We start from the raw sequence: 51,757 nt of genomic DNA, 5'->3' as shown, positions 1-51,757 counted from the left end.
TTCTCGACGTGATGAAAATCATCAATGCCAGCGCGGGCAAGCTGATCAAGATCGAAATCCTCCCCGACGAACAGCCGACACCGGAAATCCGAGTGACGGACCGCTAACAACACACTTTGTTGAAGGGTTCGAACGAACATGAAACGCATCATCATTGCCCCGCTGATGGCAAGCCTGCTGGCAACCGGCTGCTCCACCAATTATCGTCAGCAGGCCGGCGACTTGCATAAGAACGCCACCGAGGACTACGAGAAAGCCAAGGCAGCCTCAAAAAGTGAAGAGCCGTTGATCGTCCTCCGCGGTGAACAGCCTCTCTCTTTCGAGAAATTGTCTGATGAGGCTCAGGAGGCCAAGCAGCGGGCCTGGCTGCGCCGTATGCAGCTGACCTATGTCCCCAAATATCCGGTTTCCGCCTTCGAGATCCTCAAGGTTTTTCGTGATCATGGCATCAATGTTACGAGTAGCCTTCCTCTGGATAGTTATATGTACGGCGGCCATGGCGTGCGCAGTGTCAACGGCGAAATCGCCTTGCAGGTCCTCCTGGGTGCAATGGGGCTGGATTACGAAGTCGACGACAACAGTCATGTCGTTGAGATCATCCCGATGAAATCGCAAACCTGGAGCATCAACATTGGTAACCGCACCACGTCGTTCAATACGGCAACGCTTGATCCGAGCGGTAACAGCACGAGTTCGACTACGTCCTCCTCCAGCTCTTCTGCGACCGCTGCTCCATCGAGCATGACGCCGAGCGGCTACGGGATCGGCGCTCAACAAGGCAGCTCCGGCAGCTCCGGCAGCAATGCCGGTTCGAACGGCAACACCATCTCAAGTAACGACAACTTCTGGGGCAGCCTGAAAACGGAACTTGCCGGCCGGCTGTCCATTTTGGTTCCGGCCAATAAAGCCGCCTCCTCCGCACCGACACCGGCTGCAGGAGGAGCCACGCAAGTACCAGGGTTCAACTCCAGCATGCAGCGAGGCATGCCTGGTACCGCGATGGGCGGAGCTGGTATGGCCGATGCGGAAGGCGGTTCCGACCTTTTCGTGACCCAAAAGGTCGGCCGCTACCAAGTAAACCCCGAAACCGGCGCAGTCACCGTTCAAGCACCGCGCTGGCTGATGAAAGGCTTGGCCCGTTACCTTGATGACGTGCAGTCCATGTACAACACCCAGATCACGTTCGAGGGCCGCATCATTTCAGTCACCAGTCGAGAAGACCAATCAGAGGGTTTCGACATTGCTGGACTCGGCAAATTTGCGGCCGGCCGCTATGGAGCGGTGCTCAGCAACAACATTTTGGGCGGAGCCACCATTAGTCTCCCGACGGCAGGCTCGAATATTCCGAGTGTTACTATCGGGAATAGTGCGCTACCTGGCAGCAGCAGTCTGTTCGGTATTTCCTCTCCGCTCGACGGCTTGCAGATCTTCAACGCCTATCTGACTACGCAACAGAATGTCGAAACCACCGACAAGCCGCTCGTGTCCACCACTAGCGGCACGCCGGTCGAGTTCGGCCAAATGACGACTAGCGTTCGCATCAAGTACGACCAAGAGGTCTCCGGAGGCTCGGCCACAACCAGCTCGATCGTCGCCACGAAGAACGTGGAAGTGCCTTACCAAATCGGCTCCGTCTTGCGCATTAATCCGCGCTACGACGTGTCGAGCGGCATTATCCGCGCGCAAGTATCCCTGCAACAGAAAATCCTGCAGGGATCCGTGGATACCGTTCAAGTGGTCACCGCCGGCGACAAAATTCAGCAAATCCCAGGGCAGATTCCCCTGATCAAGGACCAGGTCAATACCGGTGAGGCGGTACTGAAAGACGGCGACCTGATCGTGTTGGGTGGGCTTTCGTCCTACTCCAACAGCGATACCAGCAGTGGGATTACCGGTTTGAAGGATATTGCCGCCCTAGGCGGTTTCTTCGGCAAGGTCAGTCGCAGTAAAACCAAAACAACCACTTACTTTGTCCTCAAAGTAAGCATCACCAAGCGCGGGGGCTGACGTGAACAAGCGGCACCAAACTGGGTTTACGCTCTACGAAATGCTGGTTACCACGGCAATCATGGGTATCCTCCTGTCTATCTTCAGCGACCAGATTGGCGCGGCCCTGGGAATGAATCAACGTGCCTATCAGAACCGACAGTCCCTGAACAACCAGCTCATCGCCTCGGTACTGCTCGATTCGGCTCGCACTCAGTCCCCACTTGGCACACTGCCGGCTCCGTTTACAGGGAATGGTTACACCAGTACTGTCTTTGACCCCAGCAATGCAACTCTAGGTAGCTCATTCCAGCAAGCCGGGTTGTCCACGAACGAGATCAACGACGATGGTTTCGGCAGTCAACGCGTTCGCGTGTATCAGCGGGTTACCGGCCTTACCCAGCAGGTCCCGCTCTACACCCGCAGCGGCGCGCTGGTCCAGCTGACCTACCAGGTCGGGGCGATATACAACACGACTTGTGCCTTGACCGGATCGGGTTGTAACCCTTCCGCGACCGGCGTACCTGGCGCAAGCGCACAGATGACCAACTCCAACGCCACCACGTGGACGCCGACGGCGCCAGACTTTGGTACTCAGATTTTCAGCACGCTGCCTTTGCAAAAAAGCATGCTGCAGACCAGCGTTGATCGGATGGATAAGCTACGCGATTCGTTGCTGAACTACTTCCGAGAGAAACGCCAGCTCGCAGCGGCCGACGATACGACCAACTATTACCCGGCTCCAACCGGGCCCGGTGCCCCCAACCTTTCTGGCGGCAACCCTGCCACCAACCAAAGTTGTTACGACGGCTGGTATGACCTATCTGCCGCTAACGTAAACGTCCTTGCCCAAGTTGGGCTGGGGCAGGACGAGTTCAGCAAAACTGCATGGGGAGGAGCTATCCAATATTGCCGTGACTATGACCCAACCGTTTCCGGAGCAAACAAAATTCCGCATTACGCCGCCATTCGAATCCACTCGCAAGTCTCGCTTGGCCAAGCACCAGACGGTGCCATCGCCGGCAATAACGTAGTTCTTACCTTTTAATCACATCGTCCAAGGAAAACAAATGAAACGCATTTTCTCGCCCTCTAACGCTGTCACCGATCAGGCCATGCGCAAAGCGCATAGTAATCGCCCCGTCCAACCCAAAAAAAACACCGGTTTTACTTTGATAGAGGTCCTGGTTGTCATTGCCATTATCGGCTTCCTCATCATGATCGTCGCGCCACGTGTCTTTGGGACCAGTGATAGCGCCAAAGCGATGAACTACTTCACAGCCGCGGATCGGCTCACGACAAACTGGCGAACTGCTAACGAAAGCTGCGGCACATCCAAGATCATCGGCACCAGCCCGATCACGACCACTGTCACGACTGCGGCGCATCTGCAGTTCCTGGTTGATGGAACGGGCCTGAATCCGCAATATCAGGCCTGCTACAACTCCAGCAATATTCAGCCGGCGCGCACACAGATTCAAGGGGACGCCTCCAACGGCTACACCGTAGGAGAATCGGTTATCAGCATTCAATCGGTGACGATCAACGGGCAGCCGCGCGTTCAAACCAGTTTCACTAACGTAGCTGACCAACTCGTCCTGCAGCTGTTCCAAAAGTACAGTTCGGTGGCGGGGGCTCGCACCGCAACCGCCCTACCGGCATCGGACGCCAGCGATCCTCAGATTCAATTCTCGGCGGCAACCAACGGTTCCCGAACTCTCACCATCATTCGATAACCGCATACCATGCCACTCGTCGTCATTCTTTTTGCTACGTGGTTCCTTGCCATTCTTGCCGGAGTGGCTGCCAACCAGGACGCGCTGATTGAGTGGTATGGTAACCAGCAGCGCGCACTTCAAGTGCGCGGGCTGGCCGCCGACATCTACCAGCAGATCCGCGAAACTGGCACAGTACCAACCGACCTGAACGCTTTCTCAGCAATGCCGGGGTATGAACATCAGCGGCTGGTGATCAATACACCATGGCAGGGCTACGCTGTCAGTAGCCTGCTGACTGACGGTAATTGGCAATACCAGCGTGTAGCGATGTTCTCGCAGCCGGCGGCCAGCGCGGTGGCCTCGTCGCAGTACCTGGACTCCTCTCACAACGCCTGTGGCACCACCGCCTTCGACAATGTCGCGACCTGGTGCGGTAGCAAGACTTCCTATTGGTGGCGTTTCGATCTCAAAGACGAGTACGCGCGCCAAATCAACGCCGAAAAAACGGCACAGCGTCGCTTGCTCCAGAAATTCGCCAGCTATTACGCGATGGTAGCCAACAACAAGCAGGTCTTTCCAAACCCGGGCGGATCGTCCGTCAGATTGACCGACCTGCTTGCCGGATATTCCAAAACCGCAACCTCCTGCACAGGCCAGTACCAGTGGCAAGGCATCCCGCTCGACTGCAGCGACCTGTATTCGGCATGGGGGACCCCTCGCGTGTACAACTATCTCAACGAGGACTACATCGCGATCCTGGCGACAGCCCCCTTCACAAACGCGGCCGGCGCGGCTGTTCAGATCTCTTCACAGCTCGACGCGACGACCCGCGTATTCAACTAAGGAATAGTTATATGAACGCTATTACGACACCCACCGCAGCGCCCCCGGTCAACATTCTGCATCGACTGGGCGAGTGGGGGTACAGCCTCGAATCGGCCGGCGACGACCTGAAAGCCATGGCGGAACAAAGCCTTCGCTTCGAAACGCTGCGCGCCGGCGATGTGGTGATCGAGCTCGGCTATGCCACCCGCGACAAGGTGGAGAGTGTGCTGGCCGATAAGCCGCGGAATGTACCGACACTTGAGCACCTGACCAGCCAGATCGACAACCTGCGCCCCCACATCCAAAAGATTCTCGCGCTCACGCAAGGCCTCCCCTACTACATGGTGCTCCCCGACGCGCCACACAGCGCCTTGCAGCAGCCACACATCTTGAAGGCCTGCAACGAATATGAAGCCGCGCTCATTACTACGCCACTCGGCTTTGCCTGCCTGGTCTTCACCGAATTCTCGCGCCTGAAGGATTACCGCCAGATGGGACGCGACGAGCGTGCCAATGATCCGATCTACCAGCTACTGGAAAAATCTCCGCTGCTGGCGGTCGGCAATCGGACGGAAATCTACCGGTTGATGAGCAACGACCGGGGTGCGGTGAACGCCCTGCAACAGGATGCGCAGACCAAATACTTCACCCCGGACCAGGCCACGACAGAGTCTCAAAAACTGGTGGTGCGGATCCTTGACTTTGCCGCCGGCAAAAAGTCCAGCAATATCCAACTCGCCCCCCAACCCGACGGCATCGTCCAGGTCCGTTACCGCCAGTCGGGCAAAATGCGCGATATTCCCGTCTGCCCACGGATCAGCCCCGAGCAGGCTCAAGAGATCAACCAGTTCCTGCATCGCATCAGCAATGCGACCTACACCGCCGGCAAAAAACTGGTCGAAGGCCGGCTTATCGCCCCGGCCGATGGCCAGTTTGTCTATAAATCGCAAGATCACGAGGTCAACCTGCGCCTGAGCTTCACGTCTCCGAACGCTGCGGGCCTATCTCACCCTTCGGAGTTGGTATCCATCCGGTTGCTCCCGCGGGACACCTCCAGGGTTGACTTGAAAAAGCAGAAGATCAAACCGGCCACCATCAATCTCATGACGACTGCCCTGAGCCAGTCGCAAGGCCTGATCTTGTTGGCAGGTCCAACGGGATCGGGCAAGTCGACTACAATCGCCGGCATGCTCAGCCTGCACTATGACATGTACGGCGATACGATGAACCGGCTGAGCGCCGAGGACCCGATTGAACGCCTAATTCCAGGGATCATTCAGCACCAGATCGATGCTCGAAACACCTTTGACGTGCTGATGGCCGCGCACTTGCGCCAGGATCCTGACCTGATCTTCGTGGGCGAGCTACGCGATCGCGCTTCTGCCGCCACTTGCGCGCGCGCCGCTGGCACTGGCCACGTTGTGGTCTCGACCGTGCACGCCAATAACACGATCCTCGCCTACCGGGCCGTGATGGCCTATATCGCCAACACGCATGTCGACAATGCCAATGCTGCGATCGTCACCGAAAATGACCTGATCGAATCGCTCAACCAGATCATCTCGCAACGGCTACTACCACACTTGTGCCCCAAATGCTCCGCACCGATCAACAGTCAGAAATTCGATAACGTCGCAGGCCTAGCCAAAGATTATTGCCGACAGCATGGACACACCTCGCTTACAGACGCCCAGATTGCGCAGCTGCGTAAGAGCAAGGCGGCCTCTCCCGACGGCTGCTCATATTGCGACCATACCGGTTTCGTCGGCGAGCTTCCGATCAATGAAACGCTGACGTTCACCCGTGAACTGAAAGACCTGCTGCACGACATGGCCGAACGCAAAAGTTTCAAGCCCAGCGCATTGGCAGGGTTTCGAGATCAGACACTGTTCGAAGCGGCACTGCAGCGCGTCCTAATCGGCGAAGTTGCGCTGCAAGATGCTCTGATTTGATTTTCACTGGTGAAAAATATGAGCAAACAAAGCTTTCGCCTGGTCGACCTCAAAATGGCGGCCTCTTTCATGCACAACCTGCTCGACAGCGGTATTCCAATCGACCAAGCTCTGGTTGAGATGTCCAAATTACAGAAGCCACACAAGGAATTTTGGCTGGCTGCCAGCATCCACTGCCGCAATGGCTATCCGCTTTCCTCGTATTTGAAACAGCACTGGCCATCCACCACCACAGCCCCCGTGGAAATCGGCGAACTCACAGGTAAGCTTCCAGAAATCTTCAAACAGGTTGAAGAGACTATCTCTTTGCAATTGCAAATCCGCAAGAAGTTAGGTCTGCTCATCATCCCTGCGGGATATATCCTGAGCGGCTTTGGGGTATGCCTTTTCTTCCTGATCGGTGTGATCCCGACCTTGATCAAAGGTTTGCCCAGAACCCAAGGGGAGAAATCCTTCATCGTCAGACTCACAGAGGGAATCCAATTCTTGATTCACGACCATTCTCTGCTAATGCTGGGCGGGCTGGTGGCAATCATAGGACTCGGCAACCACCTGCTCAAACAAAGTGAGGTTCGCCAAGCATTGCTGGCCAAGCTCGATTATGTTCCTGGCCTCGGGATGGCCATCAGAGCACTTTATTATGGTCTGTGGTCTAAGTACATTGGTGTCATGACCGGCTGCGGGATCGCCCCCATTGATGCGATTCGCTGCTCAAACAACTTACTGCTCTCTTATATGGTGCCCAGCGTGATGGCAATCGCCGAGAACGCACCGCGTGGGTTATCGGAAGCAGTCGACCTCGACCGCCTTCCAGAACACGATCCACGCCAACACCTCCCCGTCTTCGTTGTCAATGCGTTTCGGCTAACCGATTCCACGGGTGATTCGGATAAGCATTTCCAGAAGGCCAGCCAGCCATTGATCAACATCGGTATGGAGATCATCGAGAGATTCGTCGACATCAGCAGACTGGTGGCAATTATGGTGGCGGCTGTCGTTGGTGTAACACCAATGTTGATGTATTTTATACAAATGGCAGAATCTGCTAAAGTCGTCGGACAATGAACTTAACGATTATTCATAAGGTAGCCATCCACAATGAAGAATAATCCTTTGCTAAACGCACTAACCACGCTGCGAAAGATTGGCAGGTCCACCCCACGCGCGGAAGCCAATGCACAACCCTTGGCCGACAAGCCGGCCGCCAAGCTTCCTCCTCTCGCATCGACGGATCTTCCGAATCCCACAGGCATAGGTATTCCAGCTGCCCAAGGCAAGAGCCGGTTTGAGCAGCTGGTCATGCAAAACGACTACCTCGGCGATGCCGCCGGCGTCGCACAGCTACAGCCATCAAAGAAACCCATCATCCTGCTGGGCGAGCTGGTCTTCGCCTCGCTTGAGAAGTCCCCGATCCGGAAAGGCTTTCTGCCGCAGCCGCCTCGATCGCTCGGCAAGATCCTACGCATCGGCAAGCAGCGGCACATGTACGTTCAGATACATGAAACATTGCTAAATGTTGAAAAACGTGTCCGCTTCTCTCTTGCCGTCGACAGTATCCTTCGCTACGGCCGCAAGCAAAAAGGACGCTGCATCATCATCAACGGTTCCCACTCCGTGGATGAGACCTATATCAGCCTCTATACCTTCGACAAGGGAGAACTGGTCAAGATCAGCGAGAAGATCCTCGTCTCCGCCGACAACTTCCGTTACGACACAGAGGTTCGGCAATTGCTGGACCAGCATAGTCACCCGGACACCCGGCTGATCTGGACCAATCCCCTGTTGCCGGTCGACTACCCGGGGTTGATCCTGGCCAAAGACACGCCATTCGCAAAGGCCACCAGCACGCGCCTTACCCGTCACACGGCCCATCATGGACTCCGCCAGATGGCCTTACCTGCCGGCCTGGCGATCGTTGCGCTAGTCGGCTATGCCGCCACCGTGGCCTCCGACGTGGCTCGCTTCAATGCAGTCAAACACGACTATCAGCGACTCGCGGCCGCAGGTCCGACCAGTATCGAATCGCTGGACCTCCTGCGCGCCAGGGATCAGTGGATGAAATCGGGCAATCCGCTCCAGCAACAACTGCCCAACCTGGATAAGCTGCTGATCGCCGTCGGTAGCCACCCGGATTGGCGCATCACGGAGCTCACCCTGGGCGAGTCTGATCAGATGGAAGGACCAAATACCGAACAGGCCGCAAAACAGGCCGTAAAAGTGATCCAGTTCAAACTGCGCGTCCAGCGCCAACCCGATGTCGCTCCCCTTGACCAAGCGCAGCCGATCCTGGCCGAGTTGGCCAGTTCGACCGGCATCACGTTGCGGCTCGTCCCGCAAGGCTGGCAGGAAGCACACGAGGGCAATCAGACCTGGTTGTCGTTGACCATCAAATCGGGCAGTGGTGAGTCTCCGACCGCCAAACTATAAGGACCATGCAATGGAAAGTCGCCAAGATAATCGAATGCTTGCAATGGCGATGGCTGCGCTGCTTGCGGCAGCCCTGTATAACGGCGGCGACCTGACGCACCAGGCGCTCGCGCGCAAGGCTGACGGACAGCAAGCCGCAACCCAGCGACTCGCTCAGTGGCAGGCTCAGTACAAGGAGCTCGCGCCTTCCCAAGTTCGTTGGAAGAACACCTTCGCCCCCGCCGACGACGTGAAGGACCAGTACCGCCTGATTCAACTGCTGAATATCCAGCAGTACGGCCTGCAGATGCCGATGGACAGCTTCACAGTCAACGACATCAAGCCCATCGAGTTCAACGGCCAAAAACTGGGACTCTACAAGGTTTGCATCGGCAACACCGGCGGCAATCAACTGAATTTCGTTGCCCAGGACTACCAAACCCTCCTCGCCGCGGCGAAACAACTCGCTCAACGCCAGGATCTGAGACTCGACAAACTGACCGTGCAAGCCGGAACCGCACCAACGATGGTGGTCTATAACGCTTGCCTGCTCGTCCGCAGCTGAGAAATGCCATGAAAACCAAAATTGAGACCAGTTCCCGCAACATCCTGCTGATCTTAGGACTCGCAGCCGCGGCGGGAGTCTATTACGGGGATCAACAGCTACGGGTGACGTTGGATCAGTCGCTGCTGATCGTCGGCGGGATGCCCCCGATTAACGCCACGCATGAGGATAAGCTCAAGCAACTCTATCCGCTGATGGCTACCGCGCCGGCGAAAGATCCTCGCATTCTTCAGCCCGACGTGCCTGGGAGTACGCTGGCCGCGCCGCCTGGCGCGACCAACATGGACCAGATTTTCGAGATCCGCGCGGCCAAGAGCGAGGCCTCAGCAGCCGCAACCGAGCCGGCGGCACCGGACTACTTTGCCCTGCTGCAGACAAACCAGCTGATGAAACTTGATGCGACCGCCCCTGGCCTAGGCGCGTTCATCAACGGCAAGTACATAGCCCTCGGCCACCCGATCGAGCAGTTCGCCTATCCGTCCGGCCCGGGAAAGGCCGAAATCGCCCCTGTCCTAACCGTCGTCAGCGAAACCTCCGTCCTCATCGCCGAACCCAGGGGAAAACGACGAATCCAGTTGACGATGAACAAATAACAAAAGCCGGCTTATGCCGGCTTTGTTCTTCTTCTTGTTGAGACAGCAGCGTTTACTTGATCCGCGCGTATTCGATCGTCCCTCCCATGCCTCCAGGCACCGTCAGCGTATCCGTTTCTTTCACGTGGCCAATGTTCACTGCCCCCATCCCTGCCTGGATCTGCAGCACGCCGTCCTTCAACACCGCGGGAAACTTGCTGGTCTTGAGCTCCCCCTTGCTGAAGAAGTCCGGCTTGGTCTCGTTCACCAGGAAACTATCGCCATTCCTCACGATTTCAAGCGACGACTTGGCATTCTTGCTGTTCTGCCATTTCCCCAGATATTCACTCCCCTGCCCGCCGCCACAGGCGGCCAAGAGCAACGCTACCGACATTACCAGGATTTTTTTCATAGATTGAGCCTTTATGATTTCCGCCGAAAGCCTCTAACTCCCCTGTGAGACTTTCACCGGTGAAAATGGGAACCGCGCGGCGAGACGCCGGCGCGTTACATGGCCGGCTTACTTCCGAATTCGAAGATCATCCAGCACCTTGCCTTCTACCAACGCCCGCTCGACCCACGACGGTTTACGTCCCTGGCCAGACCAGGTCTTACCAGAGGCCGGATCCTGGTACTTTGCCTCCATAGTGCGCCTCGGCCGCTCCTCACCGAAATCAGCTAATGTCAGCCCGTGCACTTTCAACAGCTCGCGAATGCGCTTCTTAGCTTCAGCCTGCTCTTGTTCCTTGCGTACCGCGATTTGGGCATCCAGCTGCTTACGCAGCTTGAGGAGGTCAGGGAAAGACAATGACTGCACGTCGATCATCATGCTATTCCTAATGCTGGATCATAAGGCGGATACAATAGCACATATGAATGATGTTTTTCACCCAGCCAATCTGGTCTGGGTGGCCTAAATTGCTAGGTTTATGCGATACTGGAAGCGAAAAGGAGGACATCACGATGAAGACCTTTCTAGGAGTGCCTCTCTCGGAAGTCGTCGACGAGGCCCGCCGCGCCGGCGAAAATGCGATCAAACAGCGACTGGAGAAAGGGCTGCCCGTTTCCGGTCTCGACGCGCGCGGCAAGATCGTGCAGGTCAAGAAGGTCGCACCGCCGGCGGCTGCAAAGAAATCACTCAGCAAAACAGCTTTGCGGATACGTAGTGCACTGGGCAAATCCAAAGCCATTCGTACCGCCGCAATCCGACTCGGGCACAAAAAGAAGGCCGCCGCCTGACACCGTCATGACGCAAACCCACACTGAATCGAACACCCCGGGCGACCAAGAGTCGCCCGTTTCATTGGTAGTGATCGCCGGCCCCAACGGCAGCGGTAAAACCACCTTGACCGATTGGCTACGCCACCAAGGCCGGTTGCAGATCCCGGCCAACTACGTCAACCCCGACGAAATCGCCAAAACTCTACCCGGTAGCGAAGACGAACGTAACCGCACGGCGCAGCGCCTGGCCGACGATCAGCGGCGCGCGTGGATGCGCGCTCGAGAGCCGTTCGCGTTCGAAACGGTCGGCTCCCACAGCTCCAAGCTGGGGATCATGCAGGATGCTCGCCAGCTTGGCTACGACGTCACCCTGATCTTCGTATGCCTGGCCACGCCTGACCTGAACGTGCGCCGGGTACAAAATCGCGTTCAAGACGGCGGCCACGATGTGCCACAAGACAAGGTCAGAGAACGCTACCATCGCGTACTCTCGCTACTGCCGCTGGCAACCGAATTGGCACACCAAACGCTGGTCTTCGACAACTCTATCGCGCTGCAGGGCCATCGCTTCCAACTTGCCCTGCAGGGCCCAGAGGTGATCGAGCGGAATGATCAGCTCGAGGCCTGGGTCGAAAATGCCCTGTTGGTCCCGCTCCAGGAGCGCGGGGAGGACCGTGCGCGGTTCACCGGCCTGCATCCCGGCTACGATACGCCAGCCACGGCACGACTCAGCGCCGGCGACTACGCTGGAGGACTGTTATTGCTCGGCCACCACCTGGCGTTCCAGGATGCCGGCAGGCAAGTCGTAATTGAACATGACCTGGCCGTGGTCAAGCCTCACCAATTGGTAGCCGGTGATCCTACGATGCGGCTTACCTACACCAACGGGAACGTGACGGCCAAGATCGCTTCCGGGGGATCCCTCAAGAAAAGCCGCTAAGGATTACCACTCCGACCAAGTTCACTAAAGTCGGTAACACGTCTGGCTGAAGTTACGACTACGACAGAACAACCAGGAGAGACAAAATATTCAGCATGGCAAATGTAAAAAAACCTAGCGCTATCTTCAGGTCACGTTGAGTTCGCCTGGACGACTTCCGTTCCAAGTCGGCACGCGCCTCAATCAGCTGGCCCCATTCGGATATCGCCGCGTCCATACTTTTGTACAGCACAACAGTGCAAGGAGGGGGATAGCTTGCGCAGTTTTCTAATTCGTTCTCCAGCATGTCTCTCCTTAATTGGCATGTCCATAAGGTTCATCTTCAAGCACAGGCACGCCTTGTTTTTTGAGCTGAGGGATCAGGAATAGCTCAAAAACATCTTCGTCACGGAGTCCCTTTATATCCTTTGGAGTTAGACCAACATTCAGTAGTTCTCGTCGCTGTTGACGGACCTTAACTGCGCACACATACATAATCAAACAGCCAAGTCCAAACACAAAAGCTAGCATGGACCCTATGACGATGGGACGCGAGAAGAAATCAACTACAACTGTCACAAAAGAAACTAAATTTTGATCGGAGGATGACTGGGTTGATTTACTGGGTCCAATTATGAAATGAAACAATATGGGTGCAGAAACCAACATAACCAGGCCGCCCCCGTACTCTATAGCTCTGTGCCAAACGTAGGAAACTGTGCTTTGGTAGTTGTAGATAGCACTTTGCTGAACTTCTGTAAGTTTTGCGAACTCATCGCGTGTCATATATCTACCCTTTTACAAAGAATACTCTTGGGCCGTGGATCTCGACAAACCCCATGATCATACCAAATAATACTGCTATTCACCCAACCCAACCAACCCTGAGAGCTGGATCCTCTTCTAGAAACAGCCCGATGATGTACCTCTGTTGCACAACGAGGACATCAATATAATTAATAGGATGCTTACCATTTCGTGGTAGTTAGACATTCTATCTTGCTTCATGGCTATTTTTACGCGGTGCGTTTAATCCAAACGACGTCCACGCAGTGATGCAACAATCCCGGCCGAAAAGCCAAAGCCGCCTCCTAGCCCGATAATCAAGTCACTCCACAAGGCCCCTTGCATCATACCTTTTACACCCAGCCCACAGAACAGGAAGCTTAAGACTACGAGCAATATCGCTGCCTTTATATTCTCTGAATAATGGAATTTCTTGCTTTTGGACCTGAACATGATCATTTCCTTTTCATAATTTTCGTGACATCAAACCCTGTACCATACTATTGATTTCTGCCACTGTCACATTGACATGATTTTAGTGATAGGTTCGCTGCATGCAAACCGGGATGCGTTGAAAAAATGGCTCCTGGCTGTCCGCCCGTGCAAACTCGAAGCTATTGCTAGGTTTGTGCATACAGATGAACCACATACCGAGTGCCCGTGCTCTCCGGTGAGCAGGCATGAAGCCGAAATAATCTCCGATAGCAGCCCGGTAAGCAATTTTTTTGGGTACGATTGAAATAGCCATCTTGATCTCCTTAATAGATCACTTGGTTAGATGGATGCTGTGTTACCAGCACGGCGTCCATCACTTAATCTTGCAGCATGAGCATTGCGGACAACTTTATACCCCTGGGTACGGAGGCCTTGGGCTATCGAAAGCCTTCTCGATTTACGCGTTTTCACCAGTGAAAATCATAGCCGTCCTATGGTATCCCCATAGTTTTCTAATCCAAAGCCGCGCCAGAACTGTGGCAGCTCAAAACTCGCAGAATCACGCCGGCAGCTCGGGAGAATCTTGCAGATCCACTTTTAGGCTGAAACGAACGTGTCGTTGGCCACGGAGTACTATTACAGCGTACGCGATTTTCATAGCTTCCCGATCACTATCAAGAACAGCTTTGCGAGACCAATACCGGTTATGCCGCATTTGAGCAGCACCGCGGAAAAAGTGTCCACTCGGAACAGCCCCAAATACAAGGCGATCAAGCTGACGATAACCCCAGCCAAGAACACCCATGCGGGGACAACTATGCCCAACATAGCCAGCAACACAAGGGAGGCCAAGAATATGGATGCTCCGCATAGTGGAACAATCCATGGGCGGTTTCGCCCCAGATAGCCGACTGGCTTGCCCATCCCATCGTCGCTCGATGAGTACTTTGTAAACATATCGTACATGTCAGACCCCTCGAATCTTGTTGATACCGTTTGATAAGCGTCTTTCAAAAATCCCTTATAGGATAGCAATGCCGGAGCTCGCCGGAAAACTACCAACTGGTAAGGGCTTGTTACTTGCCCAATTCACTCAGCTTGGCATTTCCAAAGACCAGAACTGCAACAATCACAGCAAGCACAACTACCCCGGCTGTTAGGTGGTTTATGACCTCGCCCTGGTTCGGCAGCATCTTGCTAATCCAGTGATAGGCCGGGATGATCGTGTAGTTGGCTACTAGAACGACAGAAAAAATTTGCAATCCCATACCTGTAAGCATATGGATAACATTTTCATTGCTCCGATATATCAGGACGAGGCCGGCTATCATCAAAGCAATTGACCAGATCACGTACAGCATTTCAGTCACCTTGGCTTAGTGATAAATGGTAGCTAGTAGACGGCTTACACCGTCTGGAAAAACCAGGCTGGCATACGCCCATGTTGATAGGCTCCCAGCAACAGCAAATGCAATTGTTCGCCAACGCGACTTCGCCAACACCGAATCTATATCCAGTTCCAACGTCCTCCAAGCTTGGAAACACGTCAGACCGAATACATCCAAATCAGCAGGATGCACACCCATTGAGCGCGCAAGCTCCGTAGCGCCACTAGAATAAACCTTTGTGCCACCAATTTCAGGCTGAGTCATAGCTACTTCCATTCGTCTGCAGATGGTAAAATTCTAGCCTCTTTATGTTGACCGGTCAACATTTAATTGAAGCAGAATTTCGTCTAACGCCACACCCAAACTCTTGAATCCATTCGCATCTCGATAGGCTTCAAGATTGGCCTTCGCTTCGACGGATACAGCCGCATCGATTCGTGCCCTTCCGGCCTCTGTCTCTCGCTCTCTCTGCGCAGCTTTACCCAGACGAAGCTGCTCTTTGCGTGCCTCCTGGGTCAAGCCTGCCGGGCGTCCCCGGCCTCTCTTCTTCTCGTCCAATCCGTGCTCCTAGTGCGACAAAGCCGCCCTATCCTGGGCGGCCTGGTGAATCTGCTCGTTGATGCCAGCGACGCTGGCAGCGATCAACAAACGTTTCAGAGAGTTAGACAGATTCAACCTGGGCGTGGAGTTTAGATGCACCTGTTACGCAGGCCCCCAAAGGGGGTAGCAGGTTAATTATTGTTTGACATTTTTTTTCAACTGCGGCGATGCCTTCTTCGGTAACTTTGCCATTCTCCAACTCTGCCTCCCATTCCAGCCAAATTGGTTCAAGCCCAGGAACAATCAATCGAAGCTGCACAATATGAAATGGCTCTCCTTGTATTCTCTTGTAATCCTTTGCATCATCCCCCCAAGTTCCGGTTAAAACCTGCTTCTCCGCTAAAGCAACGGCAGAAATATTTAGCCAAGTATTAGGTTTAATTTCGACTCGCATATCTATTCCATAAAGACATTTCCGGCGGCCGGCCGGCAACGGGCGGCACCTGGCCGCGATGTTTCGCGAAACTTGGTAAGGTTGCGCCGCGAATGTCACTTACCATCGGTTCATTCCGTGGTTGGTCGCTTTACGGAACGTCTCACGTACTTCGGGCGAAACAGGTGCGTTGTCGAGCACGAACAGGCTGACTGACACCTCCTGCGCCACTTCTCTACCGAAGTTCTCTGCAATCTCCCGCTCGAAGTTGTCAGCATTCTGCCCAACATACAGCAATACTGCCTCTCGCAAGCGAAGCTGCCCGAGCATGTTGCCAACCGCGGCTTGCCGCGCCTGTAGAAGTTTAGCTTGCAACTCCACGATGTAGCGATCTTGCCGCTGAATTTTCTCGGTCAGTGTTTCTAGAACTACGTCATTAGACATACTGATTCCTCATACCCTTAGATAAAAACATTTTCCGTAATGTGGCATTCCTATCGGCGCAAGCAAACCCAAAAAGCCATGTTTGCTTTGTTGCCGCTGTTTTCAGATTGTCCGCCTGAAACTGAACGTTCATACCCCCGTCAGCGCGGTCTTCAATTTTGATGGTGATGCTTGCCGCCTTTGTTTCTCCCAGGCCACATGGCCGCGATAACTTCCCGTTACGACTTTATGGTCTGGTTATTGTCCGAAGCACTCAGTTCAGCGTTGGGCCGAAACCAACTTGAAACGTAAGCCAGCATCAAAGAGGCTGCACAGTACATTGCCAAATATCTGGTTACAAGCCAGGTAGTGTCGGCGTACAACCGCCAGGGAGGGAGTGGTGAGCCCGTCGAGAAAGACACAAGGCGACAACCAAGATTGAAGCCAATCACAATCAGCCAGGGCATAGCCAAGGCAAGTAGCAGGCGGGCGGCCATCTGATATTTTTTCATGGCAATTTCCGAGTTAGTTAGGCCGGCTGTGCGACAGCACGTCCTCGATACAGAACCGGTCATGCACGCCATACTGCGGCGCGGCGAATACAACGTGTCCGGTGTAGCCCAGCCTTGCCGATGTCTTTGCGATGTCGAGTCGGCACGATTGCTCCAGCCCATCCGCAGGGATTACCAGTCTATCCTTTACCAGGGAGACTCGTTGGACCCTCCCCATTTTGATGAGTAGTCGACTCACAGCAGCTGGCCGGGAAAGATATCAGGTATTAAGCACCGTCTGAAAATCGGCCAGAATATTCTGCGGGATACTCAAAGTCACCAGCTCGTCCCAATGCTTCTTGATGAAGGTCTCTGCCAGCAAGCCCCGATCATATGGGCTGGGAGCCAAGGGAAGATCTGACAGCACAGTGTTCCCGCTGTGCTTAACCTCCACAACACGCAAGGCGTCTTGCGTACCCCAGTTCTCATCAAATACCAGATCCTCGACGATTGACGGGCCGTACTCCAGTAGCCAGGTTTTCAGATCGACGTCAGCCGGAATTTGCACTTCGGTGGAAACGTAGGCGCTCAAATCCACGCCAAACAAGATATCTACGGTCTTCATAACAGGCTTCATCAAGTCTGGTTTTGATGGTTTAATTCTAGGATAATTATGTTGACCGGTCAACATAAATTTTAAGTAGAATTGCATCCAATGCAACACCAAGACTCTTAAATCCATTCGCATCTCGATAGGCTTCCAGATTGGCTTTCGCTTCGACGGATACAGCCGCATCGATTCGTGTCCTTCCGGCCTCTGTCTCGCGCTCTCTCTGTGCAGCTTTACCCAGACGAAGCTGCTCTTTGCGTGCCTCCTGGGTCAAGCCTGCCGGGCGTCCCCGGCCTCTCTTCTTCTCGTCCAACCCGTGCTCCTGGTGCAACATAGGCCGCGTCGGCAGCCTGGTGAATCGAATTCTCTAATGCCGGCGTGCCGGCATGGGGAAAACGACCAGTACCTAGAAGCCGACTTGGCCTTGAGCGATCAGCGCTTGTAGAGCACATAGCTCATTGTCGCCAGCGTTTGCAAGTGCGCCACCTTGTTCAAATAGTTCAGGCAGCAGATTGTGCAGTTCTCCATGCTCCATATGGGAAACCTTCGTGAGCACGGCCTTAGCCAGAGAATTGGCTGCTTCATTCCAGTGGTTATCCACTCACATCTCCTTTCGTTGAAAAATATTTTTGGTGATCAATCAATAAGGCTTAGCTGTGGCCTAATACCGGTTGGGCGGATAGTGTTATATCCATTTCGTTGTCGACTATGATTTTTACTTCTATGCGGCTTCTTATTTTGATTTCAGTCATTTGTTATAGTTAGATTACTAAACATTCTCTCAAGAAGGAAATTTGCTGTCATTTTATAATCTTTACCGAAAGCATATGTAGCTAAATTTAGCGTGTCATTCTTGCACTCTAAAACACTTGTTCCTTTTCTATCTAAGCAGGAATTAAAAGCGTAAGATATAAATCGTTGCTTACTATCCTTCATGTCAATTACTGATTCTACAGATGAAATCCTTTTAATTCTGTAGTCCTGAATGCTTTTGTCAAGTTCTTGATGGGAATAATATATCAACCAAAAAACTATGACGAGTGCAACTGCATAAGCGGATGCACTTCCTATAGCAGACAGCTCAACGCGCTCTGCGTACGATCCGCGATTCTTCTCTCGTCTCATAGCAAACTCCATTTCACTTCCTCCGACTACAGACCGGTACGGGGGCCAACTAGCCGCAATGTTTCGCATACGGAACGCGGTTGAGTCTGCTTGTGGTTGCCGGGACTCGTCCTGCAGCAGCCAGGAGGCTTCTCTGATGGCTTAACGGAGGTATGCCGGTGCGATTTTATTTGCCAACGCAATAGGATCAATCTCCTCTACGTTTGGAGCGTTCATCCACTGGTAGTCAGCTTCCTCTTCTGCCATGTTGAATGCAGAGCCTCCATGAGCTTCCATGGCAGTAATAAATGCTGCCTTCCATTCACCCTCAGTCATATAGTATTTTCCGCCCGAAGTCTCATCACCCACGCTGTGGATTGAAATCGACAAATTGAAACTCCTTCATTTCAGTCACTTTGTCATGTGAACCGATACATTGAAAATCCCTCGCCCTTTGAGGAATTTCAACGCGCTGTCGGTACTTGCAAAAAACCGTGCTCTACCATCATCAAGTGCAGAGGCATATGCGCCATCGTTAAACTGTATCGTCCAACCGTCCGGCGTTTCTTTCAGCGCTACCATGCGGATCACTCCGATGCTGACCAGCTTGCTAAGTTCACCTGCCTGAAGTGGCTTCATGATCATTTTCCCGTGCCAGTTAGCGATGCGATATATCGTAGACGTCCAGGGCCTCATAGCCAGCATTAAGCAGTGGTTGGCTCGCCGGCTTGGCTATGTCGTCGTGCCATTCGAGCATGGCCCTCAGCGCATCAGCCAGCCGCTTGGAATGCTCTTGTTCTGCGGCTAACTGCACACTGATACCACTGGGCAAACTTTCAAGAGTTGCCACATGTTGAGCGTTAGCTAGATGGACTTGCACCTGGTCATCATTGAACGCCTCCAGAAACTTTGCGTTCTTGCCAGCGAAGTGTTCTATCGCTTCGGCTGTAATCGCATCTTTGGGTGAATACTTATCGAGAATGACCCTCGCAACAACCTGGGTGATGAACGATTCCATATGACTGATGTGGTCTGGTGCCATTAACGAAGCAACGCGCCCCTCGATCGATTCGGCCGTTCTCGCAACGTTGGCCAGCTTTGGCAGCAAAGGCTGGAGAGCCTGGGCCATTCCGGAATCGAGCTGGATGGTAAAGCCCTCTCGATAGATCGGGGCGCTTTCGTAGGGAGCCATGCACAGAAGAGTTTCACCCGCGAGCGTGATGTCGCTCAGAGAAAACTCGTGAACAGCCTCAAGGTTTGTCAAACGACAAGACTGCGAGAACCCGGTCAGGTCAGGGTGAGCCGTCACCGTGACGCTCAATTGACCGTTGGCAAGCGGGTTCACGCTGACGCTGATTTGAGGCCCGTCGACATAGATGCCAGCGAATGCTCGCCGGGTCGAAATATTTTGCGTCATGTTTTCGTTTCCTCTCTCACGTCACCCTTCGGCCGGCGTGTATTTTCCGAGTCAAACCGGCTGGCCGTTGGCTAAGCGTCTTGCTATCGAAAACAAGACGGCTCTTTCCTTGGCCAAATCCGGCTCATGTTGAAATTCGTTCCAGCCTTCGACCGACTGCCCAAGACCCGGCCAGATATTCCCCAGGGGGCGGCGAACGTCCTCTACCGCTGCTCCCCGGACATAGAGGAGGCCCCACTTCGCCGGCAATTCATCGACCGCGATCAGACCATGCGGACAGATATAGAACCTGTAAATCCCGAGTCCCGCGCCATCTGCTTTGCGTTCCGGCTTCTTCGCATCCGCCAGAAAATCAGCCCGGCTTGTCTTGGCCTCGATGATTGCTGAGCAGGTTGAGCGAAAACCTACTACATCGGGTTGCTCACGGCTTCCAACGGCGCTTATCTCGGTGGCCACCACAGCGAAGCCTTGCTTCTTGAGCCACCTCGCGCCGAGGCGGGTCAGATTGTCGTGTTCCGGGCTTGGCATGAGCTTTTCCGATCAGATCAGCAGGCTGCCTGGCAAGCATTGACTAACCTAGTCTTTACTGTCTCGTAATCTTCCTGAACGCAAAGTGTGCGGCGACCACGAATAACCCCACCAATATCATCAGCATCATTTTGGTAGTCATACTCTTCTACCAAAGTGATCTGAGTTAAAGTGTGATTCACATATTCACCACTGGAAATGTCCACAATAGATGTGATCTGATCATGGCGAATTATTCCTTTGCGTGGGGCTGCAAGAGGATCGTTGGAGTCGGAACTGATAGTGACTTCAATAAAATGGGGGGTCATTAGTTATATCCACTTTCGGCTACCGGCCGGCGCGGGCGTCACCTGGACGCGATGAAATTAGGCGCTGTGTAGCCCAAGACGATTTATCGTCAATCGTATTTTCCGTGGCGTCAGTCGCGCCGTTCGGTTGGGTCAATCACATCGTCAAAGCTGGACTGCAAGCAGTCAGGATCATACAGACCGAACATTCGTCCTAACCTCATCCCCACATTTGGGCGGCCCAGCTTCTCCAGATAAATCATTGCGCCGGCACACCAGGCCTCATGACCACTAGCACTATATTTGCCATCATCATCCCAGGAGCCACCAGTCCGGCAGTTATGGACTGTCTTGTGGCACTGAAAAGGCGCATGATCATTCTTTACAAGGTCATCGATGATGCCCTTCAGGCGGCCTGGCTCCAGCCTGATACCACCCTCTTTTAGAAAAGGGCAGTTGTCGCAAGGCTTACGCAATTTGAAATGGGCTTCCGGTCCACTCAACATGATTTTTTCCGGTTTTACTTGCGGCAGATCGGCTGCTTGCTACGAGCATCCAGCATCTTCACGAGCTTAATACCAGTGCCATCATCAAAGGCTGATACCAAGCAACCTTTTGCATCTGTCAGCCAAACGCCTTTAGCCGCAGGCTTAGCCTCAGCAAACCAGCCGTTAACTTTCTCTTGAAGGAAGTCGGCGTCGGCTTGGCTCCCAGCTACAGCAGCCGCACCCACAACCAGAAGTAAAACAGCAGTGATAGTAGTTCTCATCTTCTTGATCTTTCATGCCGCCCGACTGGGCATTATTTTTCGTGGTGTCAGGTAATTGACCCAGATGAACCTATTTAGGATGTGAGCGCAATGGTCGATACATTTCGCTCACCTTTCTGTTAATCATTTTGCTGATGCCGCCAAAAGCGGCATAGGCAAAACGACTATTTACTAGTGCGTTGCAAATCGCCGGTTCCATCGTTCAACCAAAGCAAAAGCCTTTCTTAAGCATGTCACCCAGCGCACAGGCTTTAACTCCTCGTCGGTCGCAGGAGGGAGCGTACTGCATTCGTGGTCGCTCCAAGTCTTCGAAATTGCATAACCATAGCGGGGAGTGTGACCTTCTACATAGAGTCTCAAGTGCCTGTCCATCGCGTTGTTGATGGATTAATAATAGGTTAGTTTATTTAACCTTTCAAGCTCTTTCTTACCCCTTGTTGCTTCAACACATCACCCCACGACCGCAGCACAAAACGAATGCAATCCCTAAGCCTGTCCCTACCAGTGCAGCCAAAAGAATGTGGGTCATCATAATTTTCCGAGAATTACTTGGGCCGTGAAGTTTGCCGGGATTGGACAACGAAAAACCCGATGTAAAGAGGGCCTGCGACATCAAGGATAGTGCAAATAACAACCAGCTCCGGCCTTGCTGTGATCCACTGCACTAAACGCATCACAATATCGGCAAAGAAGATTGTTCTAAAACCCTTTACGCCTTTTTCTGTTGGATCAATAAATAGCCAGCAAAGCACAAATATCACAGCGCTCGGGATAAGGTATGCAAGATTTTCCATATGGTTTTCCGAGCCTTACTTACGAAGCAAAACCACGCCGTTATACAGCAGGCCCACCACACCAAAAATCAGGGTAGTGATGCCCTGAGAGGTCGTAGGTGCGCCGTTCGTCGCATACATGATTAGGGCGGCAACACTAGCCACAAAGAAGAAAATCTTGGTCAGCATGTTCATTCCTATCCAGGCTTCCGGCCGGCGGCGGGCGCCCATCAGGGCGTAGGATTTTCAGTCACGCCAGAGGCGTTCTGTTGATCTTCGGAAGGGGCTTGGTCAGCGCCCCGTTTTCCTCCGCTTCCATTACCCGTGCGGCACGCCAGCACTTCTCATTTTTTGGCGTGGCCGAGTTGCGAAAGTGTGATGCACGGCCTTGAACCATGAAGTCTGGCTTACCCAAGAAAATCTCAATTCGCTTCCGTGTCCAGCCTCTGGCCAACAGTTCTGATTGATTGAAGTTGATCTGCCGTGTCATCGGGATTTTCCAGCCTATCCACTTTTAATCGTGCCAATCATGAGAGCAAAGCCAACCAGCCACTTTCCGCGATGGAGAACGCTCACGAAATTCGTATAGTGCAGAGACCTCTCCAGATCTTCCATCTCGCACCCATGTCAACGTGACTGTTGCAACAAGTTTCCCATCTCTTCGTTCTTTGATAGAAGGGTATACTTCTACGGAATCGCAATCTGCACGAGCTTTTTTCAGTTCCTCAGCAAACCGTTGCTCAAAGTGTGCCAGCAGTTCTTTCCTGCGCAAATCAAGCATGTAGCTATTTGCCATTTTTCTCTTTCAGATTTTCCGGTTATTTTGCAGCGTGATGCTTGCGCTCAAGTTTTCTGGCGACATACATCAACAGTAATCCAGTAATAAGGCATGCAATAGCTGCCTTTCCAAAGGTACTAAGCGGCACCCACCACGGATCGAAATCAAGTTGCTTATGGATGAAAGAGGCCAGAAAGCAGACGTTCCACCAGCGGTTATGAATTTCGTCATACCCCATCATGATGCCAAGCAGTAGCGCAATCGACCCGCTCCAGCCGATCCACCGCGCAGCACCTCGGCCCGGAACGATCCGGCTATGTGCCACATTCCATATCGAGAAAAGTGCCAGAATCAAAACGAGGTTCACCAACTCGTGGTAGCTACACATAAATATTTTCCGTGAATCAGTGACCTACACCTTCGGGATCATCAATTTTATACAGCGCGGTAAGGGCCGCATTTGTAGTGCTTGCAACTTCTGCAAAGTTTTTCCAGCACGCCAGGTCGTTTTCCTTACACGGAGCGGTTGCCTTTGCCTCTGCTTTTCCTTGTCCATTCTTATGGCGCTGTTCGACCTTCATCCAGTACAGTCCGGCCTGTGTTTGCGCTTGACTTCTTTGGAGTAGAGCAAATTCACGCCAACATTTTGTGTCGCTTTTGCACGTCTTCTCGCCGGCAGCAATGAACTGCTGGGCGGTCGGTGATGCAGCCGTTGTTGTAGCCGCAAAGGCTCCGCTCGTTAGCATCAGCAAAGTGAAAAAATTCAACGTCTTTTTTATGAGGTTCATAATGGTTTCCTTGACGGCTACCGGCCGACGCGGGCGGCGCTGCCGCATAGTTTCCGATCAGTCTTTGTGACGGTGAATGTTGATACGAACCAGCCCCTGGATGCTGCCCACCAACCCACCAACAACAAGGGCGAGGAGAACGACAGTTCCGGCCCAATGCCAGAAGTCAGTGAAGATGAATTTCAGAATTTCGAGCATTGTATTTTCCGAGGTGGTTATTGCTCTGGCAGCTCAACACCTTTTGCCTTCAGTTCAAAAGACTTGAGGTCATTGGCATATTGAAGCTCGCCATAAATTTTGGATAAAACGTAACCAATTCCGCAGACAGCCCCAATCAAAAGAGCCATTAGAATATTTTGTGTCATATCAATTTCTGTTGATCGTGGAGAGGTTAGCTATTTGAACCGTTCGTGTGAGCTTCCATGGCGGCCTCATAACTCATGTCATGTCGCCAAGCGGTAAAGCCATTGCTCCCGCCGTCAATTGAGTATCCAAGACGAGCTACCGTCTCATATGGCAACCCACATCCACGTGAAATCTCCATCCAGCCATAAACAGAAATAGGTGCTTTCTGGTCCAGCAGAAGCTGGTTCACATAATTTTCCAAAGTGGCCGCATCCCGATTTTCAGCGGCAGCTTTGGCTTTCTTCTTCGGGTCAGATCCACGGTAGTGGTTTCTCGCCACGTAAATCGGGTAGGTCTTCATGACTGCCTTTCTCTATCTAGTGAGCTTGTCCAAGGAAACCGAGCGTTGTTAACGCTGCCATAGCCAGTCCATTTTCCGAATTATTTGGTTATGGGTTTAGCCACGCCATCGCGCACCCAGCGCCTCACGTACAGCTCGCACCCAACCATCAGGCAAACCCCATTGGCCATGCCTCTGTACGTCGCCCTCTTGCCGCAGCCGCAATAACATTTCTTGCGACGCTGCGGCTCCTGTGGCTCTGCATACCGGATATTGTCCGAAGCCGAGCCTATTTGCCCCCATCCGGCAGTGCCGCCACGCATCGCGGCAGACAATGCTGCCCTGCCCAGTTCGTTCAAATCTGGCATGGTCGTTTCCGTGGCGTTTACTTGGGTGCTACGCAGTCATCCTGCGGGCGATATTTGATGTCGGGGAAACGCTCGCGCCAGGCATTAACTTCTTTCCGGAGCTGCGCCAGTTCTTCTTGGACCGCGCGGAGCCAGTCGGCATCATCCGAATTCGTCTTGGCGATGCCGTGGCCGCTGATGATCCGGTCCATCTTCAGTGCGTCGTGATGCATGATATTGCTCCAGTCCCGGCGGCCGGCCGGCGTCGGGCGCCCTTCCTGGGCGCAATATTTTCCGTGACGGGGTTAGGCCGATGCCTTGGCCGTTGCAATTGCCTGACGAATAGTCGGCTCCAGTTTCTTCGCAACGCCCTCTGCCGCGACTTGGCGCTTTGCACCGGTCTAGATCAGCAGCTCATCGCAGCCAGCATAGGTCGTGGCGTAGTAGGTCTTGCCCCCGCGAATGCCAGAACTGGGCCACTGCACCCGCCAAACGGTTGCTTGGTTGTCCTGCGATACAGCCGTGGCAGTTGGTTTGCGGCGCATGCTCTGCTCCTGGTTATTTCTGCGGTGCTGGGCGCTCGCCCCGGCCCGACAGATGGTTGTATCGATCCAGCCAGAATTGTGACTTCGCATCGCACTCGGCCGCGCGCTTTTCGTCCCCGCACTCGCGGGCCTGGTTGGCATCGGCCCGCCACTGCGAGGCCCGCACTTCGGCGTCAAGAACTCGGTCGGCAAGCGGCTTTTTCGGCATGGTATTTTCCGAGCGCTATTGTTTTGCGGTCATGGTGCGGATTTGCGCGACAGGGTGAATTTTTGGCCCAGCAGCACTTCGATCCAACTCGCCCTCCCAAAAGTCAGCGTCCTTCTCGCCCTGCTGACGGCTACAAACTGCTGATAGCCAGATCGCAAGGTGATCGCGTAGCCACGCCCAAGATGGCGGCACATCTGCCGTGTTCGCGGCTTCCTGCTGCCCAGCAGCAGGCAATCCATCCCACTCAATAACGGTGCAGCGGATACCTACGCTGGCCAAGACTGAGAGAAGGTAGGTCAGGTCATTGAATCGAGTCTTGCCATTGGGTTGAACAAGAACGCCCGCCTGGCAGCGCACTTCCCACTGACCATGGCCGACATGAAAGATGCGGCAATCATCCGGCGATGCCTCGCTGACAAATTCCTTGAGGGTAAGCTGTTTCATTTTCAGTCCAGATCCCGGCTTCCGGCCGGAGGCGGGCGACCATCAGGCCGCAACGTTTGTGCTTGCGAAAGTCTGCTCGTGGTTGCCGGCGAGCGCCGGCAGCGGCCAGCAGACTTTTCCGTTTGTCAGCAATCAGAGTTCAGACTGCTGAGCAATGAGTTGGTCAAGCAGTGTGATGTACTGCTGCCTGTCACCCGCAATTTCGCACTCGATCACAAGGCACTCACGCTCGCTGCTACCTCCCAGCATGCTGTGGAAGGTGCGCTTCTCGATGCCCAAAAGCTCGATCGTCATGTTCTTGGCTTCTGCTGCCGGGGCTGTTCGGTACCAACGGGAATTGTGGATGTCGTCGATGAGATGAGTAACCAGCCAGGTCCTCAGATGTTCGGCTGAGATGCCATCAGACTCCATGCCGTGGTCTGGCAGCATTTCAAGCACCTTTAGAGCTGCTTTACTGGGGCTTCCATTCCCGAGGGCCAACTTGGCCGCAGCATCCTTGATCGCCTGTCTATAGCCAAGTTCGTAGGCGGCATTACCGGTGTGGTTCATATGGTGTTTCCCGAGTTTTGGTCTGTAAATCATTTTGCTGATGCCGCCATAAGCGGCATAGACAAAACGACTATTAACTAGTGCGTTGCAAATCGCCGGTTCCATCGTTCAACCAGGGCAAAAGCCTTTCTTCTGCATGTCACCCAGCGCACAGGCTTTAACTCCTCGTCGGTCGCAGGAGGGAGCGTACTGCATTCGTGGTCGCTCCAAGTCTTCGAAATTGCATAACCATAGCGGGCAGCGTGACCTTCTACATAGAGTCTCATGAGCTTGTCCATCACGTTGTTGATGGCTCAATCTTAGGTTAGTTTATCTAACCTTTCAAGCTCTTTCTTACCCCTTGTTGCTTCAACACATCACCCCACGACCGCAGCACAAATACAGGACCGTCGCGCCCAATTTCTACCCCGTATTGCTCGGCCAATTTCGCCACGTCCGCGTCGATAGTGCCTTTGTTGTGGCCAGTAAAGGCTGACAACGTGGTCAGCGTCGGCCTGGGCAGCTTGTCGATGGCGGCCAGCAGCACAAACAAGCGCCGGGCATCGCCTTTCGGATATTGAGGTACACCGTGTTCGTTGCACGGGAACTGCTGCATCCTGCCTCCTAGTGCAAAATGGGCCGTCCACGACGGACGGCCTGGTGAAAGGTCTTGCGGATGCCGGCCCGGTCGCCGGCATGGACAAAGCTTTTCCCAGGTGGTCAGTGCGCCAGCAGCAGCACTGCGATCAGGACCGCCAATGCCGCCGCTACGAGCGTTTTCTGGTCAAAGCCAAACAGCGTGGGTTTCACACCAAAAGGCCGGGCCTTCCTGAGAGTTTCGAGCGCTTCCGCGTTGTGCTTATTGAATTGCATTACAGCTCCCTTCTCGGCTGACGGCTGTGTTCCCAGCAGAAGATCAGCAGGCCAAACCATATGCCCGTCATAGCCGTTGTTTGGATCTGATACCTTCCGCCATTCTCCACCGAGACTTTTGCCCAAATCGGTGAAGAAATGTAATCCACCTCGCTCCCAATTTTTCTTCAGTCATGCGCCAATTCCTAGTTGTCATGGTCTTATCCGATGGCTATTTGGCAACGCGTTCTTTGGCACGACGCACAACAACAGCCCCCCAACCGGGCCATTTCATGCAATCAATTGCCCCGCCATGTTCGGGGTCTCCAGTCTGCTCGGACACCCATTGATTGAATGCTTCGCACTCGACCTGCGTCATGTCATCCATAACAGACTTCGGCTCATTAGACTGGCCAACCAGAAGTGTTAGCCAAGACTGGACTTCAGCTTGCTGACCTGCGGGCAGGTCACTCATTTTCTGCTCGACAGGCACAGGCTGAACGCTAAATTTTCTTTTACGGTCTTGCATTTTCCTCTCCAAACTTTTTCCGACCTACCGTCAGTTCATGAATTCTGTAAGAGCCGGGAATTCCGCCGGCCCGGATTCGCTACGCGAGATCCATCCCAGCGCAAGCCGGATGAACAAGGTTCGCCCGGCCAACTCGGCCTCCAACGCCTCTACAGCATCAGCATGCTCGGGCGAGAAATCGCTGTGATCCAGCGCACGAGAGACATGGTCCCAAAGCGTGTGATAGAGGGCGTGTGCGGCTTGAGAACTCCGCTCGAAAACACTCAACGAGGCTTCCGCCTTGCGCACCAACACAGAGGCTGCTGCGATCTCCTCGCCGTCGATCAACGCGAGTCGTTTAGCCAGGTATTGGAGGGTAGACAGGGTTATAGTCATGCTGATTTTTCCGGGGTTTTAGGCTGCGGCCCTGATCTCGTTGAGAATGTCGGTCACGACCGGCGGACAGACTGCATTGCCCAGCAGGTGAATGGCCTCGCGTCGGGTCGGCGGAAGCTGATAATCGGCAGGGAATCCCATCGCCGCGCGCACTTCAGGTGGTTGCAGCATGCGCATCTGGTCGCCATTAATAACGGCCCAGCGATCCAGCGTCGTGATGGTGCCAATTGGGCGGTCAATGCTGCGCCCAGTGGTGCCGCTACCGCTGCCGTAGTACGGTGCAACAAATCGATCGCCGTGGCGAGCGCGGCCAGCGGCCACGCGCTTCAGCGTGGCTTCGCTCCGGCCAGGCTTGTTGATCGGTGACCAGCGATGCTTGCCCCACTCGATCACCTGGCCAATGCCGACATGCTCGCGCTGTGGCAGATTCAGCTCCAGCGGGTGTTTCGATTGTGTGCAGACCAGAAACAGCCGCTCGCGATTCTGTGGCACCCCATGATCCGCCGCGTCGATTAAGTGCGGGGATACGGCATAACCGAGTGCATCCATGGCTTGCAACCACGCCGGATAGAGCGCCCATTTGGTAAATTCAGGGACGTTCTCTACGACCACTACGTCCTGACGGTGATATTCGGCGCAGCTCACCACCGCCCACGCTGTGCTGCGTTGCTTGTCGTGGTACGGGCGATCCTTTCCGCGTGCCGGGGTGTGCCCCTGGCAACAGGGCGACGCCAACATCACATCGTGGGCCGGTAGAGTCGTCCAGTCTGCTTGATGCAGATCCTGGCAAACGTGGATGGCTTCCGGGTGATTATTCGCGTGGTACTGAACGGCCACAGGGTTGTGGTTACCTGCCCATACCACTTCGATGCCGGCGGCTTTGGCTCCGGTGCTGAATCCCCCGCCGCCGGCAAATAGGTCAACTGCTCTCATTATTCTTTTCCGTCCGATTTATTGATGGGTTGCCGGACTCATGGGAACCCATTGACTTACGCGGGATCGACCGGTGTAACCGCACTCATTGCAGCCGGCTCCTTTTTCGCCCATACCCTCATTGCAGCCACTGCAAGACATGGAGAAGCGAACAAGCTCGCAGACATCGCCTTTGATGATGGCGTAGCTGCAACGCCGATCCAGGCGTCGGCCAGCAATACCATCGGCAATTTCGTAAGTGCTGGGGCAATCAGCCCACTGCGACCCGGTTTCGTTGAAGACTCGTTCAATTACAGATGCCATGATGTTTTTTCCGATGGTCAAAACGACAGTTGAAGGTTGGTAGGCCAGACCATGTGTCCGTCCTGGCAGGTGCCCCCCGGACTTTGCCGCCACTCGCCGCCCTCGGATCGGCCAAGGGGCGTGATGAAGTGCAGGCCATTACGAACTTCGATGTACCCTAAACGAACCAGCTCCAACTGCACTGCGGCTGTGGTCGTGCCGTACTTTCGTGCGAGCTTTGTCGCAGATATTTTTTCGTCCGCCATCGCGTCGAACACGGTTTCAGCCGACGCCAGTGCGTTTTCCAGCGCGTCTTGGCTTACGTCGAACTGCGCGCAGGTATGCCAGGTGGCGTCATTGATTGCCTGCAAATCACTGGCTTTGACTCCTTTCAACTTCTCCTGCAGAGCAGCAAGAGCTTCGCCCACACTGGCCGCGTCAGTCCTGTATTGCAGTCCGTTTTGCATTGTTTGGTTCCTTGCCAGGCTGCCGGCCTGGAGCGGGCACCCACAGGTGCAGTGTTTTCCGGTGGCTCAGACGGGTTGCGCCGCAGGGTGCAGCGTACACACGCATGACACCATGTATGCAACACCTGCCATCTTGTGCTCATGCTTCGGCGCAAACGACTGGAGGTGGGCGCGCACGCACTTATTCAGATCAGCAGACGCCTGCTCGTCGTCGAAATCGGGCAGGAACTCCATGTCGCAGTTGGGCAGCTCGCCACCGTAGAACAACGCACTCACCAACTCGACGTAGATGTTGCCTCGATCGTTCTTGAACGTTTCGGGGATGTCCTCCCACGCTGGCAACAGCCTTTCAGTGCTGAATGCCATCTCGGGGTCGGTGATAGAGCCGAGGTCGGCACGGGTCAGGGTATAGGGCATGATCTAGTCTTCCAGTTTTCCGAATTAACAGCCAAACGCACGCTCAGCCGCCATCTCTGCGTCAACGGCACGTGCCGCAGCGGCCACTTCACGTTGTTCCCTACGCACGTTTACCAAGATGCGTTTATGGGTGAACGTCATGCGTTCCAAATTTGGCACCAACACCCGTCCTGTTCCTTCGCAGGCTTTGCATTGCACGTCGTAATCGCCGGCCATGTAGTTTTCTTTAGACTCATCATCCAGCTCAGCCCATTCGCTAGATGTAAAGCCATTAGAAAACGCTGAGTTTTCTACTTTCCCATACCCTTCGCAGCAGGAACAAAGACCGACTTTTGCCGGAATTGAAACAGTTTCACCGTCTTCGTTTTCCACCCTGATATACCGCTCCATGGCTTCACTCCTGGCTTGGTTGTTCGACTATGGCTCTATTATGGGTGCGTTTAACGCACCGCGCAAGGCCATTTTCACTCCTTCCATTTTGAATACTGGCCCGATGTTGCGAAGGTGATACACTGCGCCAATCTTTTCCCATTCGACTCCAGCTTGATCCTTTGCTTGAGCCAAAAGATTAGAAACAGTTTTCTTATCTAGTCCTGTTTTTTCGGCAATAGTCACCAGCGTTGCGCCTTCTGTTGGCTGCAATGCAGCCAGAACCATAAGCATGCGGCGAAGATCACCCTTTGGGTATTTCGGGGGCTGTTTCATTCCACTCCTAAAGAGGTGCGTTAATCGCACCCAATCATAGCGCATGTTCGTACATGGATCGAAGCGTTTTTCTTTCTACTTGGATATAGGCAGACGTCACCTCAGTGTCCTGGTGGCCCAAAAGGATGGCCAGCTGCTCCAGCGACACGCCAGACTTGAGTAAACGACTCGAAAACGACCTCCTGCCAGCATGCGAGCTAGTCTTAATGCCGGCTGCGCGGTTCAACACCCTGAAGCGCGCTTCCAGTGCGTCAGCGGCCCAATACTCCGCCTGACGGCCATCAGGCAGACGATGAGTCAGAAGCAGCTTCGTCTGCGCTAAAAACCACGATGGTCTGTAGCAGCTAAGGCGCAGTCAAGCCTGTTTTGCAGTCGGTACTCCAGATAGCTTTCAAGAGCCTGTCGCAGCTTAGGGTTGGTCAGAAAGATCAGCCTAGCTGTTTCGGTACAACGCAAGCCGGAGCAGTGGGTCAGCAGCAATTGTTACCGTCCTCGAAAAATCAACTGCCTATCATTGACCACGCGACATAAGAATTTCTGACGTTGGAAAATTTCTCCCTGCCCACCCGTGAGCCGCATCAAATTCGCGCTATACGCTGAACCAGGCCAGTGCATTCCGTCCGAGCCTGGGTTCACGCAAGGAGTTGTGACATGGGGTTGCACCTGATAGAGGGTATATGGTTCGTTCTGGCGCTGGGTCTGGCCGGATTAGCGGTAGTGGGAAGAAGGAAATGGGCGCTTGCGCTTCTGTTGCTGCAGCTGTTCGGCACATGGTGCCTGCGCGCCTGGCTGACATAGCCCGGCCCGCTCCGCGTCTTCATGGGCACCTCCTGGTGCTAAGTCGGTCAAGGCCTCGGCGTTTTAGCTGCGGGTTGAGTGCTGTCAACCGGAGACGATGTATGCATGAGATCCGCGTACAGTTTCGACTGGCCGACATATACACCCGCCATGAAAATCCCAACCGCTCCGCTCAGCAGGGCCGCAATGGCGGTCACCGACAAATGGCGCCACAACCAAGCCGGCGTAATCGTGTCCGGCACGGCTAGGCTGTCGGCGGAGCGTGGCGGCGTCGGCGGCGTGCCATCGCGGTCGAAATTGGCGATGATGGTGCTCAGCTCGATCTGCGTCTCGCGCAGGTCGGACACATAATTGCGCAGTGGCGCCTGTCGGTCCATCCAGCGCCCCGCGCCGAATCGTCGTCCGCCGACGTGGCAATGAGGCCGATACCCCTGCTCACCGACCCGTAATAGCAGATCGTTGAGCGCGTGTCGCCATTGCCGGAAGGCATGCGCCTGATGACCCTCGCGCTCGCCCTGCAAGGCGTCAATTTGTGCCAGCAGCGGACGCAGCTGGTTGATGAAGTCCGCATAGCGAAATTTTGCCATCAGATGGGCCAGTGCTGCGCGGTATGCAAGACTCGCAACACAACAATGTCGCCGGCGTCGTCGACCCGGTAAACCAGCAGATAGGATGGATGCGCGACCAACTCGCGCGTGCCGTCGACGCGGCCGCGGCGACCCAGACTCGGCTTGTCGAGCAGCTGCTCGGCGCGTTGTTCGATGCGTTCGTCCAGCGCCTCCGCAGCGGCAAGGTTGTCCTGTGCGATGTAGTCGAGGATTGTGTCGCGATCAGCCAGCGCCTGAGCTTTCCAGATCAGCATTCCTTCGCCTTCAGACTACGTTGCCTCAACGCCGCGCGTTTGGCCGCGAACATCGCTTTGGCTTCCTCATGTGGCACGCCAGGCGTAGGATCATCCAGTGCGACCTGCACCGCCGCGCGGACATAGGCGTCATAGGCGGCGGCCTGGTGCGCGCGGCGCAACGCGGCGCTGCGGTCGGGCCGCTGCACCCGCTGAGTACTGGCGGGGTTGAATTGCGCAGCATCGACATCGAAATGGGTGATGCCGACGCCGGCTAGATACGCGACCAGGGTCTCCAATTTTTTGAACAGCCTCACCTTTTTGCTGCGCGATGTCGCCAGCGCATGCTGGGACGCGCCGTATTTCACCACAACCGACCAGCCGCCGGTCTGGCCGACAGCCTGGGCGTTGCGCACGCTACCGGCATCGATCAGGTGCGACAGGGTGGTGTGATCGATAGTTTCCAAAGTCGCCATATCGGCCTCCTCTGCAAGTAATAATAAATCGTCATTGCAAATTATAATTACTTGCTATCGGTTCAGCAATACGGTCGCCGCCGGCCGCGAGCTCGTATAGCATGTCGGCATTCACCACAGACAACGGCTACAGCTATGGAATTCAAGATTCAACGCTTTACCCACCCCGCCAACGACAACAGGGAAGAAGGTCGCTACAGCATCGTCGAGGTGCAGCCCGAGATGCCGGCGACGTTGCAGGACCAACTGCGCCAGATCCTGGAGCAGCGCCCGCGCTTCGACGAGCAGATGATCGTCGTCGATGCCCGCGCCGGCGCGCCGGACTGGCTCACCGCGTTGTTTGAGGGCTTTCAGGGACATGGCGGGCACTACACCGTGCTGCCGGAGCCGGCTGCCGGCACGCCGCTGCGCCAGGCGCTGGACCGCAGCCGCAGCGATGTCGCCGCGCATCGTGCGAATCAGTGGGCAGGTCACCACTTCACTACCGTCGAATCCAGTCAAACTTAAAAGGAAACCCTATGCCGCACTTCCCTAAAACCGATGCCTTTATTCAAAAACCGGATGGCCCAGTGTTTGGCCCTGTTCCAGCCACATTCACCGGTGGCACGATCCTGATCGAGGATGACGCGGTGAATATCGCGGAAGGCGACACGGTCATCCGCAAATTGCCCAATGGCAATGATGACAAGCACTATGTCACCAAGGTCAATTTTTACCCAGGGGGCAATGGTGTTATTGGGTCCCACTATCAAATTGAATTCACCAAGACTATGCACACTAAAAGCCCGCCGCAAATCAATATTCACACCGCCCAAGCCGTGCAAATTGGCGATAACAACACCCAAAATATTGCCAACGCCTTCGAGGCCTTGATCAAGAACATCGACAACTCGAACGCGTCACCGGCCCAAAAAGAAGAAGCCAAGTCGCTGCTGAAGCAGTTCCTCGGCCACCCGCTGGTCTCCACCCTGGTAGGCGCGGGCGTCACCGCGTTGCTGGGCGGCTGACGTCGAGACATCAACCGCCCCGCCGTCGCCGCGAGGCGGCTTCCCGGCCTAGCCCGTTATTCGTCCTCACCAAAGCCGGCCCAGGCTGGCGGCGGCTCCCCCTCCATCAGCTGCAGGTCCACTTGGCGTCGCGCCCGCGCCGCCGGCGACTTGTGTGCATAGCCCAGCGTCGTTTTCGGGTCGCTGTGGCCGGCTTCGGCCGACACGTCCTCTAGCGGCACGCCGGCTTCCAGTTTCGCGGTCAGTGCGCTGTGGCGGAACCAATGGGTCGAGGCGCGCGCGAGCTCGGTCGCCAGGTGCGGCTGGCCCGCGTCGGTGGCGGCTGCCGCCGCGTGTTTGAGCAAGGTCTTCACCAGCTGGTACAGATGGCCCGCCGTCACCGGCCGCGGATCGAGCCACGCCTTGCCGTTCAGCGCCATCAGCAGCGGCGTGGTCTCGTCCGGTGTCGGCAGCGCCGCGAGACCCAGCGCTTGCTCGCGGTAGTAGCGCAGCTCGGCCAGCCACTGCGCGGTCACCGACACTTCGCGTGGTTTCCCGCCTTTGCCCAGCACCTGCAGCACCCACACGTCCAGATCCGCATAGCGCTTGAAGTCACCCATCCGCGCGTTGACCACTTCCTCGCGGCGCAGCCCGCCGATCAGCAGCAGCGCCAGTAGCCACCGCGCGCGGTAATAGGTGTGGTATTCGTGCAGCCGCGTGCGCGGCAGCGCGGCTACAGACTGCTGCAGCCAGGCCTGCGCCGCGCGCGACAGCACGCGTTCGTGTTTGGCCGCCGGCGGCACCGCCGGCATCGGCCAGCGATGCAGCGGATTGCGCCTAACGCCGGCGCGGTCCTGGTGCAGCAGCCAGTCGAACAGACCGTGCAAGATCACCAAGGCTTGCCGGACGCTGGCCGGCGCCAGCGGCTTGCTCAGCGGCCGCCAGCCAGCATGCCCCAGCGGGCAGCGCCGCGCGCTCAGCCAGCTGGCCGGCGGCGTCTGCAGCAGGCGCTGGAAATCGCCCAGATCGCGCCGCGTCACCGTGGCCAGCGTCAGCTGCTGCAGCTGCAGCCACAACAGCAGGCGTTGCACCTCCTTGCGGTAGTTGCGCCAGGTCGCAAGCGAGCGGTTCAGCTCAATCTCGGCCAGCCAGTCGGCCACCGCCTGCAGGTCGCCGGCCGGCAACGCCGGCGGCGCGTCGACCGCGGCCACTTCGCTGGCCAGCACCGCGACCAGCTCAATCGCGTCGTGAGTGCTCATCCCCATCCCCTTGCGGGCCGCGTCCAGCCAGGCTGGCCAGGTGTCGTCGACCCTGCCGGAAGTGTAGCAAATCTACCAACGTGATTAGAGGAATAATAACGTAAAGCCTAGATTTATCTTGATGTAATTACGGTAATTATGTAATTTATTACCTATCAAAACTCGACGCGAAACCACCCTCCCCATGGAAAACCACGACAAACCCGCCCTCAAGCCCGGCTCCGTCCGCGCCCAGGTCGACGCCATCGTCCGCCGCGAGCTGGCCGCCTCCGGCCGGCGCCCGAACGCCAACGTGATCCGCGACGAGATCGGCAGCGGATCCAATGCGACGATCCAGCAGCAGGCCGAAGCCAGCGAAGCGGCCTGGCGCAAAGAGAACGAAGCCGCCCAGGCCTTTCCCGGCTTGCCGACGGCTGTCGCCCAGCTGGCCGCGCCGATGCTGGCCACGCTGTGGGCCGACGCCTACCGCGCGGCGCAGGCCGAGTTCGCCCCGCTGCTGGCCGAGCGCGATCAGGTGCTGACCACGCTGCGTGGCCGATTGGCGGAAATGGAGGAATTGCTGCTGGATCGCAATGAGCAGCTGCAGCAGCTGAGCGACGACTTGAGTCACCGCCGCGAGTTGCTGGCCGCCCGCGAACAGGAAGCCGCGGCGCTGCGCGAGGAACAGGGCCGGCTGCATCAGCTGCTGCAGACCGAGCGCGCGGCCGCAGCCGAGGCCCGGCAGGATCTGGAGCAGCAGCATGCCGGCGAGCTAGCCGCCGCCGCCGAGGCGCAGCAACGCGCGGCCAACCAGTACTCGCTGCTCAATGATGAGCTACTGACCGAGCGTGAGCGCCACGCGCGCGCTATCGAAGCGCTGCAAGCGCGGCAGCAAAAAACCGAGCAAACGCTGCGCCAGGACCTGGATCACGCCCGCCAGCTGGCTGCCGGCCGACAAAACGAACTGACGGTGCTGAAAACCGAGCTGCAGCATGTCCAGGATGGCAAGGGAAAACTACAGGTCCAGCTGCAGCAGCACGTTGATGCCGCGGCGGCCGCTCAGGCCACCCAGCAGCAGCGCGACGGCGAGTTGGCCGCCTTGCGCCAAGACAATGCCGGATTGATCGCACGTCTGGCGCAAACCGAGCAGCTGATGACCCAGTTGCTGGAGCGGATACCGGCCGGCATGACGCCGCCGGCACCGTAGTGGACGCTGGCGACGTGGATGAAAGTTGTGGGTATTTTCCTGCGTATTCCTCGATCGCAGCCCACAAAGAATTCTTACGTTGTGGGAATTACTTAAGTTGATAAAACTGAGCCAACGTAGAAGACAACAATCGATAGCCGGTGTTAGTCGGGTGAGTGTAGTCATTACTAAGCACACGATCTAACGATATCGTTCGGTCGCCAAACTCCTGGGCAATGTACTGCACGAATAATGCTGCCTTGAATTTTGAAGATGGAATAACCCAAACAACCTCTTGCGCTTGGATGTAGCTACGTAGCATCCGCAGGCTTACCAGCGAAGCGCGCTCCCCATCATTACTACCAGCGCTGATAATTGCGACGTAGTAGTGATTCTTGGGAACATGGCCAATGATTTGGCGTGTTGTGCGACCCTCTTTGGCCTGCACGGCGCACCCTGAAAGCCCTTGGCCAATTCCAACCGCGATGCTGTCTCCTAGGACAAGGCAATCTGATGCTTTTGCATCAAATACAGTCATCAAGAGCAAGCTAGTAACAACCATCGCCTTGACCACAGATTGCTCTAGCGTATTCAAGGCCGCCAGCGCCGCGTAGCAGGTCGGCAGGAGAGGTCTTTTCGTCATGGGAGTTCCGATCAGTTGGTAGATTGCCGCAGCTCAAGCCGCTGGCGGTTCAGCTCACGCCGGAGTTCGTCCCGCTCGGCCTGCATGATATTCACCTTATTGACCAGCCGAGCCTGTTCCGCGTAAGCGCTTTTCAGGGTCTGGTTCAGCATTTCCGCGTCACCGATGCGGTGGAACAGCTTGACCAGCAGGAACCGCTCCCGCGCCGCCTCCACCGGCTGGCACCACGCCGCCAATGTGTCGTGGTAAATCTGGTAGTGACCCTTGGCGTACAGCGCCGGCCCCGCCATCGGCTTGATGTGGCCGCGACGGTTCACCCACAACAGCCCCCAGCCGGCCGGCAGCTCGTCCGGCTGGATCAACCCCTCCGGGCACAGGTAGTAGCGCCAGGTGCCGATGCCCCCAGCCTGGCGGTGCGGTTTCTTGGCGTCGACCAGGAAGTCGGCACGCGACACCTTCACCTCCACCACCACTGAACCGTCGCTGAAATCACCCGAGGCCCGGAAACCGATGGCATCCGGCACCTCCCCGTTCCAACCGGTACGGACCTCACTCACCGCTACGGTGCAGCCGGGCCCGCCTTGGCTTTGCGGCCGTTGCAGCCACTTCACCGCCAGCTGGCACAGTTCGTTATGCATGGTGAGCCCCCTCAGAATGGAAGCTGGTTAGATATGGAATGCATCTGTCCTCTCCGGATAGCGATCAACCTTGGCACGAGGACCGAACAACCGGCCCGACTCCAACGTCGGCATCGCAATGGATTCCGCCCGTTCCAGAATCATCCCTTTTTCGATGCGGTCACGCCGCCATGCCTGTTGGGGCAAACCGCCCATTTCGGGTGCCCACAAATCCATACGCGGTTGCAGATCGACCGGGGCCATGTCTCGACGATCCGCTGGCTGCTTCGGCCAACGAGATGACCACCCCCCCAGGCTCTCACACGCGCCATACCATAACAGCATGTGATCGCTGATCAGATCAAAATCGGCATCCAGAATCTGACGCTCGACATGGTGTGTCAGCACGACCTCAGCATCAACAGACCAGCGCGTAATTGTGCTGAGCGTAGTAACGGGCTGCGGCAATTCCACCAGCACCCCATTGATCGCCTTCTGTCCTGCCTTCCGGCAACCCGCCAGGTAGTTCTTGTTCGGATAGGGTTTGCGCACCACTAGGTCGCGCCCACCCTGCAACACCATGCCGAACGGCTCGATAGTAAGGTCCACCAGATCGACAGCCAGATCGCGTGCTACGTGGGCCAGATACAGTCGCGGTACCAAATGTAATAGCATTTTGATGCTCCCAGGATTGATTACTCGCGCCCGAACGTTGCGGTCGCGCCGAGCGCCTTGACCAGCAGCGCGGCCAGATGCAGCGCTTCAGCCAGATCGGTGGTGTGCGGCTCATCGACCGGCCCGCTCACCTTCGGGGTGCCTGCCGCGACAATCGTCAGCGGCCAAGCGGCCCCAGCTTCGTCGGTCAGGTCGCAGCTCAGGTATTCGGTGCTGCCCAGGCGGTAGGCCCACAGCGAGGCGGTGATGGCACCGGTCAGCTGCTGACGCACGATGGCGCTGGCCAACTCGACCCACTCACGCACGGCGGGCGGGGTGTCTGGCACACCGCACGGAGGCAGCTCGCACAGCGTCGCTTCCGGCTGGGTCATTTCGCTAAAGTCGCCCAGGTCATAGCGCATAACCAAATCCTGCCCAAGCAGTGCATAGCCGCCGGAGCAGGCCTGCGCATAGGCCGCCAGGGCCGGCTTGGCAAAACGGTCATGCGTCACATCCAGCACGAAGTAATCGGCTCCGTAGCGGTCGCCACCGGGAGCATCACGGCCATCCACCCGGCAAACGGTGAACTTGCCGTAGACGCCGGTTTGTTGTTGATCGACCGTCGTACCTGCCGCCACACGCTGGGCTGTCAGTGCGGCCAGGGCCTCGTCGGTATAGCGTTTGAGGGTGACGACATCCGCCCCTACCGGCAAACAACCTGTGTCGGTTTCACGGGCATGGGCCCCGAGCGAAAACGCCATCGTCAGCGCCTGCTTCAGGATCTCGGCGGAGGCTTCGTTGTGATGGTTCATCTGCTACTCCAACTGAAATGCCGTGGTCATTGTTTACGGTTTGGTCCAGTAGCCGCTGAGGTCCACCTCATTGGCTCCGGCTGCCGCCCAGCTTGCGGTGGCGTCCAACAGGCGCTGCATCAGCACCTGGATTGAGTGGTCCGGCTGGTCAAGGCCTTGCCGGCAGAATTGTTCACGGAAGGTGTCCAGCGACATCCAGGTGGTCAAAAACGGCTGGCCCTCTTCGTCTTGTGCAACGCACTGCAGGTCGCGCTCGAACTGACGCCGCCAGCCGGCACTGCCAGCCCAGGCCAGAAAGGATTGCGCTTCCGCCCCGCTCACCAGCAGCGGAACATGCAGGCCCTCGACCAGATCCGACATAAAGCCGCTGTTACGGCGAGCCTCCAGAGTCAGCGGGCGCGACGTATCCAGCTGCTCCAGGCGATGGCGCTCATCTGCAAGGCCTAAGACCTGCGCCAACTGGGAAAACGGTGCACTTTCGTCATATCCGACAAACACGCGCTCCAGCCAGGCGTTATCGGCGGTGTCGATGGTGATGCCGTCCATGTTGGCCATTAGTGCGCGGGTAATGCGGCTGGTCCACGGCTCGTTGGCGGCCATCGCCTGCTGAGCCTGCCCGAGCGGGAACAGGCCGGTCCCCATCCCTACGCGTGGTGCATCCGGGATCAGCGTGGCAGTCACGGCTTGCGCTTGCGCCTTCAGGGCGGCCAGCGCCGCATAGCAAGCGGTCGAAAGAGGTCTTGTCGTCATGATGACTCCTGTTTGCGGGGTTAGTGGTAATATGCCACGCCGGCCTCGTGCTCGGCCGTCTGGGTCAGTCGCAAGGTCTCGGTGTACGCCTCCTGCAGCAAGACCTCCGGGTCGCCATCGAGCAGCTCGGAGGCCACCAGGTCGATCCAGTCGAAGTAATCCCAGGTCAGGCAGTAGGCGAACGGCAAGCCGCTGATCGCGGCCATGAAGCGCGCCTTGCGTTCCGAACTGACCACGGGACAACCAGCCTCATTCCACTTCAGCCAGTCCGGATAGCGCTGGCGATCCGCCGCCTGCTGGGCTTCCTCTTCGGGGGTGTCCGGATGGCTGACGCCGGCATAGATCGACCAGCGGTAGTCCACTTCTTCCAGCGTGCCAACTGTCGCCTGCGGAATGCAGGCCAAACCGGCCAGCGGCGCGTCGCGGCCCGGAGCCAAATACTCGGTGTGCCAGTGACTGACCCGCACGATCTGGCTGGGGCCCGACTCCACCAGTTCTGGGAGGTCCTCCAGCCACTGCAGCGCCACGATGGCCACCTGCTGCTGGGCAACGTGCGCCTTGATCCGCTCGACGGTATTGGCAAAGCGATAGCCATCGTCGATCACCGTCAGGCCGGTGAGCACCGGCAGTGCCGGCGATAGCGGGTCGTGGTCCGCCACGGCATGCACAGTGACTGCCAGGACATCGACTTGCTCACCGAACTGCCGCAGCAGTTCTGACTTGCCGACGCCGCTCGCGCCGACTACGACCACGACGCCACCACCGGCCGCCTGCAGGTTTGCCACAGCGGTGTGCAAAAGCGCCAGCGCCGTCACGCGGGGGAAGATAGTTTGGGACATAAGATGTTCTCCAGTTTGAAAGTTCGCGGCCAGTGGGCCGCCAGCGGATGAAAGATTCGCCCGGTCACGACAGTGGCAGTTATCGCGACATCGACACATATTGCAATAACTATTGCACAGCAGTCGCAACGGGTTCGCTGCTGCTGCCATCGTCCGCCGGCGACGCCGCCTCGACGCGCACACTCAAGCGATACGGTTGCTGCGCCGCTGCTGCCGGCAGCTCGCGCTGCAGCTGGCGGCCGAGCGCGGCCAACGCGCGCCCCGGCTCGGCGCTGTCGCGCTCGAGCTCGAACACCGACGTCGTGTCGTCGCGCGCCGGCAGCCCCAACGGTTGCGCGACGGGGAACGGCCCCGCCGGCGACGCCGGCGCGTTTGACAGTCGGGCCGGCACGGGCTGCTGATCCGCGCGCAACAGCGCCGTCCCTTCGAGCGCCAGCACCAGGCCGAGCCCGATCCCGACCAAACCGGCCAGCGCCGGCAGCAAGTAACGCCGGCGGCACAGCGTCCCCGGCCAGCCGCGGATCGGCAGTCCCAGGTACTGGCCAACCTTGTCGACCAGCTGCGCCTGCAGGTCGGCCGGGATGTCGCGGTAGCGCATGCAGTGCAGCGCCTCCAGCTCGGACTGCAGCGCCGGATCGGGCTCCGCACCGCCCAGCCGTTGCTTGAGCGCCTTCAGCTCGTTGATATAGAACGAATCGTCGCGCAACAGCTTGCGCAGGGCGGCCTGGTGGCAAAACTGCTGCCAGCGCGTCAGCGGACTGTCGGCCGGGAAAATCAGCGAGATCATGGTCTCTCCTTACGCTCACGCGCCCTTGGCGTGGCGATCCAGGTCCTCGAGCGCCGGCACCCAGCCGGCGGCGGCCGCGCGGGCGATCCAGCCCGCCCCATCCGGCTTGCCGTCATGGCGCAGCAACCAGCCGTGCGCATACATCGCCTCTGGCAGTCCCTGCGCGGCCAGCGCCGCGAGCTGCGGACGGTTGATCTGGTCAGCATGCAGCGTCAGCCACAGCTTGGCTTCCGGACGGCCCGCGCTCGCCAGTCGTTGCATCGCCGGCTGCAGCGCCTCGACCTTCTCGCGCTTTTCCCAGCGGTTCAATTGGTCCGGCACGATGTTGAACACCGCGACCAGCAGCGCGCCAGTCAGCAGACCATAGACCAGGTTTTTTTCAGAAATGGTGGTGACCTTGTCGCCCTTGCGGGTATGGGAAATCACCGTTATCACAGGTTTGGTAACCAGTTTCTTCATGCTCTGCTCCTTACCGCTAAAAAATTGTTACAACCACCCTGCATCAATCACCCCGCTGAAGGTGCGATAGAATTCAACCTTCATCAATTTTCACTAGTGAAAATTATACATCATTTAATGTAATAAATCACCAAGCCTTGAGTTCAGATGCGATTTACCAACAATAGTTGGACGACGTTAGCTTCGGCGACCCTGAAAATCTTGGTCTTAAGGAAAAGACCAGATGGAATATCACAACAGGGCATTCGGGGCAGTCCTTCGCGACTTGCGAAAACAAAAGGGACTCTCTCAGGAAGCTCTGGGTTTCGAAGCTGAGCTCACTCGCAATTACATCTCCTTACTGGAGTGTGGAGACCGTTCGCCGACTCTAGACACCATGCTTGCTCTCTGCAGCGCCCTAGATATTTCACTAGCGCATCTTGCCACGGCTATTCAGGCAAGAATAAGAGAGAACCATGATCGTAACAACCCATCCTGAATTCCCCCGTAGTAGACACCGTTACATTTATATCCTTCCAGGCCCACGGGTATCATCCGTCCAGCCCTATATAGTGGCAAGCCATAGCTTCCCCCCCACTATGCTTCTTGTGAGTGTGAGATAGGAAATGCTGTATATCCCAACTTGCACTACTCCTCTGCGTGAAGCGCTTACCTACTACGTCAATACAATATCAGTAGCTAAAAAAAGCTACCAGACCGAGATCTACCGGATCAGGCCACTCCAGGAACACCTCGGTGATTTGACATTACCAGAGATCGAGCGCGGTCACTGCGTTGCCTACCGGGATCTGCGTCTTGCGTCGCCACACCCCCGCAAGCCTGGCTGCACGCTGGGCCCTGCGACGGTGAAATTAGAGCTCATGTTGCTCAGCCACGTTTTCACCATGGCGATATCCGAGTGGGGGATGGAGGACTTATCGAATCCAATCGAGAAACTACGCAAACCAAAATCCCCACCTGGGCGTGTGCGCCGCTTGACGCGCGCAGAAGAAAGAAAACTGTTGCCTGCGGCCCGTAGGCATTCCAACCCAGAAATGTACGCCATCATCGTGCTGGCATTAGAAACGGCCTGTCGTCAAGGGGAGTTGTTGGCGATGACGTGGGAAAACGTGTCATGGAAAAAACGAACCGTGTTGCTTCCACAGACCAAGAACGGCGAGGTCCGTGAGGTTCCTCTGAGCGAAAGAGCACAGTCCATCCTTCGCGAATACCTCTCTCCACAGCCGGACGGCAAGATTTTCGGGTACAGTGCCGCGGGGTTCAAAAGTAGCTGGAGGATGCTGGTCCAAGGGCTTCGTATCGAGAATCTCCATTTCCATGATCTGCGTCACGAGGCCATCAGCCGGCTGTTTGAATTGGGCTTGAATACGATGGAAGTGTCGACTATCAGCGGTCACAAGTCACTCGCTATGCTCAAGCGTTACGCTCACCTAGTTGCTAGCCAGATCGTGCCCAAGCTCAACCCTCCACGCCGGAGGAAGGCCGAACGTTCGATATTACGCGATCAACTACCTTCCTACCCAGCTATCCTTACTATCTACAGCCGCCAAGTGATTGTGGAGTTTCCAGATCTGGAGGATCTGCGAGTACGGAGCAGCCGCATTGATGAAGCACAGGCACTGGCCCAGGCATTACTGCTGCAACGTTTGGTACGACTGCTAGTTGACGGACGCGCCACACCAACGCCAAGCCCGGTCGGAAGTTTGCAATTGCCATCGAAAAAAAGCCAGTGGGTCTGGATCTCTCCGTTAGGAGAATTCTTGGATGACCTATCTGCGAAACAAGTTGGAAATACAACCATACGAATGGCTGAGAAAAATCTGCAAACTTGCGGATATGCTACGACTTAATCGGTCGATATAGTTGCGGAAAAAATAACTGAAAACCAAGCATGGCCGCGTGTCTAGCACAATGCAATATCCAATTTGTCATATGCCAAACTGGCTTGCCAATCCGGTCGCTGGAAAGGCAGCACTGGTGGCTTCAATGGCCACTATCTAAACCTCGGATCAACCGTCGGCACATATACAAGTTTCAATACATCAGATAAGGCTTTAGCAGTATTTGCTACCGGTGGGAATAGTACATCGGGAGGTCAATGCGGAAATCGATATGATTTAGGTGCAAATATTGCTGGCATTGGAAGAGTTGCAACTAATAGCACGGCAAACGACAACTATTCAAAAACTGGATTCCTTTCATTTTTTGTTCCAGCAAAAACCCAATTTTCTATAGAGTCTTACCCTTGGGGCTGCGGGCCAGGTATTTTTTCTGCATACGCATTCATCGTAGAATGATTTTGCCAATCCGGTCGCTGGAAAGGGGGCTCAAGCAGCGGTCAATGGGCACAGTGTTACTGGGCAGGAAATTGGGATATTCGTAGTGGGGCACAGTCTTGTAGCAGCGGATATTTTACAGCAGGCTTCTCGTCAACCGGTTCCTGGTCTAGAGACATGCTATGTTGTAAATAGTAGAAAAAAGCCCGCTCATGCGGGCTTTTTTAATGACAGCGCTTTGCTAGTTCGTTCTATACCAGAACTGCCAGTACAGATTTAAGTTACCCCCCATTGTTTGGCCTGTATATAGGCTTGGCCCTACTGGTGTCCAGCTTCCATAACCTAAAGCATTATTGCCATACCAATATCGCCCACACGTTGATGGTGGAGTGCTTGGGTTTGCTGGTGACGCATCGCAACCGAATGTCATCCACATCTGGCCAACTCCTGTTCCAATCACAGGACCAGATTGGGAGCTGCCTTTCCAGCGACCGGATTGGCAAGTGAATCACATATGAAAACAAACAGCTTGGCAGTTCACCCAAGAGGAGTTTGAACTAGCAGACAAGTACCAATCAGAGCCAGAATTAAAAATCTGACACTTTCTGAAGTTGCCGTAATCTTGGCTATAAATAGAGAGACTACAATAATCTTGATGACCAAGATATATTTGTCCAGATCCGATGACTGGACTGTAGCTAATTACTGGCTGTCCTCCTGATTGTTTTGCCCAGCTACCGGATTGGCAAGAAAGTTGCAATCCGCTTGCATCAACTGCAACTTGACCATTTCCATTGTTCGGTAAAGAAGGATCTACACACGATGTGTTTTCAGTCACAATATCCGTCAAGTGGATACGACCAGTTTGCAGCTTTCCGTTTTGATCCGCAGCCAACGGCTTCCAGTTCGCCCCATCCCATGCGAAAGCTCGGTTAAGATTCCTGATGAGGCGAACATCTCCAACCCCGTTGTTCGCCGCCGGCAAAGCAACCAGCGTTGCCCAGTCTGCAACAGGATCCTTCCAGCTACCCGTGGTAGCTTGTACCACCACCGTTGGTGGCTGAGTGTTTGTTGCTTGGTTCGCTTTGACCTGAGCAGCTGTCGGATTAGCAATGATGTTCACCGCATTGCCATTCGCATCTCGCAGGCTGATGCTCCCATTATTCTTTGCTGTGTTTGCGGTGATCTGGTGCCACCACTTCACATTCGCTGCTGAGGCCACACTCGGTACTGCAAGCACCGCAGCAAGCAGAGCTATCTTGCGCATAGTTAAACCTCATTTGTGCAATAATTATTGTGTTATTTTACATTCCAATTCTTATAATTGTCCAAATTTTCATAAGGTTGCTCCATGAAGCGTCTTCTCCCCATACTACTTTTACCCTGCTTAGCTGCTGCAGGCCCAATGCCATTGTCGGACTTACATAACTTTAATGCTTCGATCGCAGCTCTTCATCAAATCTACAAGCAGCAGGTGCCAGCCTTGACCAAGTACGCAGAGCAGCAAGACTTCCAGCATCCTTACGAAAAACTGGCAATCGTGTCGCATGAACTGATTCACATAGCTAGCGCAGCCAATGTCGGCTATTGGAGCAACGGACAGATTCTGGCCGGCTATGAACCTGCCTACTGGGTTGGCCTCAAAAATCGACAGATCCAGCCGACAGCTGACGAGCAGGGTCAACTAGCGGCCGTTTGGGAGGGATATGTGAAACGAACACCCAACAACACTCTCGGCAATGTTCTGGATGAGATTAACGCTTATAGCTCGACGGTAGGGTTTGTATGTAAACATGCACCTCAGGATGCTGTAAGACAAATCGCCCCTCTCATGGGGCACCTGACGCTAATGAACGCTTACTTGCGCAATTACAGACTTGTGCTGCCTAACCGGTATTCCCAACTGCAGCAGAATTTGGTGATCAAAAGCATAATTGAGTCAATGGCGACGCAGGGCTGGAAGGCCCTTGCCAACTGCAAAATCGACCGGATTGACCATCAAGAGGAAGTTCTTCGATTTCTGAATGCCAGGATCCGTTAGTACGTTTGTGTGGGGCATGTCATTTTCACTGGTGAAAACCCTACCGAGCATATCCCCTACCCCTCCAGCGCGCGGCAGCCTATCCCCTGGCCACCATCTGCAGACTCAACCCATAAATCACCCACAAGTGCAGGGCATAGCCAATGTAAAGCGCCAGCCGCGGTAAAAAACGGACGCGGCGCGCTTCCACCTTCCAGGGGCCAGCCACGATCCAGATGGTAAACAGGATGGTCAGGTACATCCAGGGAAATCCGTACACAACAAGGCCCAAAACGGCCATTGCCAACAGCGGAAACGCCACGCCTCCGTAACGGAACCAACCGACCAGGGCCAGGATGAATCCAAGCCCGTGCCACGAATACGAAGCAGGGGAAAGTGCGACCCCGCCAAAAGTAAACAGCAGGGAGGCCGCAACAACTCCGCCATTACCTCTTCCCCACAACCGATTGACGCCCCAGGCAATTAGGAACGTGAACAAGATATTCAAGCACTGCTGATTTTTTCCATGGATGGCGATCACATAATGGAACGGCCACTGTGCCAGCAGGCCGAAGGCAAGGCTGAGCATTACGAACCGGCGCGGTTGTGAAAAGTGGTGCACCAGGTTGAACGCAAACACGACGGCAAACAGAGGAAAGGCCAGCCGCCCAAACGACGTCATCCATGGGTACGCACCATGCAGTAGACCCTTGTTGACGTGGTCGGCCAGCATCGAGATGAAGGCCAGCAGCTTGAGGTGGTCTAACTGACCAGGGGTGAACGCGGGTGCGGAGATGGCCGCGCCCCGGACCCACAATGCTCGAAATTTATTCCGCATGAGCCAGGCCGCCAAAGGAAGCCAGCAGCGCCTCAAACACCGTGCCGGCCTCCTTCACTGTGATCAGCATTTCCGCCTTGGCCAAGGATTCGATATCCTCTCCTTGCTGATTGATCTCTTCCTGCAGCACATCAAGGAAAGCAACCCTTTGCAACACAAGCTCATGCGTCACGATGAAGGACATCCGCTCAGCCCAGATCAAACCCAACTTGAAACATTGCTTGCCTCCCTGCAGGTGCTGGCGAATCTCTTCCGACTGGAGGTCATGGTTTTTCGCCTTGATCAGCGCACCGCCCTCTCCCGCGACCTCGAGTTCGCACTCTTCGCCAAACTCAAAGCCTTCGGGCAATTCCGCCGAGACCAGCCAGTTGGTCAGACAGGTATACGGCATCTGCACCGTGCGTGGCAGCGCGGCGCTAAACGCAGGCATGGCGTCATGCAACGCCGCGATCACTTCTTCTGCGGCCGCGGCCGAACTAGTATCGACCATCAGCAGGCTGCGCCGAATATCAAGATAAGCCCGGGTGACACTCCAGATTGTAAACGCCCTAGGCAGCAGCTCGTCGGTCAGCTGTTCTTTCAGGGCGGTCTTCTCCTTCCGGCCCATCTTGCGGTTCTCTTTTTGCTCGATCACCGCTACACGTTTCTTCAGCTCCTTCGCGAGGACTTTTGCTGGCAGCACCTTCTCCTCGACCTGTAGCGCAATCTGGAGCAGATCCTCGGCGGCGAGCACATAGAGATCCGGCGTACTCTCCAGAGGCGGGATCCACCCTTTGGAGGACCAATCCTGATTGCCACATTCAACAAACGGTTTGCTCTTCAGCGTATCCTGGAGGCGCTCTACCCCGAAATCCGAGGTATCGCCAAGCAGGTAGGTCCGCATGTTTTTTATCAACACAGCAGCTACTCCTTATCCCAAATCACCTAGAAGCCAAGGCTGCCAAAGGCAACCCATAATCACTTACATCTGTTTGTCGAGGAACAAATTGCGCTTCGGGGTGAACCGGCCGCCGGCGATATCCAGGGCGTAGCTTTCAGTGGAGATCCACTCGCGGACGTAAGCGAGTTCAAGGTATCCAGCTTCGCGAGTATGGTGCTGCAAGTGTCGGAATGCCTCCTTGTCGACCGGCTCGTATTCAGACAGCTTGGCATCGATGAGGTCAATCCAGAGTCTTGGAAACTTGGACTTGATATTGACCCACAGATGAATGACCAGCCCAAGTATGAATGCGCTCCACCACAGGGCAGACCACACAACATGAACGCCTGTCGCTTCGAGCAGTTTGCCAATCCCCAGCAATGCGGCCGCTGCCGCAACGCTGCCAATTGAAGCCCGTTCGAAGCGCGGCCCCATGCTTCCACGGAGTGATTTGGCAACCGCCATCCGGATATTGCGCAACTGCAGTCTCTTCTTCTTCAATTCGGCAAGCGAGAGCGTGGAGGCAAAATTTTCAACTTTATGAGACATGGCACTTTCCTTGAATTGATTAACACCTATTGCTTAACCTCTGCAAACGGCACTGCGCGCTTAACGGAGTTTAGCTTTGCTCGGGCTATACCCCGTATTGGGGCGGCTCGCCAGTAGTTGTCGAGCTACTGCGGTAAGCCAGGCCGGCAGCTCGCACATCAAGGCAAAAATAACTACGCCCGCCAATAGTTCCCAAACCGACCAGCCCGGCAAACAACGCGTCATAGGCAAAAGCTGGTTAAGAGAAGGATACGGAATAGCAAACCAACGCAGGACCATAACGACGAACAACGCAAGAGCCTTAGCGCTGCATGCAATCTCCCAGCCAAACCCCAGTACCTTCAACCCAACAGATACCTTTGGCTGAGCCAGCCAAACAGAAATTTGCGCCCTCATGGTTGGCCGAACCGTGCAGAGAAACATTTTGACATCATTGTTATCGAAGCCCGCGTCTAACAAACCACGGCTAATGGCCTGCTCGTCCCGACCGAATAACTGCCGCCTGAACTGGACGCCGCGGCTCTCAGCCACGCACAGCATGAAGGTGCGCCGCCAATTGGCCCCCATCTGGGTCTCCAGCAGAGCGAGCAGCTTATCCATGCCTGAAACCAAAATCCCTTCTTCTGCCAACATTTGCAGCAGAGCCCACTGGTCGGCTGCAGCCCGGCTAATGATGACCTGTTGCAATTGCCCGCTCTGATCGGCTAGTTCCGATTCCAGTTGGAACAAATCACTGTCGGGAAGAACCCCGTGTTGGCTGCAATCGAGCACGCGGCTAATCCGCCCCCAGATCTGATCGATAAGGCCTTTCAAAGCCTGGGGTGTCGCCAGATCAGCCGAATGCGTCGACTCAACCAGTGTGATTGCATCCCTAATCAGCATTTCATCGCTGAAAGCTGTCAGCCGCTCCAGCAAGTCTTGCAGATACATCAACACGCCCAATTCATCGATTCCTACGATATCCGTTCGGCCAGTTTCCAATCCTTCCCCTCCTCGTCCTAACTCCGCCTGCATTCAATACGGTAAGCATAACACTGCATAACGAAGCATTAAATATATATTGCATGATTATTCATTATTTTGTGAAAACATCGCGCCTCGCGGGTAGAATGGCCAATGCATCATATATTGCAAAAGGCAACCACATGACTACCCTGCTGATTGTTGAGTCCCCCAAGAAGGCCAAAACCATCCAGAAGCTCCTAGGTGAGGATTTCGTGGTGATGGCCAGTTACGGCCATTTCCGGGATTTGCCGGAACACGAGCTCGGGATCGATACCGACACCTTCCAGCTCAAGTATGAGTTCACCGAAAAAGGCCGGTTGAAGTTCGTCACCATCAAAGCCGCAATGAAGAAATGCAGCCAGGTGATCCTGGGTACCGACTTGGATCGCGAGGGCGAGGCGATCGCCTGGCACCTGGCGACCATGCTCGGACTCAAGTCTCCGAAACGGATCCGCTTCAACGAGATCACCAAGGCCGCCCTGGAGAAGGCCATTTTCACCAGTGAAAAAATCAACTATCACTTGGTGAACGCCCAGCAAGCGCGCCGTGGAATCGACCGCATGATTGGCTACCGCCTCAGCCGGCCGCTGTCGACGAAGCTCAGCCACAAAGGCCTATCCACGGGCCGTGTCCAATTCGCTGCCCAGGCGCTATTGGTCGAACAGGAGGCGCTTATCCGCACCCACGTCAGCCGTGAACACTACACCGTGGAGCTGCAGTTCCATAATGATGAACGCCAATGGTCGGCGCGCTGGATGATCCCCGAGTCAGTACGCGCGCAGGTCGAACTGCAAGGCAACGCACAAACCAATTACGAGCAGCCCAAACCGATCTGCCTGGACAAAGCAATCGCCCAGGCTGCGGTGTCCGTATCCTCCGTTCGCGTGCTGGACTACACTCGGGAACAATCGACTCGCATGCCGCCACCGCCGCTGATCACCTCGACCATGCAGCAGCAGGCATCAATGCGCTGGGGTTACGATCCCGACGTCACGATGACCGCAGCGCAGTCGCTCTACGATTCGGGCCATATCACCTACCATCGCACCGACGTACCTAACCTGGCCGAAGAAGCGATCCTGGCCATCCACCAACTAGCCGCCAAACTGGGCTTACCATTTCCAGATAAACCGAACAAATGGCCAACCCCGCCCGGGGCGCAGGAGGCACACGAGGCGATTCGTCCAGCCAATATGGAGCTGGAAGACGTTGGCGAAACCGAGCAGGAGCGCAATCTCTATCGCCTGATACGCCTGCGCGCGCTGCAAAGCCAGTTGGCTCCAGCCCATTACGACGTGCAGGAGCTGCTGCTGGAAGACGAGGCGGGGCAGTTCCAATACAAGGCCAGCGGTCGGCAACTGGTGGATCCGGGTTATCTGCGGTTTGCACGAATTTCCGGAGCTGGCCAATCCGATAACCCGGACGAGGAATCAGACGAAGACACTCCCTTGCCGACACTCCCAGCGCTGAATGCCGGTGATCTGGTCGCCGTGGACGACAGCACGATGAGCCGACACAAGACGCAGCCGCCGCGGCGTTACACCGTGGCCAGTCTGATGCGTAAGCTCGAGAAGCTTGGCATCGGTCGACCAGCGACGTATGCCACCATTTTCAGCACGCTCTCCCGCCGCGGCTACTCGAAGAAGGAAGGAGGGTATCTGGTACCCAGCCAAATTTGCGAGCTGATCTACCAAGTGATTTACCCAAACTTCTCATACAGCTTCCTCAGTTACACGCGAGACATGGAAGCGGCGCTGGATAGCATTGCCAAAGGCGAGCTCAACCACGTCGCACTGATGCGCGAATCGTGGAATATCCTTTCCGAAGAAGAACAAGGCTTCGTCACCGTCCCCCGCCCAGCCGGCATAGAGGATCCAGCTGATAGCCCGACCAAGGATTGTCCGAAATGCGGCCGCGTTATGCGTGCGATCAACGGGCGCTACGGCAAGTTCTGGTCCTGCAGTGGCTACGCGGAAAACAAGGCTTGCGAGCATACCGAAAAATTCGATCCGGCTGTAATTTCTATAAATAAA

General features: G+C 55.6%; 82 protein-coding genes (1 of these 82 cut by a window edge). 21 read left to right on the top strand and 61 right to left on the bottom strand.

Annotated elements, in window-relative coordinates:
• From LQR33_RS09000 to LQR33_RS08955, 10 genes are all read left to right on the top strand, one after another.
• A protein-coding gene (locus LQR33_RS09000) for an OmpA family protein (protein ID WP_269326231.1) crosses the window boundary here: on the top strand, positions 1-107 show its 3' portion. The gene continues 1,006 nt to the left of window position 1, outside the view; 107 of the gene's 1,113 nt are visible here — the last part of the coding sequence; its start codon lies beyond the left edge, outside the window; its stop codon occupies positions 105-107.
• A 31-nt stretch (positions 108-138) separates the two neighbouring features.
• Complete coding sequence (locus LQR33_RS08995; RefSeq protein WP_231468520.1) at positions 139-2,007, top strand: type II secretion system protein GspD; 1,869 nt, start codon at positions 139-141, stop codon at positions 2,005-2,007.
• Between the two features lies 1 nt (position 2,008).
• Positions 2,009-3,034, top strand: a complete 1,026-nt coding sequence (locus LQR33_RS08990) for a pilus assembly FimT family protein (protein WP_231468518.1) — start codon at positions 2,009-2,011, stop codon at positions 3,032-3,034.
• Between the two features lie 22 nt (positions 3,035-3,056).
• Positions 3,057-3,722 (top strand): type II secretion system protein, encoded by a 666-nt coding sequence (locus LQR33_RS08985; RefSeq protein WP_231468516.1) that lies wholly within the window; start codon positions 3,057-3,059, stop codon positions 3,720-3,722.
• A gap of 9 nt (positions 3,723-3,731) precedes the next feature.
• Entirely contained in the window at positions 3,732-4,547 is an 816-nt protein-coding gene (locus LQR33_RS08980; protein ID WP_231468514.1) for a hypothetical protein, read from the top strand.
• A gap of 11 nt (positions 4,548-4,558) precedes the next feature.
• A complete protein-coding gene (locus LQR33_RS08975; RefSeq protein ID WP_231468512.1) occupies positions 4,559-6,481 on the top strand; it encodes a GspE/PulE family protein in 1,923 nt (640 codons plus the stop codon).
• 18 nt (positions 6,482-6,499) lie between these two features.
• Positions 6,500-7,546 (top strand): type II secretion system F family protein, encoded by a 1,047-nt coding sequence (locus LQR33_RS08970; protein ID WP_231468510.1) that lies wholly within the window; start codon positions 6,500-6,502, stop codon positions 7,544-7,546.
• 234 nt (positions 7,547-7,780) lie between these two features.
• Complete coding sequence (locus tag LQR33_RS08965) at positions 7,781-8,908, top strand: hypothetical protein (protein ID WP_231468508.1); 1,128 nt, start codon at positions 7,781-7,783, stop codon at positions 8,906-8,908.
• 10 nt (positions 8,909-8,918) lie between these two features.
• Complete coding sequence (locus LQR33_RS08960) at positions 8,919-9,452, top strand: hypothetical protein (protein WP_231468507.1); 534 nt, start codon at positions 8,919-8,921, stop codon at positions 9,450-9,452.
• A gap of 8 nt (positions 9,453-9,460) precedes the next feature.
• Positions 9,461-10,045 carry a hypothetical protein gene (locus tag LQR33_RS08955; RefSeq protein WP_231468505.1) on the top strand — a complete coding sequence of 195 codons (585 nt, stop codon included), beginning with the start codon at positions 9,461-9,463 and terminating at the stop codon, positions 10,043-10,045.
• 52 nt (positions 10,046-10,097) lie between these two features.
• Here the strand turns inward: LQR33_RS08955 and LQR33_RS08950 are convergent, their stop codons facing one another.
• Both LQR33_RS08950 and LQR33_RS08945 read right to left on the bottom strand, forming a co-directional pair.
• Positions 10,098-10,436 (bottom strand): hypothetical protein, encoded by a 339-nt coding sequence (locus LQR33_RS08950; RefSeq protein WP_231468504.1) that lies wholly within the window; start codon positions 10,434-10,436, stop codon positions 10,098-10,100.
• A gap of 108 nt (positions 10,437-10,544) precedes the next feature.
• On the bottom strand, positions 10,545-10,853 hold the full coding sequence (locus LQR33_RS08945) for an H-NS histone family protein (protein WP_231468502.1): 309 nt from the start codon (positions 10,851-10,853) through the stop codon (positions 10,545-10,547).
• A 134-nt stretch (positions 10,854-10,987) separates the two neighbouring features.
• Here LQR33_RS08945 and LQR33_RS08940 point away from each other — a divergent pair, with 134 nt between their 5' ends.
• Together LQR33_RS08940 and LQR33_RS08935 are read left to right on the top strand one after the other, a co-directional pair.
• Positions 10,988-11,263 carry a hypothetical protein gene (locus LQR33_RS08940; protein ID WP_231468500.1) on the top strand — a complete coding sequence of 92 codons (276 nt, stop codon included), beginning with the start codon at positions 10,988-10,990 and terminating at the stop codon, positions 11,261-11,263.
• 7 nt (positions 11,264-11,270) lie between these two features.
• Positions 11,271-12,185 carry an AAA family ATPase gene (locus tag LQR33_RS08935; RefSeq protein ID WP_231468498.1) on the top strand — a complete coding sequence of 305 codons (915 nt, stop codon included), beginning with the start codon at positions 11,271-11,273 and terminating at the stop codon, positions 12,183-12,185.
• Positions 12,186-12,243: 58 nt separating this feature from the next.
• Here the strand turns inward: LQR33_RS08935 and LQR33_RS08930 are convergent, their stop codons facing one another.
• From LQR33_RS08930 to LQR33_RS08750, 37 genes are all read right to left on the bottom strand, one after another.
• Positions 12,244-12,471 (bottom strand): hypothetical protein, encoded by a 228-nt coding sequence (locus tag LQR33_RS08930; protein ID WP_231468496.1) that lies wholly within the window; start codon positions 12,469-12,471, stop codon positions 12,244-12,246.
• Between the two features lie 8 nt (positions 12,472-12,479).
• Positions 12,480-12,950, bottom strand: a complete 471-nt coding sequence (locus LQR33_RS08925) for a hypothetical protein (protein ID WP_231468494.1) — start codon at positions 12,948-12,950, stop codon at positions 12,480-12,482.
• Between the two features lie 243 nt (positions 12,951-13,193).
• Positions 13,194-13,403 (bottom strand): hypothetical protein, encoded by a 210-nt coding sequence (locus tag LQR33_RS08920; RefSeq protein WP_231468492.1) that lies wholly within the window; start codon positions 13,401-13,403, stop codon positions 13,194-13,196.
• Positions 13,404-14,039: 636 nt separating this feature from the next.
• Complete coding sequence (locus LQR33_RS08915; RefSeq protein WP_231468490.1) at positions 14,040-14,351, bottom strand: hypothetical protein; 312 nt, start codon at positions 14,349-14,351, stop codon at positions 14,040-14,042.
• Positions 14,352-14,461: 110 nt separating this feature from the next.
• The gene (locus LQR33_RS08910; RefSeq protein WP_231468488.1) at positions 14,462-14,746 is read right to left on the bottom strand and encodes a hypothetical protein; all 285 of its coding nucleotides are present in this window, start codon (positions 14,744-14,746) and stop codon (positions 14,462-14,464) included.
• Positions 14,747-15,079: 333 nt separating this feature from the next.
• Positions 15,080-15,331 carry a hypothetical protein gene (locus LQR33_RS08905; protein WP_231468486.1) on the bottom strand — a complete coding sequence of 84 codons (252 nt, stop codon included), beginning with the start codon at positions 15,329-15,331 and terminating at the stop codon, positions 15,080-15,082.
• 103 nt (positions 15,332-15,434) lie between these two features.
• On the bottom strand, positions 15,435-15,767 hold the full coding sequence (locus tag LQR33_RS08900; RefSeq protein ID WP_231468484.1) for a hypothetical protein: 333 nt from the start codon (positions 15,765-15,767) through the stop codon (positions 15,435-15,437).
• Positions 15,768-15,866: 99 nt separating this feature from the next.
• Positions 15,867-16,190 carry a hypothetical protein gene (locus LQR33_RS08895; RefSeq protein ID WP_231468483.1) on the bottom strand — a complete coding sequence of 108 codons (324 nt, stop codon included), beginning with the start codon at positions 16,188-16,190 and terminating at the stop codon, positions 15,867-15,869.
• A 218-nt stretch (positions 16,191-16,408) separates the two neighbouring features.
• Positions 16,409-16,681, bottom strand: coding sequence for a hypothetical protein (locus tag LQR33_RS08890; protein ID WP_231468481.1), 273 nt, complete (start codon positions 16,679-16,681; stop codon positions 16,409-16,411).
• Positions 16,682-16,940: 259 nt separating this feature from the next.
• Positions 16,941-17,285: a hypothetical protein gene (locus tag LQR33_RS08885; RefSeq protein WP_231468479.1), complete on the bottom strand. Its 345-nt coding sequence runs from the start codon at positions 17,283-17,285 to the stop codon at positions 16,941-16,943.
• Positions 17,286-17,331: 46 nt separating this feature from the next.
• Positions 17,332-17,583 carry a hypothetical protein gene (locus tag LQR33_RS08880; protein ID WP_231468477.1) on the bottom strand — a complete coding sequence of 84 codons (252 nt, stop codon included), beginning with the start codon at positions 17,581-17,583 and terminating at the stop codon, positions 17,332-17,334.
• A gap of 93 nt (positions 17,584-17,676) precedes the next feature.
• Complete coding sequence (locus LQR33_RS08875) at positions 17,677-17,871, bottom strand: hypothetical protein (protein ID WP_231468475.1); 195 nt, start codon at positions 17,869-17,871, stop codon at positions 17,677-17,679.
• 143 nt (positions 17,872-18,014) lie between these two features.
• Positions 18,015-18,407, bottom strand: coding sequence for a hypothetical protein (locus LQR33_RS08870; protein WP_231468473.1), 393 nt, complete (start codon positions 18,405-18,407; stop codon positions 18,015-18,017).
• 129 nt (positions 18,408-18,536) lie between these two features.
• Positions 18,537-18,764, bottom strand: coding sequence for a hypothetical protein (locus tag LQR33_RS08865; protein WP_231468471.1), 228 nt, complete (start codon positions 18,762-18,764; stop codon positions 18,537-18,539).
• Between the two features lie 21 nt (positions 18,765-18,785).
• Entirely contained in the window at positions 18,786-19,013 is a 228-nt protein-coding gene (locus LQR33_RS08860; RefSeq protein WP_231468469.1) for a hypothetical protein, read from the bottom strand.
• Between the two features lie 19 nt (positions 19,014-19,032).
• Positions 19,033-19,791: a hypothetical protein gene (locus LQR33_RS08855; protein WP_231468467.1), complete on the bottom strand. Its 759-nt coding sequence runs from the start codon at positions 19,789-19,791 to the stop codon at positions 19,033-19,035.
• 51 nt (positions 19,792-19,842) lie between these two features.
• Complete coding sequence (locus LQR33_RS08850) at positions 19,843-20,319, bottom strand: PDDEXK family nuclease (protein ID WP_231468466.1); 477 nt, start codon at positions 20,317-20,319, stop codon at positions 19,843-19,845.
• 17 nt (positions 20,320-20,336) lie between these two features.
• The gene (locus LQR33_RS08845; protein ID WP_231468464.1) at positions 20,337-20,627 is read right to left on the bottom strand and encodes a hypothetical protein; all 291 of its coding nucleotides are present in this window, start codon (positions 20,625-20,627) and stop codon (positions 20,337-20,339) included.
• Positions 20,628-20,737: 110 nt separating this feature from the next.
• Positions 20,738-21,112, bottom strand: coding sequence for a hypothetical protein (locus LQR33_RS08840; RefSeq protein WP_231468462.1), 375 nt, complete (start codon positions 21,110-21,112; stop codon positions 20,738-20,740).
• Positions 21,113-21,126: 14 nt separating this feature from the next.
• Positions 21,127-21,375: a hypothetical protein gene (locus tag LQR33_RS08835; RefSeq protein ID WP_231468459.1), complete on the bottom strand. Its 249-nt coding sequence runs from the start codon at positions 21,373-21,375 to the stop codon at positions 21,127-21,129.
• Positions 21,376-21,920: 545 nt separating this feature from the next.
• Positions 21,921-22,169 carry a hypothetical protein gene (locus LQR33_RS08830; protein ID WP_231468457.1) on the bottom strand — a complete coding sequence of 83 codons (249 nt, stop codon included), beginning with the start codon at positions 22,167-22,169 and terminating at the stop codon, positions 21,921-21,923.
• A gap of 15 nt (positions 22,170-22,184) precedes the next feature.
• Positions 22,185-22,337, bottom strand: a complete 153-nt coding sequence (locus LQR33_RS08825; RefSeq protein WP_231468456.1) for a hypothetical protein — start codon at positions 22,335-22,337, stop codon at positions 22,185-22,187.
• Between the two features lie 61 nt (positions 22,338-22,398).
• Entirely contained in the window at positions 22,399-22,638 is a 240-nt protein-coding gene (locus LQR33_RS08820; RefSeq protein WP_231468454.1) for a hypothetical protein, read from the bottom strand.
• Positions 22,639-22,966: 328 nt separating this feature from the next.
• Positions 22,967-23,314 (bottom strand): hypothetical protein, encoded by a 348-nt coding sequence (locus LQR33_RS08815; protein WP_231468452.1) that lies wholly within the window; start codon positions 23,312-23,314, stop codon positions 22,967-22,969.
• A gap of 16 nt (positions 23,315-23,330) precedes the next feature.
• Positions 23,331-23,714 carry a hypothetical protein gene (locus LQR33_RS08810; RefSeq protein ID WP_231468450.1) on the bottom strand — a complete coding sequence of 128 codons (384 nt, stop codon included), beginning with the start codon at positions 23,712-23,714 and terminating at the stop codon, positions 23,331-23,333.
• Between the two features lie 57 nt (positions 23,715-23,771).
• Entirely contained in the window at positions 23,772-23,912 is a 141-nt protein-coding gene (locus LQR33_RS08805) for a hypothetical protein (RefSeq protein WP_231468448.1), read from the bottom strand.
• A 17-nt stretch (positions 23,913-23,929) separates the two neighbouring features.
• Entirely contained in the window at positions 23,930-24,079 is a 150-nt protein-coding gene (locus LQR33_RS08800) for a hypothetical protein (RefSeq protein ID WP_166450907.1), read from the bottom strand.
• Positions 24,080-24,105: 26 nt separating this feature from the next.
• Positions 24,106-24,420, bottom strand: a complete 315-nt coding sequence (locus LQR33_RS08795) for a hypothetical protein (RefSeq protein ID WP_231468446.1) — start codon at positions 24,418-24,420, stop codon at positions 24,106-24,108.
• Positions 24,421-24,784: 364 nt separating this feature from the next.
• A complete protein-coding gene (locus LQR33_RS08790; protein WP_231468445.1) occupies positions 24,785-24,979 on the bottom strand; it encodes a hypothetical protein in 195 nt (64 codons plus the stop codon).
• A 325-nt stretch (positions 24,980-25,304) separates the two neighbouring features.
• Positions 25,305-25,499 (bottom strand): hypothetical protein, encoded by a 195-nt coding sequence (locus tag LQR33_RS08785; protein ID WP_231468443.1) that lies wholly within the window; start codon positions 25,497-25,499, stop codon positions 25,305-25,307.
• Between the two features lie 15 nt (positions 25,500-25,514).
• Complete coding sequence (locus tag LQR33_RS08780; RefSeq protein ID WP_231468441.1) at positions 25,515-25,943, bottom strand: hypothetical protein; 429 nt, start codon at positions 25,941-25,943, stop codon at positions 25,515-25,517.
• 132 nt (positions 25,944-26,075) lie between these two features.
• Positions 26,076-26,597: a hypothetical protein gene (locus tag LQR33_RS08775; RefSeq protein ID WP_231468439.1), complete on the bottom strand. Its 522-nt coding sequence runs from the start codon at positions 26,595-26,597 to the stop codon at positions 26,076-26,078.
• Positions 26,598-26,805: 208 nt separating this feature from the next.
• Entirely contained in the window at positions 26,806-27,087 is a 282-nt protein-coding gene (locus tag LQR33_RS08770) for a hypothetical protein (RefSeq protein WP_231468437.1), read from the bottom strand.
• 104 nt (positions 27,088-27,191) lie between these two features.
• Positions 27,192-27,344: a hypothetical protein gene (locus LQR33_RS08765; protein WP_231468435.1), complete on the bottom strand. Its 153-nt coding sequence runs from the start codon at positions 27,342-27,344 to the stop codon at positions 27,192-27,194.
• A gap of 211 nt (positions 27,345-27,555) precedes the next feature.
• Positions 27,556-27,852: a hypothetical protein gene (locus tag LQR33_RS08760; RefSeq protein WP_231468433.1), complete on the bottom strand. Its 297-nt coding sequence runs from the start codon at positions 27,850-27,852 to the stop codon at positions 27,556-27,558.
• A gap of 30 nt (positions 27,853-27,882) precedes the next feature.
• The gene (locus LQR33_RS08755; RefSeq protein ID WP_231468431.1) at positions 27,883-28,227 is read right to left on the bottom strand and encodes a lysozyme family protein; all 345 of its coding nucleotides are present in this window, start codon (positions 28,225-28,227) and stop codon (positions 27,883-27,885) included.
• An 18-nt stretch (positions 28,228-28,245) separates the two neighbouring features.
• Complete coding sequence (locus tag LQR33_RS08750) at positions 28,246-29,160, bottom strand: DNA cytosine methyltransferase (protein ID WP_231468429.1); 915 nt, start codon at positions 29,158-29,160, stop codon at positions 28,246-28,248.
• 51 nt (positions 29,161-29,211) lie between these two features.
• Here LQR33_RS08750 and LQR33_RS08745 point away from each other — a divergent pair, with 51 nt between their 5' ends.
• Positions 29,212-29,496, top strand: coding sequence for a hypothetical protein (locus LQR33_RS08745; RefSeq protein ID WP_231468428.1), 285 nt, complete (start codon positions 29,212-29,214; stop codon positions 29,494-29,496).
• Here LQR33_RS08745 and LQR33_RS08740 read toward each other — a convergent pair.
• From LQR33_RS08740 to LQR33_RS08710, 8 genes are all read right to left on the bottom strand, one after another.
• Complete coding sequence (locus LQR33_RS08740; protein ID WP_231468426.1) at positions 29,481-29,909, bottom strand: hypothetical protein; 429 nt, start codon at positions 29,907-29,909, stop codon at positions 29,481-29,483. The genes LQR33_RS08745 and LQR33_RS08740 overlap by 16 nt on opposite strands.
• 66 nt (positions 29,910-29,975) lie before the next feature.
• Positions 29,976-30,326 carry a hypothetical protein gene (locus LQR33_RS08735; RefSeq protein WP_231468424.1) on the bottom strand — a complete coding sequence of 117 codons (351 nt, stop codon included), beginning with the start codon at positions 30,324-30,326 and terminating at the stop codon, positions 29,976-29,978.
• Between the two features lie 24 nt (positions 30,327-30,350).
• Entirely contained in the window at positions 30,351-30,716 is a 366-nt protein-coding gene (locus LQR33_RS08730) for a hypothetical protein (protein WP_231468423.1), read from the bottom strand.
• Between the two features lie 27 nt (positions 30,717-30,743).
• Positions 30,744-31,031 (bottom strand): helix-turn-helix domain-containing protein, encoded by a 288-nt coding sequence (locus tag LQR33_RS08725; protein ID WP_231468421.1) that lies wholly within the window; start codon positions 31,029-31,031, stop codon positions 30,744-30,746.
• 34 nt (positions 31,032-31,065) lie between these two features.
• Entirely contained in the window at positions 31,066-31,278 is a 213-nt protein-coding gene (locus LQR33_RS24385) for a tyrosine-type recombinase/integrase (RefSeq protein ID WP_378108690.1), read from the bottom strand.
• Positions 31,279-31,876: 598 nt separating this feature from the next.
• Complete coding sequence (locus LQR33_RS08720) at positions 31,877-32,416, bottom strand: hypothetical protein (protein WP_231468419.1); 540 nt, start codon at positions 32,414-32,416, stop codon at positions 31,877-31,879.
• Positions 32,416-32,691, bottom strand: coding sequence for a type II toxin-antitoxin system RelE/ParE family toxin (locus tag LQR33_RS08715; protein WP_231468417.1), 276 nt, complete (start codon positions 32,689-32,691; stop codon positions 32,416-32,418). The genes LQR33_RS08720 and LQR33_RS08715 overlap by 1 nt, the downstream gene beginning before the upstream one ends.
• Positions 32,685-33,146 (bottom strand): antitoxin PaaA2 family protein, encoded by a 462-nt coding sequence (locus LQR33_RS08710; RefSeq protein ID WP_231468415.1) that lies wholly within the window; start codon positions 33,144-33,146, stop codon positions 32,685-32,687. The genes LQR33_RS08715 and LQR33_RS08710 overlap by 7 nt, the downstream gene beginning before the upstream one ends.
• A 135-nt stretch (positions 33,147-33,281) precedes the next feature.
• Between LQR33_RS08710 and LQR33_RS08705 the strand changes: the two genes are divergently transcribed.
• Entirely contained in the window at positions 33,282-33,653 is a 372-nt protein-coding gene (locus LQR33_RS08705; protein WP_231468413.1) for a hypothetical protein, read from the top strand.
• Between the two features lie 11 nt (positions 33,654-33,664).
• Positions 33,665-34,153 carry an RIP homotypic interaction motif-containing protein gene (locus LQR33_RS08700; protein WP_231468411.1) on the top strand — a complete coding sequence of 163 codons (489 nt, stop codon included), beginning with the start codon at positions 33,665-33,667 and terminating at the stop codon, positions 34,151-34,153.
• A gap of 56 nt (positions 34,154-34,209) precedes the next feature.
• On the opposite strand, the gene LQR33_RS08695 is transcribed toward LQR33_RS08700, so the two are convergent.
• Positions 34,210-35,391 (bottom strand): tyrosine-type recombinase/integrase, encoded by a 1,182-nt coding sequence (locus LQR33_RS08695; RefSeq protein WP_231468409.1) that lies wholly within the window; start codon positions 35,389-35,391, stop codon positions 34,210-34,212.
• Between the two features lie 184 nt (positions 35,392-35,575).
• Between LQR33_RS08695 and LQR33_RS08690 the strand changes: the two genes are divergently transcribed.
• The gene (locus LQR33_RS08690; RefSeq protein WP_231468407.1) at positions 35,576-36,577 is read left to right on the top strand and encodes a DNA-binding protein; all 1,002 of its coding nucleotides are present in this window, start codon (positions 35,576-35,578) and stop codon (positions 36,575-36,577) included.
• A gap of 88 nt (positions 36,578-36,665) precedes the next feature.
• On the opposite strand, the gene LQR33_RS08685 is transcribed toward LQR33_RS08690, so the two are convergent.
• The 8 genes from LQR33_RS08685 to LQR33_RS08650 form a co-directional block, all read right to left on the bottom strand.
• The gene (locus LQR33_RS08685) at positions 36,666-37,199 is read right to left on the bottom strand and encodes an SGNH/GDSL hydrolase family protein (RefSeq protein ID WP_231468405.1); all 534 of its coding nucleotides are present in this window, start codon (positions 37,197-37,199) and stop codon (positions 36,666-36,668) included.
• Positions 37,200-37,210: 11 nt separating this feature from the next.
• Positions 37,211-37,837 (bottom strand): hypothetical protein, encoded by a 627-nt coding sequence (locus LQR33_RS08680; RefSeq protein WP_231468403.1) that lies wholly within the window; start codon positions 37,835-37,837, stop codon positions 37,211-37,213.
• 27 nt (positions 37,838-37,864) lie between these two features.
• Entirely contained in the window at positions 37,865-38,491 is a 627-nt protein-coding gene (locus LQR33_RS08675) for a DUF6012 family protein (protein ID WP_231468400.1), read from the bottom strand.
• A gap of 20 nt (positions 38,492-38,511) precedes the next feature.
• Positions 38,512-39,282: a hypothetical protein gene (locus LQR33_RS08670; protein ID WP_231468398.1), complete on the bottom strand. Its 771-nt coding sequence runs from the start codon at positions 39,280-39,282 to the stop codon at positions 38,512-38,514.
• A gap of 33 nt (positions 39,283-39,315) precedes the next feature.
• On the bottom strand, positions 39,316-40,032 hold the full coding sequence (locus LQR33_RS08665) for a hypothetical protein (RefSeq protein WP_231468397.1): 717 nt from the start codon (positions 40,030-40,032) through the stop codon (positions 39,316-39,318).
• A 20-nt stretch (positions 40,033-40,052) separates the two neighbouring features.
• Positions 40,053-40,871: a hypothetical protein gene (locus LQR33_RS08660; protein ID WP_231468395.1), complete on the bottom strand. Its 819-nt coding sequence runs from the start codon at positions 40,869-40,871 to the stop codon at positions 40,053-40,055.
• Positions 40,872-40,980: 109 nt separating this feature from the next.
• Positions 40,981-41,658 carry a hypothetical protein gene (locus LQR33_RS08655; protein WP_231468393.1) on the bottom strand — a complete coding sequence of 226 codons (678 nt, stop codon included), beginning with the start codon at positions 41,656-41,658 and terminating at the stop codon, positions 40,981-40,983.
• A 15-nt stretch (positions 41,659-41,673) separates the two neighbouring features.
• Complete coding sequence (locus tag LQR33_RS08650; RefSeq protein ID WP_231468391.1) at positions 41,674-42,117, bottom strand: hypothetical protein; 444 nt, start codon at positions 42,115-42,117, stop codon at positions 41,674-41,676.
• Between the two features lie 223 nt (positions 42,118-42,340).
• On the opposite strand from LQR33_RS08650, the gene LQR33_RS08645 reads away from it, so the two are divergent.
• The 3 genes from LQR33_RS08645 (at position 42,341) to LQR33_RS08635 (ending at position 44,414) form a co-directional block, all read left to right on the top strand.
• A complete protein-coding gene (locus LQR33_RS08645; RefSeq protein ID WP_231468389.1) occupies positions 42,341-42,595 on the top strand; it encodes a helix-turn-helix domain-containing protein in 255 nt (84 codons plus the stop codon).
• A gap of 127 nt (positions 42,596-42,722) precedes the next feature.
• Complete coding sequence (locus LQR33_RS08640; protein ID WP_231468387.1) at positions 42,723-43,967, top strand: site-specific integrase; 1,245 nt, start codon at positions 42,723-42,725, stop codon at positions 43,965-43,967.
• A 75-nt stretch (positions 43,968-44,042) separates the two neighbouring features.
• Positions 44,043-44,414: a hypothetical protein gene (locus LQR33_RS08635; RefSeq protein WP_231468384.1), complete on the top strand. Its 372-nt coding sequence runs from the start codon at positions 44,043-44,045 to the stop codon at positions 44,412-44,414.
• Positions 44,415-44,901: 487 nt separating this feature from the next.
• Here the strand turns inward: LQR33_RS08635 and LQR33_RS08630 are convergent, their stop codons facing one another.
• Positions 44,902-45,660, bottom strand: a complete 759-nt coding sequence (locus tag LQR33_RS08630) for a hypothetical protein (RefSeq protein ID WP_231468382.1) — start codon at positions 45,658-45,660, stop codon at positions 44,902-44,904.
• Between the two features lie 84 nt (positions 45,661-45,744).
• Here LQR33_RS08630 and LQR33_RS08625 point away from each other — a divergent pair, with 84 nt between their 5' ends.
• On the top strand, positions 45,745-46,434 hold the full coding sequence (locus LQR33_RS08625; RefSeq protein WP_231468381.1) for a hypothetical protein: 690 nt from the start codon (positions 45,745-45,747) through the stop codon (positions 46,432-46,434).
• 79 nt (positions 46,435-46,513) lie between these two features.
• On the opposite strand, the gene LQR33_RS08620 is transcribed toward LQR33_RS08625, so the two are convergent.
• From LQR33_RS08620 to LQR33_RS08605, 4 genes are all read right to left on the bottom strand, one after another.
• Positions 46,514-47,251 carry a TraX family protein gene (locus tag LQR33_RS08620; protein WP_231468379.1) on the bottom strand — a complete coding sequence of 246 codons (738 nt, stop codon included), beginning with the start codon at positions 47,249-47,251 and terminating at the stop codon, positions 46,514-46,516.
• Positions 47,241-48,134, bottom strand: a complete 894-nt coding sequence (locus tag LQR33_RS08615) for a recombination-associated protein RdgC (RefSeq protein WP_231468377.1) — start codon at positions 48,132-48,134, stop codon at positions 47,241-47,243. The genes LQR33_RS08620 and LQR33_RS08615 overlap by 11 nt, the downstream gene beginning before the upstream one ends.
• A 78-nt stretch (positions 48,135-48,212) precedes the next feature.
• Complete coding sequence (locus LQR33_RS08610; protein WP_231468375.1) at positions 48,213-48,719, bottom strand: hypothetical protein; 507 nt, start codon at positions 48,717-48,719, stop codon at positions 48,213-48,215.
• A 60-nt stretch (positions 48,720-48,779) separates the two neighbouring features.
• Complete coding sequence (locus LQR33_RS08605) at positions 48,780-49,700, bottom strand: hypothetical protein (RefSeq protein ID WP_231468373.1); 921 nt, start codon at positions 49,698-49,700, stop codon at positions 48,780-48,782.
• Between the two features lie 164 nt (positions 49,701-49,864).
• On the opposite strand from LQR33_RS08605, the gene topA reads away from it, so the two are divergent.
• A partial coding sequence (gene topA / locus LQR33_RS08600) for a type I DNA topoisomerase (protein WP_231468371.1) occupies positions 49,865-51,757 on the top strand: 1,893 nt, incomplete at its 3' end.

The organism is Chromobacterium piscinae, from assembly GCF_021129175.1.
GTDB classification, from domain to species: domain Bacteria; phylum Pseudomonadota; class Gammaproteobacteria; order Burkholderiales; family Chromobacteriaceae; genus Chromobacterium; species Chromobacterium piscinae.
This window is presented reverse-complemented; position numbering and strand designations above follow the sequence as displayed.

Bases quoted from the DNA above. Each gene is read 5' to 3' on its own strand.
- LQR33_RS08995 (WP_231468520.1), top strand. From the start codon at position 139: ATGAAACGCATCATCATTGCCCCGCTGATGGCAAGCCTGCTGGCAACC.
- LQR33_RS08985 (WP_231468516.1), top strand. From the start codon at position 3,057: ATGAAACGCATTTTCTCGCCCTCTAACGCTGTCACCGATCAGGCCATG.
- LQR33_RS08980 (WP_231468514.1), top strand. From the start codon at position 3,732: ATGCCACTCGTCGTCATTCTTTTTGCTACGTGGTTCCTTGCCATTCTT.
- LQR33_RS08975 (WP_231468512.1), top strand. From the start codon at position 4,559: ATGAACGCTATTACGACACCCACCGCAGCGCCCCCGGTCAACATTCTG.
- LQR33_RS08970 (WP_231468510.1), top strand. From the start codon at position 6,500: ATGAGCAAACAAAGCTTTCGCCTGGTCGACCTCAAAATGGCGGCCTCT.
- LQR33_RS08965 (WP_231468508.1), top strand. From the start codon at position 7,781: ATGCAAAACGACTACCTCGGCGATGCCGCCGGCGTCGCACAGCTACAG.
- LQR33_RS08960 (WP_231468507.1), top strand. From the start codon at position 8,919: ATGGAAAGTCGCCAAGATAATCGAATGCTTGCAATGGCGATGGCTGCG.
- LQR33_RS08955 (WP_231468505.1), top strand. From the start codon at position 9,461: ATGAAAACCAAAATTGAGACCAGTTCCCGCAACATCCTGCTGATCTTA.
- LQR33_RS08950 (WP_231468504.1), bottom strand. From the start codon at position 10,436: ATGAAAAAAATCCTGGTAATGTCGGTAGCGTTGCTCTTGGCCGCCTGT.
- LQR33_RS08945 (WP_231468502.1), bottom strand. From the start codon at position 10,853: ATGATGATCGACGTGCAGTCATTGTCTTTCCCTGACCTCCTCAAGCTG.
- LQR33_RS08940 (WP_231468500.1), top strand. From the start codon at position 10,988: ATGAAGACCTTTCTAGGAGTGCCTCTCTCGGAAGTCGTCGACGAGGCC.
- LQR33_RS08935 (WP_231468498.1), top strand. From the start codon at position 11,271: ATGACGCAAACCCACACTGAATCGAACACCCCGGGCGACCAAGAGTCG.
- LQR33_RS08930 (WP_231468496.1), bottom strand. From the start codon at position 12,471: ATGCTGGAGAACGAATTAGAAAACTGCGCAAGCTATCCCCCTCCTTGC.
- LQR33_RS08925 (WP_231468494.1), bottom strand. From the start codon at position 12,950: ATGACACGCGATGAGTTCGCAAAACTTACAGAAGTTCAGCAAAGTGCT.
- LQR33_RS08920 (WP_231468492.1), bottom strand. From the start codon at position 13,403: ATGTTCAGGTCCAAAAGCAAGAAATTCCATTATTCAGAGAATATAAAG.
- LQR33_RS08915 (WP_231468490.1), bottom strand. From the start codon at position 14,351: ATGTACGATATGTTTACAAAGTACTCATCGAGCGACGATGGGATGGGC.
- LQR33_RS08910 (WP_231468488.1), bottom strand. From the start codon at position 14,746: ATGCTGTACGTGATCTGGTCAATTGCTTTGATGATAGCCGGCCTCGTC.
- LQR33_RS08900 (WP_231468484.1), bottom strand. From the start codon at position 15,767: ATGCGAGTCGAAATTAAACCTAATACTTGGCTAAATATTTCTGCCGTT.
- LQR33_RS08895 (WP_231468483.1), bottom strand. From the start codon at position 16,190: ATGTCTAATGACGTAGTTCTAGAAACACTGACCGAGAAAATTCAGCGG.
- LQR33_RS08890 (WP_231468481.1), bottom strand. From the start codon at position 16,681: ATGAAAAAATATCAGATGGCCGCCCGCCTGCTACTTGCCTTGGCTATG.
- LQR33_RS08885 (WP_231468479.1), bottom strand. From the start codon at position 17,285: ATGAAGACCGTAGATATCTTGTTTGGCGTGGATTTGAGCGCCTACGTT.
- LQR33_RS08870 (WP_231468473.1), bottom strand. From the start codon at position 18,407: ATGGAGTTTGCTATGAGACGAGAGAAGAATCGCGGATCGTACGCAGAG.
- LQR33_RS08860 (WP_231468469.1), bottom strand. From the start codon at position 19,013: ATGAAGCCACTTCAGGCAGGTGAACTTAGCAAGCTGGTCAGCATCGGA.
- LQR33_RS08855 (WP_231468467.1), bottom strand. From the start codon at position 19,791: ATGACGCAAAATATTTCGACCCGGCGAGCATTCGCTGGCATCTATGTC.
- LQR33_RS08850 (WP_231468466.1), bottom strand. From the start codon at position 20,319: ATGCCAAGCCCGGAACACGACAATCTGACCCGCCTCGGCGCGAGGTGG.
- LQR33_RS08845 (WP_231468464.1), bottom strand. From the start codon at position 20,627: ATGACCCCCCATTTTATTGAAGTCACTATCAGTTCCGACTCCAACGAT.
- LQR33_RS08840 (WP_231468462.1), bottom strand. From the start codon at position 21,112: ATGTTGAGTGGACCGGAAGCCCATTTCAAATTGCGTAAGCCTTGCGAC.
- LQR33_RS08835 (WP_231468459.1), bottom strand. From the start codon at position 21,375: ATGAGAACTACTATCACTGCTGTTTTACTTCTGGTTGTGGGTGCGGCT.
- LQR33_RS08830 (WP_231468457.1), bottom strand. From the start codon at position 22,169: ATGGAAAATCTTGCATACCTTATCCCGAGCGCTGTGATATTTGTGCTT.
- LQR33_RS08825 (WP_231468456.1), bottom strand. From the start codon at position 22,337: ATGCTGACCAAGATTTTCTTCTTTGTGGCTAGTGTTGCCGCCCTAATC.
- LQR33_RS08820 (WP_231468454.1), bottom strand. From the start codon at position 22,638: ATGACACGGCAGATCAACTTCAATCAATCAGAACTGTTGGCCAGAGGC.
- LQR33_RS08815 (WP_231468452.1), bottom strand. From the start codon at position 23,314: ATGTGTAGCTACCACGAGTTGGTGAACCTCGTTTTGATTCTGGCACTT.
- LQR33_RS08810 (WP_231468450.1), bottom strand. From the start codon at position 23,714: ATGAACCTCATAAAAAAGACGTTGAATTTTTTCACTTTGCTGATGCTA.
- LQR33_RS08805 (WP_231468448.1), bottom strand. From the start codon at position 23,912: ATGCTCGAAATTCTGAAATTCATCTTCACTGACTTCTGGCATTGGGCC.
- LQR33_RS08800 (WP_166450907.1), bottom strand. From the start codon at position 24,079: ATGACACAAAATATTCTAATGGCTCTTTTGATTGGGGCTGTCTGCGGA.
- LQR33_RS08795 (WP_231468446.1), bottom strand. From the start codon at position 24,420: ATGAAGACCTACCCGATTTACGTGGCGAGAAACCACTACCGTGGATCT.
- LQR33_RS08790 (WP_231468445.1), bottom strand. From the start codon at position 24,979: ATGCATCACGACGCACTGAAGATGGACCGGATCATCAGCGGCCACGGC.
- LQR33_RS08785 (WP_231468443.1), bottom strand. From the start codon at position 25,499: ATGCCGAAAAAGCCGCTTGCCGACCGAGTTCTTGACGCCGAAGTGCGG.
- LQR33_RS08780 (WP_231468441.1), bottom strand. From the start codon at position 25,943: ATGAAACAGCTTACCCTCAAGGAATTTGTCAGCGAGGCATCGCCGGAT.
- LQR33_RS08775 (WP_231468439.1), bottom strand. From the start codon at position 26,597: ATGGAACCGGCGATTTGCAACGCACTAGTTAATAGTCGTTTTGTCTAT.
- LQR33_RS08770 (WP_231468437.1), bottom strand. From the start codon at position 27,087: ATGCAGCAGTTCCCGTGCAACGAACACGGTGTACCTCAATATCCGAAA.
- LQR33_RS08765 (WP_231468435.1), bottom strand. From the start codon at position 27,344: ATGCAATTCAATAAGCACAACGCGGAAGCGCTCGAAACTCTCAGGAAG.
- LQR33_RS08760 (WP_231468433.1), bottom strand. From the start codon at position 27,852: ATGCAAGACCGTAAAAGAAAATTTAGCGTTCAGCCTGTGCCTGTCGAG.
- LQR33_RS08755 (WP_231468431.1), bottom strand. From the start codon at position 28,227: ATGACTATAACCCTGTCTACCCTCCAATACCTGGCTAAACGACTCGCG.
- LQR33_RS08750 (WP_231468429.1), bottom strand. From the start codon at position 29,160: ATGAGAGCAGTTGACCTATTTGCCGGCGGCGGGGGATTCAGCACCGGA.
- LQR33_RS08740 (WP_231468426.1), bottom strand. From the start codon at position 29,909: ATGCAAAACGGACTGCAATACAGGACTGACGCGGCCAGTGTGGGCGAA.
- LQR33_RS08735 (WP_231468424.1), bottom strand. From the start codon at position 30,326: ATGCCCTATACCCTGACCCGTGCCGACCTCGGCTCTATCACCGACCCC.
- LQR33_RS08730 (WP_231468423.1), bottom strand. From the start codon at position 30,716: ATGGAGCGGTATATCAGGGTGGAAAACGAAGACGGTGAAACTGTTTCA.
- LQR33_RS08725 (WP_231468421.1), bottom strand. From the start codon at position 31,031: ATGAAACAGCCCCCGAAATACCCAAAGGGTGATCTTCGCCGCATGCTT.
- LQR33_RS08720 (WP_231468419.1), bottom strand. From the start codon at position 32,416: ATGGCAAAATTTCGCTATGCGGACTTCATCAACCAGCTGCGTCCGCTG.
- LQR33_RS08715 (WP_231468417.1), bottom strand. From the start codon at position 32,691: ATGCTGATCTGGAAAGCTCAGGCGCTGGCTGATCGCGACACAATCCTC.
- LQR33_RS08710 (WP_231468415.1), bottom strand. From the start codon at position 33,146: ATGGCGACTTTGGAAACTATCGATCACACCACCCTGTCGCACCTGATC.
- LQR33_RS08705 (WP_231468413.1), top strand. From the start codon at position 33,282: ATGGAATTCAAGATTCAACGCTTTACCCACCCCGCCAACGACAACAGG.
- LQR33_RS08700 (WP_231468411.1), top strand. From the start codon at position 33,665: ATGCCGCACTTCCCTAAAACCGATGCCTTTATTCAAAAACCGGATGGC.
- LQR33_RS08695 (WP_231468409.1), bottom strand. From the start codon at position 35,391: ATGAGCACTCACGACGCGATTGAGCTGGTCGCGGTGCTGGCCAGCGAA.
- LQR33_RS08690 (WP_231468407.1), top strand. From the start codon at position 35,576: ATGGAAAACCACGACAAACCCGCCCTCAAGCCCGGCTCCGTCCGCGCC.
- LQR33_RS08685 (WP_231468405.1), bottom strand. From the start codon at position 37,199: ATGACGAAAAGACCTCTCCTGCCGACCTGCTACGCGGCGCTGGCGGCC.
- LQR33_RS08680 (WP_231468403.1), bottom strand. From the start codon at position 37,837: ATGCATAACGAACTGTGCCAGCTGGCGGTGAAGTGGCTGCAACGGCCG.
- LQR33_RS08675 (WP_231468400.1), bottom strand. From the start codon at position 38,491: ATGCTATTACATTTGGTACCGCGACTGTATCTGGCCCACGTAGCACGC.
- LQR33_RS08670 (WP_231468398.1), bottom strand. From the start codon at position 39,282: ATGAACCATCACAACGAAGCCTCCGCCGAGATCCTGAAGCAGGCGCTG.
- LQR33_RS08665 (WP_231468397.1), bottom strand. From the start codon at position 40,032: ATGACGACAAGACCTCTTTCGACCGCTTGCTATGCGGCGCTGGCCGCC.
- LQR33_RS08660 (WP_231468395.1), bottom strand. From the start codon at position 40,871: ATGTCCCAAACTATCTTCCCCCGCGTGACGGCGCTGGCGCTTTTGCAC.
- LQR33_RS08655 (WP_231468393.1), bottom strand. From the start codon at position 41,658: ATGATCTCGCTGATTTTCCCGGCCGACAGTCCGCTGACGCGCTGGCAG.
- LQR33_RS08650 (WP_231468391.1), bottom strand. From the start codon at position 42,117: ATGAAGAAACTGGTTACCAAACCTGTGATAACGGTGATTTCCCATACC.
- LQR33_RS08645 (WP_231468389.1), top strand. From the start codon at position 42,341: ATGGAATATCACAACAGGGCATTCGGGGCAGTCCTTCGCGACTTGCGA.
- LQR33_RS08640 (WP_231468387.1), top strand. From the start codon at position 42,723: ATGCTGTATATCCCAACTTGCACTACTCCTCTGCGTGAAGCGCTTACC.
- LQR33_RS08630 (WP_231468382.1), bottom strand. From the start codon at position 45,660: ATGCGCAAGATAGCTCTGCTTGCTGCGGTGCTTGCAGTACCGAGTGTG.
- LQR33_RS08625 (WP_231468381.1), top strand. From the start codon at position 45,745: ATGAAGCGTCTTCTCCCCATACTACTTTTACCCTGCTTAGCTGCTGCA.
- LQR33_RS08620 (WP_231468379.1), bottom strand. From the start codon at position 47,251: ATGCGGAATAAATTTCGAGCATTGTGGGTCCGGGGCGCGGCCATCTCC.
- LQR33_RS08615 (WP_231468377.1), bottom strand. From the start codon at position 48,134: ATGCGGACCTACCTGCTTGGCGATACCTCGGATTTCGGGGTAGAGCGC.
- LQR33_RS08610 (WP_231468375.1), bottom strand. From the start codon at position 48,719: ATGTCTCATAAAGTTGAAAATTTTGCCTCCACGCTCTCGCTTGCCGAA.